Consider the following 54,825-nt stretch of genomic DNA (forward strand, 5'->3'; position numbering starts at 1 on the left):
GCGCCGGGCGAAGGCCGCCGCCCTCGCCGCGACGATCCGGGGCCTCGCGAGCCACGACCGCCCCATGGTGGGCCACTTCACGGATGCCCCGGAGGTGCTCGACTTCCTCTCGCGCAGCGAGCACCCGCGCCTCGCGGCGCTCGGCACGAGCTGCCCCGACCACTTCCTCCGCACGAAGGTCAAGCCGATGCTGCTCGACCTGCCGGCGGAGTCGTCGGTCGAGGAGAGCATCGCGCGGCTGCGGGAGCTGCACGAGGCGTACCGGGCCGACTACCAGGCGTACTACGACGCCCACGCCACGCCCGAGAGCCCGGCGATCCGCGGCGCCGATCCGCTCATCGTGCTGGTGCCGGGCGTCGGCATGTTCAGCTTCGGGGCGAACAAGCAGACCGCGAGGGTCGCCGGCGAGTTCTACCTCAACGCGATCAACGTCATGCGGGGCGCCGAGGCCCTCTCGACCTACTCCCCCATCAGCGACGCGGAGAAGTTCCGCATCGAGTACTGGGCGCTCGAGGAGGCGAAGCTGCAGCGCATGCCGAAGCCGAAGCCGCACGCCACGCGCATCGCGCTCGTCACCGGCGCGGCCTCCGGCATCGGCAAGGCCATCGCCACCCGGCTCGCGGCGGAGGGTGCGTGCGTCGTCATCGCCGACCTCGATCTCGAGAAGGCGCAGGCGGCGGCGGCCGAGCTCGGCAACGCCGACGTCGCCATCGGCGTGCAGGCGAACGTGACGGATGCCTCGGCCGTGCAGCGCGCGATCGACGAGGCGGTGCTCGCGTTCGGCGGCCTCGACCTCCTGGTGAACAACGCCGGGCTCTCGCTGTCCAAGCCGCTCCTCGAGACGACCGAGGCCGACTGGGACCTGCAGCACGACGTCATGGCCAAGGGCTCGTTCCTGGTGTCGAAGGCGGCGGCCAAGGTGCTCATCGAGCAGGGCCTCGGCGGCGACATCGTCTACATCTCCTCGAAGAACTCGGTGTTCGCCGGCCCGAACAACATCGCCTACTCGGCCACGAAGGCCGACCAGGCCCACCAGGTGCGCCTGCTCGCCGTCGAGCTCGGCGAGTACGGCATCAAGGTCAACGGCATCAATCCCGACGGCGTCGTCCGCGGCTCGGGCATCTTCGCGAGCGGCTGGGGCGCCAACCGCGCCAAGACGTACGGGATCCCCGAGGAGGACCTCGGCAAGTTCTACGCCCAGCGCACGATCCTGAAGCGCGAGGTGCTGCCCGAGCACGTCGCGAACGCGGTGATCGTGCTCACCGGGCCCGAGCTCAGCCACACCACCGGCCTGCACATCCCGGTCGACGCCGGCGTCGCGGCCGCGTTCCTTCGATGAGCGGGGGCGCGGGCGGCGCGGGCCGGGCGGGCGTCGTCGCGGCGGTCGACCTCGGCGCTACGAGCGGACGCGTCATCGTCGGACGCGTCGACGGCCGGGGTGCCGGCAGCCTCGCGCTCGAACAGGTCGCCCGCTTCCCGAACGGCCCGGTGCGCCTCGCCTCGGGCCTGCACTGGGACCTCACCGGGCTCGTCCGCGAGGTGACCGGCGGCCTCGGGGCGGCGCTTCGCGCCGAGCCCGGCCTCGCCTCCATCGGCATCGACTCCTGGGCGGTCGACTACGGGCTGCTCCGCGGCGAGCGCCTGCTCGGCGAGCCGTTCCACTACCGCGACGACCGCACGGAGGCCGGCGTGCGCGCCGTGCACGCCGTCGTGCCGTTCGAGGAGCTGTACCGCCGCAACGGACTGCAGTTCCTGCCGTTCAACACGCTGTACCAGCTCGCCGCGGAACGGGAGCACGGATGGCTCGGCCTCGCCGACTCGCTCCTGCTGGTGCCCGACCTCATCGCGTTCCAGCTCACGGGCGCAACCGTCGCCGAGCGCACGAACGCGTCGACGACAGGTCTGCTCGGCGTCCGCTCGCGCGAGTGGGACGACGAGCTCATCGAGCGGCTCGGGCTCGAGGCATCCGTGTTCCCGCATCTCGTGTCGCCCGGCGACCGCATCGGCGCGCTCACGCCGGCCATGGCACGCGAGATCGGCGCGACCCGGTCGCCAGAGGCCGTCGCGGTGGGCTCGCACGACACGGCGTCCGCCGTCGTCGCCGTGCCGATGCGAGCCGAGTCGGCCGCCTACATCTCCTGCGGCACGTGGGGGCTGGTGGGGGTCGAGCTCGCGGAGCCGGTGACGAGCGATGCCGCGCGCGAGGCGAACTTCACGAACGAGGGCGGGGTCGACGGGCGCGTCAGATTCCTGCACAACGTCATGGGCCTCTGGCTCCTGTCGGAGTCGGTGCGGTGGTGGGAGCGGGAGTCCGGCCGGCCGATCGACCTGCCCGCGCTCCTCGCGGAGGCGGCGGCGGTCACCGGTCCCGTCAGCGTGTTCGACGTGGACGACCCGAGGTTCATGGCCCCCGGCGATCTGCCCGGGCGCATCGCCGAGTGGTGCGTCGAGCACGAGGTGCGGGCGCCTGGCACGCGGGCGGAGTTCGCCCGGACGATCGTGGAGAGCCTCGCCGACGCGTTCGCCCGCACGGTCCGCACCGCCTCGGTGCTGTCGGGCGTCGATGTCGACACCATCCACCTCGTCGGCGGCGGGTCGCTCAACGAGCTGCTCTGCCAGCGCACGGCGGACCGTGCCGAGCTGCCCGTGCTCGCCGGCCCCGTCGAGGCGACCGCTATCGGCAACGTGCTCGTGCAGGCGAGGGCGCAGGGACTCGTCGCGGGCGACGCAGACCTCGAGGCGCTGCGTGCGATCGTCGCCCAGGCGTACCGCCCGGTGCGGTACGAGCCCCGCAGCCGGTGACGTGGCCGGCGAGTCAGTGCTCGTGCGCGGGTCAGTGCCCGTGCGCGAGCTGTTGCAGCAGCACGACCACGCCGCCCAGCGCGACCAGCGCACCGAGCGCGACCAGCTGCTTCCACCAGGCGACCCTGGTGCGCCGCACCGCGACGTAGCCGATGAGCCCGAGCGTCGCGAGGTAGACGATCGACGCGGCGCGCAGCGCGCGGTCGAGCTCGAAGACGCCGGCCCACGCGAGCGCGAGGAGCAGCAGCGGCACTGCCACCGAGCCGATGGCGCTCGCCGAGACCCGCACCATGCGGCCCGCCTCGGCGCGGCCGGGGAAGGCGGAGTGCACGGCCAGATGCGCGACGACCTCGGCCACGAAGCCGGCGGCCGTGATCGCGACGATGCCCACGAGGAGCGTGACGGTCGCGCGCGCCGGGCTCACGTGCTCGACGTTCGCGTGCTGCACCAGCACGATGGCGAGGCCCGTGAAGGTCGCGTAGACCCGCTCCTTCAGCGCCTCGGCGCGCTCTTCGGCCGGCCGCTCGGAGCGACCCGTCCGGCGCGACCCGCGCCCCTCCCCGGTCATGCGGCCAAGCTAGCAGCGGGCCGGCGACGGAAGCATCCGCAAGGATGAGGTCATGACCGATCGTCCGCTCGTCGTCTCCCTCCCCGGCCAGGCCCTTCGCGATGCACTCGAGGCGACCCCCGGCGGGGTGCCCGACGGCGTCGAGCTCCTCACGTGGGACCTCGACTCGCCGGCGCCGCGCGAGCACCTCGATCTCGTGGTGCCGCCCTACATGGGCGCGTCGAAGCGACTGGGCGCCCTCGCCGGGGTGTCCACCGGGCTCGTGCAGTCGCAGTCGATCGGCTACGACGACGTGCCGGGCGCCCTGCCGCCGGGCCACATCTACGCCAATGCCGCCTCGGTGCACGAGACCTCGACCGCCGAGCTCGCGCTGGCGCTCACCCTCGCCGCGCAGCGCGGCATCCCCGACTTCGTGCGCGCCGCCGACCAGGGCCGATGGGCGCCGGCCCGGCACGCGAGCCTCGCCGACCGGCGGGTGCTGCTCATCGGCTACGGCGGCGTCGGGCGTGCGATCGAGGAACGCCTCGCGCCGTTCGAGGTCGAACTGACCCGGGTGGCGCACCGCGCGCGCGACGACGAGCGCGGACATATCCACGGCATCGACGAGCTCGACGCGCTGCTGCCCTCCGCGGAGATCGTCGTCGTGGTGGTGCCGCTCACCGACGACACGACCGGCCTCGTCGACGCCGCCTTCCTCGCGGCCCTGCCCGACGGCGCCCTCGTGGTGAACGTCGCCCGCGGCAAGGTCGCCGACACCGACGCGATCCTCGCCGAGGCGCGGTCCGGTCGTCTGCGCTTCGCGCTCGACGTCACCGAGCCCGAGCCGCTGCCCGAGGGACATCCACTGTTCGCGCTGCCGAACGTGCTCGTCTCGCCGCACGTCGGCGGCGCGACGACCGCGATGATGCCGCGGATGGCGCGCCTGCTGCGCCGCCAGATCGAGCGGATGCTCCGCGGCGACGAGCCGCTCAACGTCGTGTACCGGTCGTAGCCGCACCCGCCTCGCGGTCCCGTCTGCCGCCCGCCTGTCCCGAAAGGAAGCCATGCCCGCCTTCGATCACGCCTTCGACTGGGTCCGCCGCCACACGATCGAGGGTCCGCTGCCGACGGCCGTGCTCGGCATCGCCACCGCGGACGGCATCGTGGCGCTCGACGCGTTCGACGGTCGCGGCGGGCAGACGACCTCGGTCGACGACCACTACCCGCTCTTCTCGATCACGAAGCCGATCGTCGGCCTCGCGGCGCTCACCCTCATCGAGGCGGGCCGGCTGCTGCCGACGACGCCGCTCGCGTCAGCAGTGCCCGGCTTCGGCACCGGCCGCGCCGATGAGGTGCAACTGCGCCACCTCGTGAGCCACACCTCGGGCATCGTGGAACCGCCGATGGACACCCCCGGCCTGCGGCGGCTGCTGCTCGCACCCGGGCGCGACTTCGCGGCCGGCACGGTGTCTCGCTACTCGACGATCGCGTTCGAGGGCGTGGCCGCGCTCATCGAGCACGCGTCGGGCGCGCCGTGGGAGGAGCGCGTCGTCGAGGTGGCGCGCCGAGCGGATGCCCCGGGCGTGACGTTCGACTGGACGTCGAGCCGGCACGACCCGGTCGGGGCGGCCGAGCAGGACATCGACTGGGACCGCATGAAGCGCCTCCGCCACCCAGGTGCCGGGCTCTTCGCCACCGCGGCGGACCTGCTCGCGCTCGGTGCCGCGCTGCTGCGCGACGACGGGTCCGTGGTCTCGCGCCTCACGGTCGAGGCGATGCGGCGCCCCCTCACAGCCGGCCTGCCGAAGCTCGATCCCTACCCCGCTGAGCGCGGCCAGGACTGGGGCTTCGCGTGGAACCTGCGCCACTCGGCGCCCGGGCTCCTCGCGAGCGACTCGTACGGCCACGGCGGCTGGGCCGGCACCGAGTTCTGGATCACCCCGTCGCTCGGCATCTGCTTCGTGCTGCTCACCAACGTCGGCGGCGGCATCGGCCGGCTCGGCCTCGACGCAGACGAGCTGCACAACGCCGTGGCGGCCGCGGCGAGCGCGGGCTGACCCGGGCCCGTGCCAGGCGCCGCGGCGCACGTGCGGCCGCGCAGGCCTTGGCGCCCGACCGGCCGCACCCGCGCAGAGGCCGGACCCGGCGAGCCCTCGAGCGCCGCCGAGACCAGCTGCCGCTCGGGCGTGCGGCGTAGGCTCGGGGCATGGCCGCACAGGCAGAACCCCGCGTCGCCCTCTACTTCGACTTCGACAACATCGTCATCTCCCGCTACGACCAACTGCACGGCGACGGCGCGTACCGCAAGGACACGTCGCGCAGCAAGGCGCCGACCACCGGCACGAAGACCGCCGAGCGGCTGACCGAGGCCACCGTCGACATCGACGCCGTGCTCGACTTCGCCGCCACGTTCGGCACGATCGCCATCGCCCGCGCCTACGCCGACTGGTCGACGCCCGTGAACGCGAGCTACCGCGGCCAGCTGATCGACCGCGCGGTCGACCTCGTGCAGCTGTTCCCGCTGTCGGCGACCAAGAACGGCGCCGACATCCGGCTCGCCGTCGACGCCGTCGAGGACATGTTCCGCATCGACGACCTCACCCACATCGTGATCGTGGCGGGCGATTCCGACTACGTCGCGCTCGCGCAGAAGGCCAAGCGCCTCGGCCGCTACGTCGTCGGCATCGGCGTCGCGGGCGGCACGAGCCGGGCGCTCACCGCCTCGTGCGACGAGTTCGCCGACTACGACGCGCTGCTCGCGACGGATGCCGCCGTCGCCGACGACGAGCCGGCCGCTCCGCCGCAGGCGGCGGCATCCGTTCGCGGTCGCGCCAAGCAGGCCGCGGCGACGGATGCCCCGGCTCCCGAGCCCGCGGCAGCGGAGGCGGCGCCCGCTCCCTCGCGCCGGCGACGCGCGTCGTCGAAGTCGGTGGCCGACGCTCCCGCCGCGGAAGAGATGCAGCCGCCCGCGGCCGAGGAGGCGCCCGTCGGCGCGACCGGCGCACGACGTGCCGCGTCGACGGCCGTGACGTTCGTCGCACCGGGTCAGGAGGCGGCGGCCGCACCCGCGCACCCGACGCGGAACCCGGGGCGGCTGCTGCTGAAGGCGCTGGAGTTGCTCCGCGCGAAGACCGACCAGGAGTGGCAGCCGACCGGCGCGGTGAAGAACCAGATGCTGCGGATGGACCCGTCGTTCCAGGAGCGCCGGCTCGGATTCGCCTCGTTCACCGACTTCGTGCGCTCACGCGCGGGCGCGATCGAGCTCGACGAGGCGGGCAACCGGATCCGCATCCACCCGAAGAAGTCCTGACCCGCGCCGGCCCGAGGCCTGCCGGACGGCGCCCTCCCTCGCGCACCCTTGTGGTCTGACCACACCTGCTAGTGTGGTCAGACCACATCGGCGCGGCGGAGAGGACGAGGCATGCCCGGCGACACCCCCGACGCGCCCGGCCGCGCGTGGCAGGCGGTGCTCGAACACGTCGAAGCGCGCCTGCTCTCAGGCGACCTCGCCCCCGGCGACCGCCTTCCCGGCGAACGCGCCCTGTCGGCCGAGCTCGGCGTGGGCCGCTCGAGCGTCCGCGAGGCGCTGCGCGTGCTCGAGGCCATGGGACTCATCCGCACCGCCGCCGGCTCCGGCCCGAGCGCCGGCGCCATCATCATCGCCACGCCCGGCGGCGCGATGGGCGCCCTCATGCGACTGCAGGTGGCCGCGCACGGCTTCCCCGTCGACGACATCGTGCGCACCCGGCTGGTGCTCGAGGCATCCGTCGCCGACGATCTCGCCCGCGCACACCCGAAACCAGACCTCTCGGCCGCCGACCTGCTGCTCGACGCCATGGACGACGGGGCACTGACACCCGCCGAGTTCCTCGCCCTCGACGCGCAGTTCCACCTCGCGCTCGCGGAGGCATCCGGAAACCAGGTCATCACCGCCACGATGGCGGGCCTCCGCAGCGGCATCGAGGGATACGTCCTCGCCGGCCACGACCGCATCGCCGACTGGCACGAGACGAGCGCACGACTGCGCGGCGAGCACCGCGGCGTCGTCGCCGCGATCCGCGAGGGGGATGCCCCGCTCGCCCGCACCCGCATCCACGACCACATCTCCGGCTACTACGCCGAGATCTCCCCCGACCGCTGACCCCGAACCACAGGAGCAGACCCATGGCGACGCCGCGCTATCCGAAGGTGCAACGACAGTTCCCGAAGCCCGCCGAGGTCTTCGAGCTGATGAAGTTCAAGACGCCGACGCTGAACCCCACCGACCGGCGCCTCGAGCGCGCCCTCACGATCGCCGACCTCCGCGCCATCGCGAAGCGGCGCACGCCGAAGGCCGCATTCGACTACACCGAGGGCGCCGCCGAGGGCGAGCTCTCGCTCGCCCGAGCTCGGCAGGCGTTCCAGGACGTCGAGTTCCACCCGTCGATCCTGCGGAACGTCCCCGTCGTCGACACCACGCGCGAGGTGCTCGGCGGCACCAGCGCCCTTCCGTTCGGCATCGCGCCGACCGGCTTCACCCGGCTCATGCAGACCGAGGGCGAGACCGCCGGTGCCGGCGCCGCCGGAGCGGCCGGCATCCCGTTCACGCTGTCGACCCTCGGCACGACGTCGATCGAAGGCGTGAAGGCGGCCAATCCGACCGGCCGCAACTGGTTCCAGCTCTACGTCATGCGCGACCGCGAGATCTCGTACGAGCTCACCCGCCGCGCCGCCGCCGCGGGCTTCGACACCCTGTTCTTCACGGTCGACACGCCCGTTGCCGGTGCGCGCCTCCGCGACAAGCGCAACGGCTTCTCCATCCCGCCGCAGCTCACCCCGGGCACGATCGTGAACGCCATCCCGCGGCCGGCGTGGTGGATCAACTTCCTCACCACGCCGAAGCTCGAGTTCGCGTCGCTGTCGACCACCGGCGGCACCGTCGGCGAGCTCCTCGACGCGGCGATGGACCCGACGATCTCCTTCGACGACCTCGACATCATCCGCGGCATGTGGCCGGGCAAGATCGTGGTCAAGGGCGTGCAGACCGTCGAGGACGCGCGGCTGCTCGCCGACCGCGGCGTCGACGGCATCGTGCTCTCCAACCACGGCGGGCGCCAGCTCGACCGTGCGCCGATCCCGTTCCACCTGCTGCCCGACGTGGTCCGCGAGGTCGGCTCCGACCTCGAGGTGCACGTCGACACGGGCATCATGAACGGCGCCGACATCGTCGCCTCGATCGCACTCGGTGCCCGGTTCACGCTCATCGGCCGTGCCTACCTCTACGGCCTCATGGCCGGCGGGCGCCGCGGCGTCGACAAGACCATCTCCATACTGCGCTCGGAGATCGAGCGCACGATGAAGCTGCTCGAGGTCGCGACCCTCGACGAGCTCGGCCCGCAGCACGTCACCCAGCTCGCCCGGCTGCAGCCCATCGCCCGGCCGGTGCAGGCGGCCGCGGAGCTGGCGACTGAGGCGAAGCCCACGACGGTCCGTACCCCGCGTCCCGCAGGGACCGCGGCGAAGGCGGCGTCGAAGCGCACCTCGACGAAGCCGGCGGCCGCCGCCGAGGCCCCCACGACGGCGAAGCGCACCGCGGCGAAGCCGGCGGCCGCGAAGGCGCCGACGACCGCGAAGCGCACCGTGCCGAAGACCGCTGCAGCGCGGACCAGCTCCCGCACGCAGTCCGCACCGGAGGGCTGAGCTGCCCGGGTCGCCCGCCACGAGCGGCGCGACCCGAAGACGGCTCAGTCGCGGCGGGCCTCCCGCTGCGTCCGCTCGACGCGCTTCCTGAGGTCCTTCGCCCGTTCGGCGTCGGTCGGGGCGGCGATCGCCTGACCGACCGTGTGCACGGCGGCGGACTTCGCCATCTTCTGCACCTGCTTCGCCTGCGCGCGGCGCCGCTTCAGCAGCTTCGCCCGAGCCTTGGCCCGCTCGACGGCGTCCGCGTCGGCCCGAGCTCCGTCTGCGCCGGCTCGGCCGCGCCCGCCGGGCGGGCGGGGGCCGGCCCGCAGAGACATCCGCTCCAGGCGTCGCGCCGATCGGGCCGCACGGCGGGCGGCACGTCGCGGGGATGACCGTCGCTCGTCGCGGGCGGCGCGGAGGTCGAGCGCGGCCTCATCGGCGGCGGCCTCGAGCCGTGCCCGGGCGACGGTGCGCTTGGGCAGGTGCTTGGCGAGCTTCCGCGCCTCCCGTTCCGCCGTCTTCGCGGCGGCGATGGCCCGCTTGGCATCCCGGCGCTCTTCGCGCGTCCCGGCCGCCATCGTCACGCCCCATCGATGAGTTCGAGCAGCCGCTTGGCGGCATCCCGGATCTCATCGTGGTCGAACTGGCCGGCCCGGCTCTCGAGGGAGATCACCGCGCACCGGTGCACCCTCCGGAAATCCCCGTACGGGAACGAGTACGCCTGTTTCGTCTCGTCGTTCTCATCGTCGTCGATGCCGAGGTGCCAGTGCCGGTACTCGGTCCACCCCTCGCGCTCGATGAAGTCGTTCTCCTGGTCCGCGCTGGGCGCGTCTTCACTCCAGTCGTCGCGCTCGTCGCGCACGACCTTGCCGTCGCGCACGAGGCTGCGGGCGTGCCGCAGCGCCGTCTCGTTCAGCCGGATCGCCATCGCATCTCCTCTCGTCGGCAGTTCTTCCGGTCTACGTGACGGCGGCTGCGCGCGGCAAGGGGTTGCGCGAGTGGCGTGAGCGCGACGATGGCCGGATGTCGCGGGCCCGACGATGGCCGGATGTCGCGGGCCCGAGGCGCGATCTGACGTCCATTGCGGGCGGCGCCGTCGGCAGGATGAGCTGACGACAGAGGGAGACGACATGATCGGCGTGGTGGTTCCGGGGATCGACGGCTCGGGCGAGACGCACTGGCAGACCTCGTGGGAGCGTGCCGAGCCCGAGTTCACGAGGTTCGCGCCGTCATCGTGGAGCGAGCCGGAGCGCGACGACTGGCGCCTGGCCCTCGCCGCGGCGCTCACGGCCGCCGGACCCCGGGCGATCGTCGTGGCGCACAGCCTCGGATGCCTCGCCGCGGTCGATGCGCTGCTCGACCGGCTGCCCGCGGCTGGGGCGTTCCTCGTCGCGCCGCCCGACGTCGATGGGCCGGCCTACCCCGAGGCTGCGGCGTCGTTCCGGGGCATCCGGCTCGCGCGGCTCGACGTGCCTGCCCTCGTCGTCGCGAGCGACGACGACCCGTTCAGTTCCTCCGCGGCGACCGCGCGGTTCGCCGACGCGATCGGGGCGGGCGTGGTCTCCGTCGGCCGATTCGGGCATCTGAATGCGGCGAGCGGACTCGGCGACTGGCCGGAGGGGCGGCGCCTGCTCGCCGCCTTCGCGATCGGACTCGGGGCGGACTGAGCGGACGGCCGTCGGCCGGCCCGCCTCGACGAGGGGGCCGGCCGGACAGCCGGTCGGTCGAACCCGTCAGCCGGCCCGGCGCACGTACTCCGAGATCACGACGCCGGACTCGTACGCCGTCGTCTCCACCGCGTCGAACCGCTGCGGGTCGTAGGCGCCGGGGGCGAAGAGCGGGATGCCGGAGCCGAAGAGCATCGGCTGCCGCTTGAGCACGAGCCGGTCGATCTCACCGAGGAGCTGCGTGGCGAGCTGGCCGCCGCCGCAGAGCCAGATCGCTCCGCCCTCCTCCGACTTCAGACGCTGCACGACCGCGAGCGGGTCTTCGTCGGTGACGACGAGGTTCGGCCGCTCGCCGAGGTCGTCGTCGAGGTGCGATCGCGTGAACACGATCTGGTCGAGGTGCCGGTAGGGGCTCGTCGCGCCCATGGGCAGGCCGACAGCGTAGGTGTTCCACCCCATGAGCACGGTGTCGAAACTGCCGCCCGACTGGTCGATGCCGAGTGCGGCAGCGGCGTCGGTGGGCACGGCGTCGCCGAAGCGCGCGTTCTGGGCTTCCATGTGGTCGCCCTCCATGAGGAAGCCGTCGAATTCGCCGTCGGGCCCGGCGATGTACCCGTCGAGGCTGACGGCGACGTAGTACACGAGTTCTCGCATCTGATTCCTATCCACGACTGATGTAGTGATTGAAGACTACAACATGTGTAGTGGATGCCGCTACCATCGGACCATGGCCAAGAACGAGGAACGCCGGCGTGCGCTCGCCGATGCCGGGCTCACGGTGCTCGCGCGAGAGGGCTCGCGCGGGCTCACCCACCGCGCCATCGACGAGGAGGCCGGCGTGCCGACCGGTACCGCCTCCAATTACTTCCGCAGCCGCGACGCCCTCATCGCGGGCCTGGTGGAACGCATCGGCGAGCGCCTCGCGCCGACGCCGGACGATCTGGAGCGGCGAGCATCCGAGCCCCCGAGCCGGGCCCTCTTCACCGAGTACCTGCGCGACATCGTGCGCCGGCTGAGCGAGCAGCGCGAGGTCACGCTCGCCCTCTTCGAGCTCCGGCTCGAGGCCGGGCGGAGCCCCGAGGTCGGCGCCACGCTGGGCGCGCTGCTGCGCGCCGGCTTCGACGCCGACGTCGCGTTCAATGAGGCCGCGGGCCTCCCGGGCGGGCGGGCGGAGATCGCCCTCTTCCACTACGCGATCGACGGCTTGCTGCTCGACCGGCTGACGACCTCGATCGATCCGGCCGCCTCGACCGACGACATCGTCGACGCCCTGGTCGCGGGACTCCTGCCGGAGGGCTGAGCTCCCCGGCCGGCCCGACCGATCGAAACGACCCGCCCGGTCAGGCGCCCCGCCCGGCGTTGGCCGCCTGGATCAGCTGTTCGATCTGCTCGATGGTCACCGGCACGCCCGGGAACGACACCAGGCGCCCGATCGGGAACGACGCCATCATCTTCGCCATCGCCTCGTCGGTGACCGTGTCCCCGTCGACCGCGCTCGCGCCGAAACCCGACATCGCCTGCTGCACGATGGGCCCGGCGACCGGATCGGCCATGAGGTCACCCACCGACGATTCGAGCGTGAGCGGCAGGCGCACGTCGTCGCCCGCGACGTCGACGGAGGCCGTGAGCCGGATGTCGCGGCTCGACGCCCCGACCGCGACGGTGTAGGTCCCACCTTCGACGACCCAGCGATCGACGCGGATGTCCCAGTACGCGAGGTCCTCCCGGCGAATGCGGAGCCGGACCTCGCGGGACTCGCCGGCCTCGAGTGCGACGTTCGCGAACGCGGCGAGCTCACGCGGAGCCCGCTGCATCCGCGAGCCGGCGAGGCCGGTATACGCCTGCACGACCTCACGTCCGGCGCGGTCGCCGGCGTTCGTGACCGTGACGCGCACCCCGATGCCGTCGGCGTCGGCCGTCGCCGAGGCATCCGCGTACTCGAACGTCGTGTACGACAGACCGTGCCCGAACGGATAGCGCACGGCCTGCTCGCGCGCGTCGTACCAGCGGTAGCCGACGAACAGCCCCTCGCCATAGCGCACGTGCCCGAACTCGCCGGGGAAGTCGAGGAACGCGGGGGCGTCCTCCAGCCGCAGCGGGATCGTCTCGGCGAGCCGGCCCGACGGGTTCACCCGGCCGAAGAGCACGTCGGCGATCGCGCCGCTGCCGGCCTGGCCGCCGAGCCATCCCTCGACGATCGCCGGCACGTGGTCGGCGAACGGCAGCTCGACGACGCCGCCGTTCGCGAGGACGACGACGACGTTCGGGTTCGCCTCGCGAACGGCGTCGAGCAGGGCGAGCTGGCGGGCGGGCAGCCGCAGGTGCTCACGGTCGAAGCCCTCCGACTCGGCGGCGGACGGGAGCCCGAGGAAGGCGAGCACGACGTCGGCGCCGGCCGCCGCGGCCACCGCCTCGTCGACGAGGGCGCGCTCCCCCGGGGCATCCCCCTCGGCGTCTGCGCCGGCCCCGTCCAGCGTGAAGCCCGGAGCGAAGACGACGCGACCCTCGCCTGCGATGGCCTCGATCTCGGTCAGCGCGTCGTCGAGCCGGGTGGGCGTGATGAGCGACGAGCCGGCCCCCTGGTAGCGCGGCGTGCGCGCGAACTCCCCGATCACGGCGATCCGGCGGCCTTCGGCGAGCGGCAGCAGGCCGCCGTCGTTCTTCAGCAGCACCGCGCCGCGGGCCGCTGCCTCGCGGGCGAGCGCGTGGTGCGCATCGACGTCGTACGTCGCCGCGGGGTCCGCACCGGCGACAGCCTTCCCCACCAGCTCCACGACGCGACGGGCCGCGAGGTCGAGCGTGGACTCCGCGAGCCGGCCATCGCGCACCGCGTCGACGAGCTGCGCGTCGGTGCGACCGTTCGAGGCCGGCATCTCGAGGTCGAGCCCGGCCGGCAGCCCGGCGACGCGGTCGTTCACGGCGCCCCAGTCGGAGACCACGAGCCCCTCGAAGCCCCACTCGTCGCGCAGCACCCGGGTGAGCAGCCACGGGTCTTCGCTCGTATAGACCCCGTTCAGGCGGTTGTACGAGCACATCACCGTCCACGGCTGCGCCTGCTCGACCACCCGCTGGAACCCCCGCAGGTAGATCTCGCGGAGCGGACGGGGGTCGACGTCGCTCGACACGCGCATGCGGTCGTGCTCCTGGTTGTTCGCGGCGAAGTGCTTCAGCGACGCCCCCACCCCTTGCGATTGCAGACCCTCGACGAGCGCGGCGCCGAGCACGCCCGAGACCAGCGGGTCTTCGGAGAGGTACTCGAAGTTCCGCCCGCAGAGGGGCGACCGCTTGATGTTGATGCCGGGGCCGAGGAGCACTCCGACGCCCTCGGCCTTCGCCTCCTCGCCGAGCGCTCGGCCGATGCGCTCGACCAGCTCGGGGTCGAACGTCGAGCCGAGCGTCACCGCGGGCGGGAAGCACGTCGCCGGCACGCTGTCGGCGAGACCGAGGTGGTCGGCGCTGCCGCGCTGGAGGCGCACGCCGTGCGGGCCGTCGGTGAGCACGATCGAGGGGATGCCGGCGCGGTCGACCGGCTTGGTCGTCCAGAAGCTCGCGCCGCTCGTGAGCGACGCCTTCTCCTCGAGGGTGAGCCCGGCGACGATCTCGGCGGAGGTCCGGGCGGTCGGGTCTGCGGCAGGCCGGTTCATGGCTGATCCTCTCGGCGCCTCCACGGTGAGGGCGATGCGAAAACGGTACGCGATTCGGTTTTCACCCACAAGCACCGACGCCGGCCGGTCACGCGCCACATCGGCCGCCCTAGGATCGATCGCATGACACGCAGGGGGTCGTACGCCAAGGGCGTCGCGAAGCGCGAGGAGATCCTCGCGACCGCCCTCGAGGTGATCGCTCGGAACGGGTACGGTCGGGCCTCCGTCCGCGAGCTCGCCGACGCGGTGGGCCTCAGCCAGGCCGGGCTGCTGCACTACTTCAGCTCCAAGGAGGAGCTGTTCGCTGAGATCCTCCGCAAGCGCGACGAGGTCGACCAGGCCGCCTTCGCCGAGGCCGCGAGCGGCGAGCACCTCACCGCGCTCGACGGCTTCATCCGGATCATCCGCCACAACGCCGAGGTCCCCGGCCTCGTGCAGCTCTACGCCCGGCTCTCGGCAGAGGCCACCGAGCCCGACCACGGCGCGCACGAGTTCTTCCGCGAGCGCTCCCTCGCCTTCCGCGAGCTCGCGGCCGGAACGGTGCGCGAGGCGCAGCAGGCGGGCGAGCTGCCCCAGGACCTCGACCCCGAGCACGTCTCCACCATGCTGCTCGCGCTCGCCGACGGCCTGCAGACGCAGTGGCTGATGGATCCCACGATCGACATGGCCGCCCACATCGCCGACTTCCTCGCGCTCCTCACGCGTCGCGGACGGTGATGCCGCCTGCATGACCCCCGTTCGGGGGACGTGACCCTGAGTGCCGGCTGAGCGCATGCTGTCCACATGACCCAGCTCGGGGACTCCCCCGCCCCAACCGGGCCGGCGCCGCTCGACGATGCCCGCCTCCACCAGTCCGCCCGCCTCATCGACCATCTCATCGACCACGGCCCGTCGACGCGAACAGAGCTCGCCACCGCCACCGGGCTCGGCCGGACGGCCGTCGCGAACCTCAGCGCGCGACTCGCCGAAGCCGGGATCCTCACCGAGGACGGCGCCGCGTCGCCCGGCGCTCGTCCGGCCCCGGTGGCGCTGACCGCCGCGCGCCACGTGCTCGTCACCGTCGCGATCGATCCCGACGAGGTCGTCGCCACGCTCGCCGCCCTCGACGGCGCCGAGCGCGCGCGGTTCGCCGAACCGCACACCGCGGCAGACGGGGCGGCCGTGCTCCTCGACCTGCTGGCGACCGTCCTGAGCCGTGCCCTCGCCGCCGCGGAGCGTGCGGACACGCCGGTCGCCGACGTCACGGTGCTCGTCGACGGCGCGGTCGCCGGTACGCCGCCGGTCGCGGTCGAGGGCACCCGTCTCGGCAGCGAACCGATCGACGTGCTCGCCGAGCTCCGCGCACGACTGCCGCGCCTCGCCGAGATCGAGTCGCCCCAGGCCGTTTCCGTGCGGCTCCTGCCCACGGCCGTGGCGGCCGCCGAAGCCGAAGCCGGCGCGCTCGCGGCCCGCGACCTGCTCTATCTCGACGGCGATGCCGGGGTCGCCTCCGCGGTCGTCGCCGACGGCCGCCCGCTGCGCGGCGCCCACGGGCTCGCGGCCTCCCTCGCGCACCTGCCGATCGTGCCGAGCGGCATCCGCTGCGACTGCGGACAGCGCGGATGCCTCCTCACCGTCGCGGGCCCCGAGCACGTGCTCGACCGTGCCGGGCTCGCCGAGTTCGACCGGACGCACGGCCGCCGCGCCGCCCTCGCCGAGCTCGTCGCCCGAGTGGACGACGCCGACGACCGGGCGCGCTGGTCGTGGCTCGACGCGGCCCTCTGGATCGGCCGGACCCTGCAGGTCGTGGTGCCGACCGTCGATCCGGCCGCGATCGTCGTGGCCGGCTACTGGGCGCGGCTCCTGCCCGACCTCGACACGGCGTTCCGCGAGAACCGGCCGACGATCGCGGGCGGGGCGATCGGGTCGATCCCCCCGATCGTCGCGGCGACGGCGGGACCCGACGCCGCACTCGCCGGCGCCAGGCGACAGGCGCGCGACCTCCTCGTCGCCGAGCCCGGGCGGCTCGCCCGGCTCGCGCGGCTCCCGCCGGCCCCGGATGCCTCGCCGAGGCGGGACGTGGTGGGATCCGGGGGCTGACCCACGTGCCCGCCCGGCGGGGCGCCGGTAGCGTCGAAGACATGACCTCCACCACGCGGCGCCTCGCCGCCGCCGCCGTGTCCGTCGCGTTCCTCGCCGGGCTGAGCGGGTGCGCGTTCTTCGCACCCGAGCACCGGGTCTCCGACGGCGCGACCGTCGACGAACGCGTCGACGGCATCCGCATCGACGCACCCCAGGGCAGCGTGACGATCCGAGGCGGCGCCGATGCGACGGCGATCACGATCGAGCGCACCGTCCGCTACCGGGGCACGGAACGCGAGATCCCCGCGTCGCACGAGGTGCTCGGCGGTGAGCTCGTCCTCGGCGGCTGCGGCCGCCACTGCACCGTCGAGTACGTCGTCGACGTGCCCGCCGGTCTCGACGTCGAGGGGCGCACCTCCAACGGCTCGATCGAGCTCTCGGCCGTCGGCGACGTCGACGTCGAGACCGACAACGGCCGCATCGAGCTCGACGGGGTGGCGGGGTCGGTCGCGGCGCAGACGAGCAACGGACGCGTGATCGGCCGTGCCCTCGCGGGCGGCCCGATCGAGGTCGCGACGTCGAACGGCGGCGTCCAGCTCGAGCTGGAGACCGCGCAGGACGTGCGCGCGACCACCTCGAACGGCGCCATCGACCTCGCCGTGCCGGATGCCTCGTACCGGGTGCGCACCGACACCTCAAACGGCGGCATCGACGTCGGCGTGCCCGACGACCCCGACGGCGAGTTCACGCTCGACCTCCGCACGTCGAACGGGTCGATCACGGTCACGACGACGTAGCGGCCCGCCCGGCGCCGCGGCGCCCCCCTACTTCGTGCGACGCCCGAACCGCGCGCGCAGGCCCCACGCCGTGACGTTCGCCATCGCCTCGAGCACGATGCCGAGGCTCATCTTCGACCGACCGTGCTCGCGTTCGACGAACGTCACCGGCACCTCCGCGACGCCGAGCCCGGCCTCGTGCGCGTGCCACAGCATGTCCACCTGGAAGCCGTAGCCCCGCGTGTGGACGTCGGCGAGGGGCATCCGTCGCAGTGCGTCGGCCCGGAAGGCGCGGTAACCGGCCGTCGTGTCGCGCGTCGGCAGCCGGAGCACGCGGCGCACGTAGGCGCTGCCGCCGCGGGAGAGCCACTCGCGGTGCTTCGGCCAGTTCTCGATGCGCCCGCCGGCCACCCAGCGCGAGCCGATGACCAGGTCGACGGGGCGTCCCCCGTCGGTCGCCCGGACGAACGCGTCGAGGAGGACGGGCAGCTCCTCGGGCCGGTGCGACCCGTCGGCGTCCATCTGCACGATGGGGTCGTAGCCGCGGGCGAGCGCCCAGTCGAAGGCCTCGAGGTACGCCGCCCCGAGTCCCTCCTTGCCCGCACGGTGCAGCACCCGCACCGAGGCATCCGTCGCCGCGAGCCGGTCGGCGAGCTCACCCGTGCCGTCGGGCGAGGCGTCGTCGACGACGAGGACGTCGACCCCTGGCGTCGCGGCGCGCACGCGGCCGATGATCGCGGCGAGGTTCTCGCGCTCGTTGAACGTGGGAATCACCACGAGGGGACGGGGCATCCCGTGCATCGTATCGGGATCGACGCGGATGGCCCTCGTCGAGCGTTTCCGCCCTGACGCAGTGTTTCCGCCCGAGCGGACGCAGTCGGCGCGAACGGAAACCGTCGGCGCCGAGTGGGCGTGGCGCTAGCGCACCCCCGCCATCAGCTTCAGCACCCCGCGGCTGCCCACGGCGAGCGCGATGCCGAGCACGATCGCGATGCCGCCGAGGAGGCCGAAGTAGCCCACCTCGGTCTCGGGCGAGTAGAGCTCGGCGAGCCGGCCCGAGATCGCGGTGCCGAGCGCGACCGACAGGAAGAACAGCGCCACCATCTGGGTGTGGAAGCGTGCGGGCGCGAGCTTCGTCGCCACCGAGAGCCCGACCGGCGAGAGCAGCAGCTCGGCGACCGTGAACACGAGCAGGATGCCGACGATCGCGAGCAGCGGCGTGGAGTTCGGTCCGCCGCCCGCGAACGGGATGAACAGGAGGAACGCCACGCCCATGATCGCCGTGCCGAGCGCGAACTTGATCGGCGTCGACGGCTGCCGGTCGCCGAGCTTGGTCCAGATCGCTGCGAACACGCCCGACAGCACGATGATGAAGATCGGGTTGATCGACTGCACCCACGACACCGGCATCTCCCAGCCGAAGAGGTCGCGGTTCAGCTGCTTGTCGGAGTAGATCGTGAGCACCGTGAACTGCTGCTGGTACAGCGACCAGAACGCGACGCTCGCGATGAACAGCGGGATGAACCCGTAGACCCGGCTGCGCTCGACTGCCGTGATGCCGCGGCTCGCGAGGATCACCGCGAAGTACGCGATCGCGGCCGCGATGGTCGCGCCGATCACCCAGCTCACCAGGTTGGTCGCGTTCACGAGGCCGGTGAGCACGAGCACGAGGATGACGACGACGGATGCCGCGCCGATCGCGATCACCAGCCCACGCCGGTTCGCGGGCAGCGGGTTCGGGACGGCGGATGCCTCGGCCGGCAGGCTCTTGCGGCCGAACGCGTACTGCGTGAGGCCGATCGCCATGCCGACCGCGGCGAGCCCGAAGCCCCAGTGGAAGCCGAGCGTCGTCTGCAGCAGGCCGGTGAGCAGCGGACCGAGGAAGGCGCCGAGGTTGATGCCGAGGTAGAACAGCGAGAAGCCGGCGTCGCGCCGAGGATCGTGCTCGTCGTAGAGGGTGCCGACGACGCTCGTGGCGTTCGCCTTCAGCCCGCCCGAGCCGAACGCCACGAGGATGAGGCCGATGCCGACGCCCCAGAACCCGGGGATGAGCGCCAGCGCGATATGGCCCGCCATGATGACGATCGCCGAGATGAACAGCACCCGCTCGCTGCCGAGCAGGCGGTCGGCGATCCACGCCCCGAGGATCGTGGAGAGGTACACCCCGCCGCCGTACGCGCCGACGATCCCGGCCGCGCTGACCTCGTCCATGCCGAGGCCGCCGTCGGTCGCCGAGTAGTACAGGTAGATGAGCAGGATCCCCTGCATGCCGTAGAAGCTGAAGCGCTCCCACATCTCGACGCCGAAGATGTGCACCAGCGCCCGCGGCTGCCCGAAGAATCCGCGGTCGCCACGCGTGTCGCGGTCGGCGACGGATGTCGCGGCCGGGTCGGGCGGGCCGGCGTCGGCGCGCCCGGGCTCCATCGTCTCGTCCTGCTCCCCCATGGGGGTCACCATACTCTCGCCGGCCAGCGCCGGCGCTCGGAGCCGTGGCGTCGGCTGAGGGTGCCGCAGGTCATCCCGCGGCACCCTCAGCCCCGGCTCACGCGTTCTTCGCGTCGCGCCAGGCGAGCCAGGTGCGCACCTGGTCGAGGTCGTAATCGGGACCCGAGAGCCCGAGGGTGAACAGGCGCACGCCGGCGTCGTACAGCGCGTCGGCGTGCTCGTAGTCGGCGGCGCCGCGGCTGAGCTCGTTCGACACGACGATCTGCGACACGTCGCGGCCGACCTCCTCGCCCCAGCGGGCGAGGACGTCGACCTTCCGCGGAAGCTCGTCGGGGGCGACGAACGAGTGCCAGATGTCGGCGTGCTCGGCGACGATGCGCAGCGTCTTCTGCTCGCCCTTGCCGCCGATCATGATCGGGATGTCGCGGGTCGGCGCCGGGTTCAGCTTCGCCCAGCGCTCGCGCACGCGCGGCAGCGCGCCGGCGAGCTCGTTCAGCCGCGACCCGACCGTGCCGAACTCGTAGCCGTACTCGTCGTAGTCGCGCTCGAACCAGCCCGAGCCCGTGCCGAAGATGAACCGTCCCGTGCCCGTGCCCTTCGCACTGATGTGGTCGAGCGTGCGGGCCATGTCGGCCTGCAGGTCGGCGTTGCGGTACGAGTTGCAGTTCACGAGCGAGCCGAACTCGATGCGCTCCGTCTGCTCGGCCCACGCGCCGAGCATCGTCCACGCCTCGAAGTGCTTGCCTTCGGGGTCGCCGCTCAGGGGGAAGAAGTGATCCCAGTTGAACGCGATGTCGACACCGAGCTCCTCGAGGCGGAGCACGAAATCGCGGATGGCGGAGTAGTCGGCGTGCTGCGGCTGCACCTGGATACCGAGCCGCACGGGGATGTCGAGACGCATTTCGCCAGCCTACGACTCCTTCAGGTCGAGCATGGGCGTCGGCCGCCGGAAGCCGCGCGTCACGATGGCGAGCAGCACGATACCGACGGCGAGCCAGGACAGTCCGACGATGAACGTCTCGGCCGAGAGGCTCGTCCACAGCCACACCGTCAGCCCGAACCCGATGAGCGGGAGCACGAGATTGCGGACCACGGCCGCACCCGCACGCTCCCGTCGATCGACGAAGAAGTGCTTGATGACCGACAGGTTCACGACCGCGAAGGCGACGAGCGCGCCGAAGCTGATCATGCCCGAGAGCAGGGCGAGGTCGAACCAGATCGCGAGCAGCGAGATCGCCGACACGCAGAGGATGGCCACGACCGGCGTCTGGAACCGGGCCGACAGCCGGCCGAAGACGCGCTTCGGCAGCACGCCGTCGCGTCCCATGGCGTAGATGATGCGCGAGACGGATGCCTGCGACGACAGCGCCGACCCGGCGGCACCGGCGACGTAGGCCGCGGTGAAGAAGACCGCGAGGAACTCCCCGCCGGCGGCGAGCATCACGTCGCGTGCGGCGGAGTCGACGTCGGCGAACTCGTTCGACGGGAACACGAGCTGCGCGAGGAACGACAGGCCGATGAAGATCACGCCCGCCGCGATGGTGGTGATCATGATGGCTCGCGGCACCGACCTCGTGGCATCCTTCGCCTCTTCGGCCAGGGTCGATACCGCGTCGAAGCCGAGGAAGGACAGGCACAGCACGGCCGCACCGGCGAAGAGCACGCCGACCCCCTCGACCGAGCCGTCGCCGACGAACGGGGCGAGCGGGTCGACCTCGCGGCCGGCGAGCGAGGCGGAGCCGAACACCACGAAGGCAAGGATGAAGACCGTCTGGACGGCGATGATGACGAAGTTCGCGCGTGCGACCGACACGATGCCCACGACGTTGAGGATCGTCACGACGGCGATCGAGCCGAGGATGAACACCCAGGCGGGTACGCCTGGGAACGCGGCCTCGAGGTAGATGCCGATGACGAGGTAGTTGATCATCGGCAGGAACAGGTAGTCGAGCATGAGCGACCACCCGGCGAGGAATCCGATCGCCCCGCCGAAGGTGCGCTGGGTGTACACGTACGCCGAGCCCGCGTACGGGTAGGCCGCCGACATGCGCGCGTACGAACGGGCGGTGAAGAGCATCGCGACGAGCGTGATGACGTAGGCGAGGGGCACCCGTCCGCCGGTCATCTCGGTGACGATGCCGTACGTCGTGAACACGGTGAGCGGCACCATGTAGACGAGTCCGAACAGGACGAGGGCTGGCACGCCCAGCACTCGCTTCAGGGTGGGGGCGGAGGGGACGTCGCTGGCCCGCTCGGGGGTGGTGGCCTGGGACATGGGCTGGCCTTTCAAGGGGTCGGGAGGCGCTCGCCTCGCGTGTGGGGGATGCCGGCGAGCCATGTCGCTCGCACGGGGGTCGCGGCGAGCTCGCCGGGGTCGACGGTTCTGGGGTCGGCGGCGAGCCAGACGAGGTCGGCGCTCGCACCGGGCGCGATCTCGCCCCACGGCACTGCGGCGAGGTCGCCGAACGCCTGATGCGCCACGGCGGACGAGTAGGCGTCGAGCGCGAGCTCGACCGGGAGGATCTCGTCGGGGACCCAGCCGCCCGCGGGGTCTCCCTCGGGCGTGCGCCGGGTCGCTGCGACCGAGATGCCCTCGAGCGGATCGCCGGAGGAGACCGGCCAGTCCGACCCGAACGCGAGCCGGGCGCCGGAGGCCTCGATGGAGCGCAGCCGGTACTGCCTCGCCGACCGCTCGTCGCCGAGGCGCGGCACGGTGAGCACGGTCATCAGGGCGTCGAGCTGCGCCCAGAGCGGCTGCATGTTCGGGATGACTCCGAGCCGGGCGAACCGGTCGAGGTCGGCGTCGTCGACGAGCTGGGCGTGGGCGATGACCGGGCGCCGGTCGCGCGGCCCGTTGGCGTCGATCGCGCCTTCGATGGCGTCGAGCGCGAGCCGCACCGCGGCGTCGCCGATCGCGTGCAGGTGGACCTGGAAGCCGGCCGCGTCGACGGCTCGCACGGCGTCGGCGAGCACCGCGGGCTCCCACACCGTCATCCCGTGCTTGTGCAGGGCCGAGCAGTACGGCTCGAGGAGCGCGCCGGTCTCGTTCTCGATGACGCCGTCGACGAAGAACTTGACCGTCTGCGCGGTGAGCATCGGCGAACCGAGCTCGTCGACCCGCCGGTGGGCGTCGAGGAAGCCGGGCAGCTGACGGGGGAACCGGCGGGGGTCGGCGTACAGCGCGAGGTTGGATCGGATGCGCAGGCGATCGGCCTCGGCCGCGGCGAGGTAGGTCTCGACGTCGTCGGGCTCGACCCACGCGTCCTGCACCCAGGTGACGCCCCGAGCGAGGTAGTAGTCGGAGGCGGCCTCGAGCGCCTGGAGCCGCTCTTCGAGTGGGCGGGCGGGGGCGATGTCGGTGACCAGTTCGACGGCCCCCCACTCGCGCAGTGTGCCGAGGGGCGACCCGTCGGCCCGGCGCGGGATCTCGCCGAGCTCGGGCTCGGGGGTGTCCCGGTCGATGCCGGCGAGCTCGAGGGCGCGGGTGTTGCACCAGACCGTGTGGTAGTCCCAGGCGCGGAGGACGACGGGACGGTCGGCGACGGCCTCGTCGAGCCAGCGCGCGTCGAACAGGCCCTCGTCGGCGAGGCTGCCGTCGTAGGAGGCGCCGAGGATCCACTCCCGCTCGGGGTGCGCCTCGGCGTACCGGCGCACCTCGTCGACGATCTCGGGGATCGAGCTGCACGAGCGCACGTCGGGGCCCGCGGCCTCCAGCCCGCCGAACAGGGGGTGGGCGTGGCCGTCGCCGAACGCCGGCATGAGGAATCCGCCCTCGAGGTCGACCCGTTCGACGGGGCCGGCCGCCTCAGCCGACGCCGCCTCGGCGAGGCGCTCCGCCTCGTCGTCGAGCGCCACGACGCGGCCGTCGCGGACGAGCAGGCGATCGGCGGGCGGGCGCGCAGCGCCGAGCCAGACGGTGCCGCCGTGGAAGAGGGTCGTGGTCACTGCATCGGGTCCTTCACGTCCAGTACGAACAGTGTTCGTATTCGAAGTGAAGGTGACGTTACACTCTCGACTCAGGCGAGGGGAAGACCGAAGGTGGGATCCGTGACACGCGTGAATCGCGATCAGCTGGTCACCGCCGCACTCGACCTCATCGACGAGGCCGGCGGCGAGGCGCTGTCGATGCGGAGCCTCGCGGCGCGCGTCGATCGCCGCGTCTCCTCGCTGTACAACCACGTGGCGAGCCGCGACGACCTGATCGAGGCCGTCCGCGCGCGCATCGTCGCCGGGATCGACACGTCCGCCTTCGCCGACGAGCCCTGGGACGCCGCCCTCGGCCGGTGGGCCCGGTCGTACCTGGCCGCGTTCGCGGCGCATCCCAACCTCATCCGGCTGCTGTCCGCGACCCCGATCCGCGACGCCTCGACGTACGACATGTACGAACGGGTGATCGCCGCGCTCGTCGCGGCGGGCTGGCCGCGCGGCGACACCGTCGCGGTCATGCGGACCGTCGAGGCCCTCGTCCTCGGCTCGGCCCTCGACATCGTCGCGCCCGCCGACCTCCTCTCGCACGCCTCCGTGCCACCGGGACACCCGGCGATCCGCGCCGCCCTCGACCCGGCCCTGGGCGAGGCGTTCGGCGCCCCGCGGGCCTTCGAGCTCGGGCTGGCCGCCCTCCTCGTCGGGCTCCGCGAACGTCACGCTGCCGTCACCGTCGGGTGACGATTCCGTCACAGCACGCACGAAATCGGCGTAACGGCCTGCCCTGACGCAACGATCACCCCTACACTCGCCGCATGGACAACCTCGACCGAGCCATCCTCGACCTGCTGCGCCAGAACTCGCGGGCCGGGTACGGCGACATCGGCTCGTCGGTCGGCCTGTCGGCCTCGGCCGTGAAGCGCCGGGTCGACCGCCTCGTCGCCGACGGGGTCATCCGCAGCTTCACGATCCAGGTCGACCCGACCGTCGACGGCATGAGCACCGAGGCCTACGTCGAGCTGTTCTGCCGGGGCACCGTCGGGCCGGAGGAGCTGCGGCGGATCTTGCAGGACGTGCCCGAGGTCGTCTACGCCGGCACGGTCACCGGCAGCGCCGACGCCATCGTGCAGATCCGCGCCCGCGACATCACCTCGCTCGAGGACGCGCTCGAGCGGGTGCGGGTCGCGCCGAACGTCGACCACACGAGAAGCGCCATCGTGCTGTCCCGTCTCGTGAACCGGCAGCGGGACTAGGCGCGGCCGTGAAGTTCACCGTCGTCCCCGGCGCCGACCAGCCGCCCTTCGAGCAGCTCCGCGCCCAGGTCGTCGAGGCCGTCGCCGAGGGCGGGCTCACGCCGGGCGAGCGGCTGCCCACCGTGCGGGCGCTCGCCGAGGAGCTCGGCCTCGCCGCGAACACCGTCGCGCGGGCCTACCGCGAACTCGAGCAGGACGGCGTCGTCGAGACGCGCGGCCGGTCGGGGACGTTCGTCGCCGCGCAGGGCGATGCCGCCCACCGCAGCCTGCAGGAGGCCGCCGCCGAGTACGCCGCCCTCGCGCGACGGCTCCGGGTTCCGGCCGACGACGCGCTCGTGATCGTCGAGGCCGCCCTGCGCATCGGGACCTGACCGGCGTTAGTCCGCCGGAGCCGGGATCGGCTCCTTCGGCAGCTTCCGCACCTTCGCGCGGCGGCGCCGGCGCTCGGGGATCATCGAGCGCATCTCCTCGAGCTTGCCGAAGCAGAGGAGCCGGTCGAATGCCTCGAGCACGACGCCCTTCCGCGGGTTCGGGATGACGGTGGTGCCGCGGTGCAGCGTGAGCACCGTGATGTCGCGCTCCCAGAGCCCGGACTCGCCGAGGGTCTTGCCGACGAGATCGGCGTCGCCGTGGACGAGCAGTTCGGCCACGCCGTACCCGGTCGACACGGTGAGCCGCTGACGCACGTCGATCTCGGGGAAGGCGACCTGGTTCGCGATGTAGTCGATGATGGCGCCCGCGACATCCAGCTTCGTCGCCGTCTCGATGCCGAGCAGGCCGGGCGACGAGTTCACCTCCATCACGAGCGGGCCCTCGTTGCCCTCGAGCATGTCGACGCCCGCGACCTTCAACCCCATGATCTGGGCCGAGCGCACGGCCGCCTGCTCGTACTCGGGCGAGAGGTCGACGGGTTCGACGCTGCCGCCGCGGTGCACGTTCGAGCGGAACTCGTCGCCGTTCGCGACGCGCCGCATCGCGGCGACGACCCGGTCGCCGACGACGAGGGCGCGGATGTCCCGCCCGCGGCTCTCCTCGATGAACCGCTGGATGAGCACGTTCTGCTTCGTCGAGTGCAGCGTCTCGATGATGGCCTCGGCGACCTTCACCTGCGGGGCGAGGATGACGCCGATGCCCTGCGTGCCCTCGAGCAGCTTGATCACGACGGGGGCCCCGCCGACGCGCTCGATCGCCGGGCGGACGTCGGCCCGGTTCCGGACGAACGCGGTGGGCGGCAGCGCGATGTTGTGCCGGGAGAGGATCTGGTTCGCGCGCAGCTTGTCTCGGGCGTTCGTGATGCCGTTCGACGTGTTCGGGGTGTAGACGTCCATCTGCTCGAACTGGCGCACCACGGCGGTGCCGAAGTAGGTGATGGAGTTGCCGATGCGCGGCAGGATCGCGTCGTAGTCGGAGAGCGGGCGTCCGCGGTACTGGAGGTCGGGCTCGGGGCCGGCGAGATCGATCGCGAAACGCAGGGTGTTCAGCACCTTGACGGTGTGGCCGCGCTGCTGCGCTGCCGCCTTCAGTCGCTGCGTCGAGTACGCCTGCGGGGCGCGCGAGAGGATCGCCAGTTTCATCCTTGAGCCCCTGAGAAGATATCCGAGTGACAGAGCCCCCCTATTCAAGCACCATCGTCGGATGGCGCGAGTGGGTGACCCTGCCAGGTGCGGGCGTCCCGTGGATCAAGGCGAAGATCGACACCGGTGCGCGCACCTCGTCGTTGCACGCCTTCGACGTCGAGGAGTTCGAACGCGACGGTGAGCCGTGGGTGCGCTTCGGCGTGCGCCCGTGGCAGAACTCCGACGAGGACGCCGTGGTGGTCGAGTCGCGGGTGCACGACCGCCGTCAGGTGCGGAGTTCCTCCGGACACGTCGACGAGCGCATCGTCGTGCTGATGGACGTCGTCCTCCACGGCACCCACCTCGACGTCGAGATGAACCTCAGCAACCGCGACGAGATGGGCTTCCGCATGCTCATCGGCCGCGAGGCGCTGCGGCAGGGCTTCCTCGTGGACGCCGGCGAGTCGTTCCTCGGCGGGCGCGCCCCGAAGCGCGCCCGCCGCCGGAACCGCGGCCGGGAGTAGCCGCGCGCGAGTAGCCGGGCGGGAGTAACCGGGCGGTCCGGCCTAGATCACGCCCTGCGAGAACGTGGTCGGGTTGCCGAACCGGTGGTTGGTGATCGAGATCGCCTGCTCGCGGAGGAACGGCAGCAGCTCGACCCGGCCCGACGGGGTGACGGGGTGCGACCACACCGCGACATCAGGCCGCCCGCCGAGCGCCGTGGCCACCGCCGCCGCGTCGCCGCCGACGAGGCGGATCCGGCTCGTGGCCGGCCCGCGCTTCGCGAGTCCCGCGAGCCAGGACGCGTCGCCCTCCCGGACGAGGTCGATGTCGCGGGCGGCGAGCACCGCGCGGACGCCCTTGGGCAGCTCGTGCGCGCTCGACACGCGCGCCGGCGACTTCGCGAGGAGCGCCGCGGCGATCACCCGGAGACCGTCGACGAGCGTCGCCGACTCCGCGATGCGGATCGTCACGGGCACCGGGCGGTACCGGAAGACGTTCCGCTCGACGCCGAGGGCCGAGACATCCTTCGCCGTCCCGTACTCCTCGGCCCACGCGACCTCGTCGGAGAGCGCTGAGCGGCGCAGCACCTCGAACTGCTCGTAGTCGAGCGACGACTGGGATGCCTCGATCAGGTCGGTGACCCGCCGCTCGAGTCCGCGCAGGTGCAGCGAGCCCGACGTGCGGGAGTGGTCGGGCAGCCAGTCGCCGAGGCCGAACAGGTAGTTCGGGCCGCCGGCCTTCGCGCCTGCACCGACGGCGGACTTCTTCCAGCCGCCGAACGGCTGGCGCTGCACGATGGCCCCGGTGATGCCGCGGTTGACGTACAGGTTGCCGGCCTCGACGCGGTCGAGCCAGGTGGCGAGCTCGTCGGGGTCGAGCGAGTGCAGGCCGGCGGTGAGGCCGTAGTCGACCGCGTTCTGGAGGGCGATCGCCTCGTCGAGGTCCTTCGCGTGCATCACGCCGAGCACCGGGCCGAAGAACTCGGTGAGGTGGAAGTACGACCCGCCCTTCACGCCCGTGCGGATGCCGGGCGACCAGAGCCGCCCGGTGTCGTCGAGCTGCTTCGGCTCGACCAGCCACTCCTCGTCGGCGCCGAGCTGCGTGAGCGCGTGCAGCAGCTTGCCGCCCGCCGGCTCGATGATCGGGCCGATCTGGCTCGTCGCCGCCTCGGGCCAGCCGACGCGCATCGACGTGGCCGCGTCGACGAGCTGGCGGTGGAACCGCTCCGACTTCGCGACCGAGCCGACGAGGATCACGAGCGAGGCGGCCGAGCACTTCTGGCCCGCGTGGCCGAACGCGCTCTTCACGACATCGGATGCCGCGAGGTCGAGGTCGGCGGAGGGCGTGACGATGATGGCGTTCTTGCCGCTGGTCTCCGCGAGGAGCGGCAGGTCCTCGCGGAAGGAGCGGAACAGCTCGGCCGTCTCGTACGCGCCGGTGAGGATGACCCGGTCGACCAGCGGGCTCGATACGAGCTCGCGTCCGAGCTCCCGCTCGCCGACGTCGACGAGGGCGAGGAGGTCGCGCGGGATGCCCGCCTCCCAGAGCGCCTCGACCATGACGGCGCCGGAGCGCTGGGCGAGGCCGGCGGGCTTGATCACGACGCCGGACCCTGCGGCGAGCGCGGCGAGCACACCGCCGGCCGGGATCGCGACCGGGAAGTTCCACGGCGGGGTCACCACCGTGAGCTTCGACGGCACGAACTCCGCGCCCTGCACGTGGTCGAGCTCGCGAGCCCGCTCAGCGTAGTAGTGGGCGAAGTCGATGGCCTCGCTTACCTCCGGGTCGGCCTCGGCGATGGTCTTGCCGGTCTCGGCCGCCATCACCTCGATGAGGCGGTCGCGGTTCGCGGCGAGCGCGAGGCCGGCGCGGTGCAGCAGGGCGGCGCGCTCGGCACCGGGGCGACGGCCCCACGCCTCGCCCTGCGCGCGGACGTTCGCGAGCAGCGCCTCGAGCTCGGCGTGGTCGTCGATGCGGGCGGCGCGGATCGCGTCGATGCCGAGCGTCGACGAGGGCACGCGGGCGAGGATGCGCCGGCCCCAGTCGCGGTTCGCGGCGAGCGCGGGATCGGTGTCGGGCTCGTTCCGGAAGCCGGGCGTCGCCGACGGCCCGGCGGGCCGGTTCGCGTGCTCGGGGGCGACGAGGCCGCTGCCGTCCAGGTCGCCGTCGCCCGCGGAGCCGCGGGTGATGCCGAGCACCACGCTAGTGAGCGATTCGTCCTCGTGCTCGATGCCGGGGGCGGGGGCATCCCGGTGGGCGAGCTCGGCCGCGAGTCGGCCGTCCTCCCACTCGGTGCGGCGGTTCTGAGTCCGGTTCGGGGCGGGCGCGGGCGTGGCATCCGTCTCGTCGGCGAGCGCTTCGAGCGAGCGGCGGTAGCGCTCCTGCTCGCGCTCGAACAGGCGACGGTCGTCGGCGAGCTCGAACACGGCCGACATGAAGTTGTCCTGGCTGGCGTTCTCTTCGAGCCGGCGGATCAGGTACGCGATCGCGACGTCGAACTCGCTGGGGTTCACCACCGGCGTGTAGAGCAGCAGACGGCCGACGTCGCCGCGGACGGCGGCGGCCTGGCCGGTCGCCATGCCCAGCAGCATTTCGAACTCGACCCGGTCCTCCACGCCGCGCTCCTTCGCGGTGAGCCACGCGTGCGCGACGTCGAAGAGGTTGTGGCCGGCGACGCCGAGCTTCACCGCGTAGGTGCGCTCGGGCGTCATCGACCAGTGCAGCACCCGCTTGTAGTTGGTGTCGGAGTCCTGCTTGGTCGAGTAGGTCGCGACGGGCCAGTCGTGGATCGCGGCGTCGACGTGCTCCATGGCGAGGTTCGCACCCTTGACCACCCGGACCTTGATCGGCGCGCCGCCGCCCGCGCGTCGGGCGAGTGCCCATTCGGTGAGCCGCTGCATCGCACCGAGCGCGTCGGGCAGGTAGGTCTGCAGCACGATGCCCGCCTCGAGCTGCTGTAGCCGCGGCTGGTCGAGCAGCGTCTGGAACACCGCGATCGTGAGATCGAGGTCGCGGTACTCCTCCATGTCGAGGTTGATGAACTTGGGCTTGCCCTTCGCCTCGCTCGCGGCGGCGAGCTCGTACAGCGGGGTCAGCTTGTCGACGACCTTCGCGACCGCCTCGTCGAACGACCACATCGAGAGCTGGCTGACCACGCTCGACACCTTGATCGAGACGTAGTCGACGTCGTCGCGGGCGAGGAACTCGTAGGTGCCCTTCAGGCGGCGGTCGGCCTCCTGCTCGCCGAGCACGGCCTCGCCGAGGAGGTTGAGGTTCAACCGATTGCCCGATTCGCGAAGCTTCGCGATGGCCGGGCCGAGCTTTTCCGGCGTGGCGTCGAGCACGAGGTGCCCGACCATGCCGCGGAGCACGCGCCGGGCGATGGGGATGACGATCCACGGGAACGCGGGCGCGAGCGCCCCGCCGACGCGCACGGCCGAACGGAGGTACCAGGGCAGGAACGTGGGAGTGAGCGGGGCGACCTGTGCGAGGTTGCGGCCCGCGACGCCGAGGTCCTCGGGCCGCATGACGCCGTCCACGAAGCCGACGGTGAACGCGAGACCGTTCGGGTCCTTCAGCACGCCGGCGAGCCGTTCGGCGGCTGGGTCGACCGGGTGCTCGGCACTCTCGGCGAGCCAGCGCCGGACGAGGGCGGTGACCTGGTCGGTGCGCGCGGCAGGGTCCGCGCTGACGTTCGTCATGCTCATGACGGTAGTTGTCCTTCGCTCGGGGCACGCCGAGAATCGCGCGCCTCGCGACTAGTGTGCGGTCTGACATCCATTCGGTACAGCGAATCATTCCGATGGATATCATTCGGTGAACCCGATCGATAGGAGGCGCGCGTGCTCGATGCCAGACGGCTGCGCCTCCTCGTGGAGCTGAGTCGCCGAGGCACGCTCGCGGCGGTCGCCGACGCGCTCTCCTACAGCCCGTCCTCCGTCTCCCAGCAGCTCAGCGTGCTCGAGCGCGAGGTCGGCGTGCCGCTGCTCGTCCAGGTGGGCCGGCGGGTGCAGCTCACGCCGCAGGCCGAGGTTCTCGTCGGCCATGCGCAGGCCGTGCTCGACCGCCTCGAAGAGGCCGAGGCCGACGTCGCCCGCTCGCTCACCAGCGTCGGCGGCACCGTCCGCATCGCGGTGTTCCAGTCGGCCGCCCACGCCGTCGTGCCGCAGGCGCTGACGCTGCTCGCGGCGGAGCATCCCGGCCTCCGGGTCGAGGTGACCGAGCGAGAGCCCGAGGCGGGACTCTTCGACGTGGCGGCCCGCGACTTCGACCTCGTCATCGCCGAGCAGTACCCGGGTCGCACGCGCCCGCTGCATCCCGAGCTCGACCGCGTCCCGCTCGCGGCCGACGCCATCCGCCTCGCGCTGCCCCCGCATCCGTCGGCCGGGCGGCGCGCGACGCCCGGCCGGCGAGCGCCGGGCGGCGGGGCGACGGATGCCTCGCGCCCCGGCACCGCGGCCGCCGGCGCTCCCCCGTCGGCCGTCTCCGCCGCGCTCGCCCGCGCCGCCGACCGGCCCTGGGTCCTCGAGCCGGAGGGCACCGCGTCGCGCGAGTGGGCCGAGCAGCTGTGCCGCTCCGCCGGCTTCGAGCCCGACGTCCGCTTCGAGACGGCCGACCTCATGGCCCACATCCGGCTCATCCGCTCGGGCAACGCGGTCGGCCTCCTGCCCGATCTCGTCTGGGCCGGCGAGGAGGCGAGCGTCCTGCTCGCGCCGCTGCCGGGCGACCCGCAGCGCGAGGTGTTCTCGTCGGCCAGGCTCGCGAGCGTGCACCGACCGGCCGTCGTCGCCGTGCGCGACGCGCTGGCCCGTGCTGCCGCGGCGCCGCTCGTCGCCGGGTGACGGACGAGCGCCGGGTGACGGACGAGCGCCGGAGGGCTAGCCTTCGGGCATGCGGGGAATCCAGAGCATCATCATCGGCACGGCGGCGGCCGCCGTGCTGGCGCTCGCCGGCTGCGCCGGCTCACCATCGGGCGGGGCGGGCCCGGCGAGCACTCCGACCACGTCCGCGGCGGACGTCGTCGGCACCTGGGGCGACGCGGCCGACTCCTCGGCTCCGTCGCTGTCGCTCACCGAGGACGGCGGGCTCACCGGCACCGACGGGTGCAACCGCCTGACGGGCACGTGGGAGCTCGACGACGACGGCATCGAGTTCGGCGACCTCGCGTCGACGCGGATGTTCTGCGAGGGCGTCGACACCTGGCTCTCCGCAGCGGATCGGGCGACCATCGAGGGCGACGTGATGACCGTCTTCGGCGACGACGACACCGAGCTCGGCACGCTCGAGCGGACGTCGGACACGCCGGCGACCGAGCCGGCCGGCGGCGCCTCCGACGGCGGGGCGAGCGGTGCGGCCGCGGCCTTCATCGGCACTTGGGGAACCGCCGACGCGACGCAACCGCATCTCGTGATCGCCGCCGACGGCCGCGTCACGGGCAGTGACGGCTGCAACTCGATGGGCGGCCGGTGGGAGCTCGACGACGACGGCACCCTCGAGTTCGACGAGATGGTGATGACGCTCATGGCCTGCCCGGGCGGCGACCAGACGCTGAACCGGCTCGACTCGGCGACGGTCGACGGCGACACCCTCACGGTGCTCGACGATCACGGCGCCGTGCTCGCGACGCTCCCGCGAACGGCCTAGCCGCCGGCCGCCCGGCCGCAGATCCGGGCGCCGACCCGGGCCGGCCTACCCCTCGGCGTCGGCCGCGTCGTCGACTCGGTGCATCCACGGGGTGAAGCTGACGCCGACGAGGAGCCCCTCGGGGCTCTGGAGCCTGGCCGTCGTCTGTCCCCACGGCTCGAGGTGCGCCTCGACCAGGATCTCGAGTCCGCGCTCACGCAGCTGGTCGACGGCCGTCGCGACCTCCTCCGGGGCGTGCACGTCGAACTCGATCCACGCCTGGGGGATGGGGCGATCCGCCGGCCAGGACGGGGTGCCGAAGGTCGCCTCCGCGGCCTGGCTCAGCGGCCAGATCGCGAACGCCTTCGCGCCGGGGATCTCCTCGGTGTGGAAGTAGCCCGGCTCGTTCTCGTGGAACGGCAGACCGAGCGAGCCGGCCCAGAAGTCGTGGGAGGCGCCGTCGTCGGTGCCGATGGGGCCGAAGCCCGCGATGAACGCGACATCCATGTTCCGAGTGAACCGCGGCCCGCCGACATCTGCCTCCGTTCGGGCACCCTCGGCTACCCCTCGCCGGCCGCCAGTCCCGCGAACCGCGCCGCGAGCGCGCCGAGGTAGTCCGCGAGCTCGGGCGGTCCGTCGACGCGGTAGGCGACGTCGGCGGGGATCCACAGCAGGTGCACCGCGAGGTGCTCGACGGAGTCGCCCTCGATCGACCACGCCGCGCGCCGCCCGCCGTCGACGGGCGACACGTCGCGCCCATAGCCGCCGAACGCCGCGGTCGCCTCGGCGACGGGCAGGTCCATCACGACGGTGGCCCTCAGCACCCGGTCACGGCGACGCACCGCCGACTCGACCCTGGTGACGGCTTCCTCCTCGCTGAGCGGCATCGGCTCGAAGCGCACGCGGGTCTGGAAGACGTCGGCGATGCGATCGACCCGGAAGGTGCGCCAGTCGTCGCGGTCGCGGTCCCAGGCGAGCAGGTACCACCGCGACCGGATCGGCACGAGCCGGTAGGGCTCGACGATGCGGGCGGAGTCGGCGCCCGAGGCATCCGTGTAGTGGAAGCGGATGCGCTCGCTGTCGCGGCAGCACAGTGCGAGGAGGCCGAGGAGGTCGGCCTCGACGGCCGCGGAGGCTGCTGCGGCCGTGCGCCCCGGACGGAAGCCGCCCGCGGGTGCGGCGTGCGACTGCAGCGCCTCGATGCGGCGGCGCAGCGCGGCGGGCAGCACCTGCTCGACCTTCGCGAGCGCGCTGAGGGTGGTGTGCTCGGCGCCGCGCAGCCCGCTCGTGGCCTGGGACCTGAGTCCGACCGCGATGGCGACGCCCTCGTCGTCGGTGAGGAGGAGCGGCGGCAGTCCGGTGCCGGCCTCCAGCCGGTAGCCGCCGGCGACGCCGCGGGTCGACTCGACGCCGTAGCCGAGTTCGCGGAGCCGCTCGACGTCGCGACGCAGCGTGCGCTCCGAGACGCCGAGCCGGTCGGTGAGCTCGCGGGCAGACCAGTGCCGGTGGCTCTGGAGCAGCGACAGCAGGTCGAGGGTTCTCGAGGTGGTGGCGGCCATGCGTCCATCATGCTCGCATTCAGGACGGAAACTGACCGGATGCCTCGACAAGCTCGGGTCATGACCAGTCACCAGAACCCCGCTCCCATGATCGAAGCCCACGGCCTCACGAAGACGTTCCGCGCGAAGGGGCAGACCGTCGAGGCCGTCAAGTCGGTGGACCTCAGCGTCGGCCGCGGCGAGCTCGTGGCGTTCCTCGGCCCGAACGGCGCCGGGAAATCGACGACGCTGCGCCTGCTCACGACGCTCCTCGAGCCCACCTCGGGCGAGGCATCGGTCGCCGGCTGCGACATCCGCCGCGACCCCGCCGGCGTCCGCCGCCGTATCGGCTACGTCGGCCAGGGCACCTCGGGCGGCCACACCCAGCGCGTCCGCGACGAGCTGCACGCGCAGGGCGCCTTCTACGGGCTCGGCCGCCGCGAGACCCGCGCCCGGGCCGCCGAGCTCATCGACTCGCTCGAGCTCGGGCAGGTCGCCGACCGGCAGGTGCAGTCGCTGTCGGGCGGGCAGAAGCGTCGGCTCGACATCGCGCTCGGACTCATCCACCGTCCGGGGCTCCTCTTCCTCGACGAGCCGTCGACCGGGCTCGATCCGCACTCACGGGCGAACCTCTGGGAGCACATCGTGCGCCTGCGCGACGAGACGGGCACGACGATCTTCCTCACCACCCATTACCTCGACGAGGCCGACCAGCTCGCCGAGCGGGTCATGGTGATGGATCACGGCCAGGTCATCGCCGACGACACCGCGCACGCCCTGAAGGAGTCGCTCGCCGGCGACCGGGTCACGCTCGGCTTCGGCAGCGCGACGGATGCCTCGGCCGCGGCCGCCCGCATCCGGGGCGCCATCACGGTGGAGACGACCGGCTCCGAGGTCGTCGTCACCGCCACCGGAGGCGACCGGCTGCTCCCCCGGCTCGTGCGCGAGCTCGGCGACGCCGGCCTCGACGTCCTCTCCGCCACGCACCGCCAGCCGACCCTCGACGACGTGTTCCTCGCCCTCACCGGCCGGAGCCTCCGCGACGAGGGCGCGAGCGCGGAGACGCCGGCGCCCGCCGCCGAGGCCGTCGTCGCGTGACCACGCGCGCGACGAGCCATCCCACCGACCATTCGTCCGACCGACCGAAGGAGACTCCCATGACCACCACCGACCTCGCCGCCCGGCCCACGGGCTTCGTCCGCGACACCGCGACGGTGTTCGTCCGCGAATCGCGTCCTCTCGTCCGCGACCCGTTCAGCGTCGTGTTCAGCCTCGTCCAGCCGCTCGTCTTCCTCGGCCTCTTCGGCCCGCTGCTCGTCGGCGCCGCGGGCGGCGATGTCGCCGGCACGCTCCAGTGGTTCGTGCCGGGCATCCTCGTGATGGTCGCGCTGTTCGGCACGGCGTCGACCGGAGCGAACCTCCTGTTCGAGATGCAGACGGGCTCGCACGAGCGCACGCTCGTGGCACCGCTCTCCCGCAGCGCGCTGCTCGTCGGGCGCGCGCTGAAGGAAGTCGTGCCGCTCGTCATCCAGGGCACCATCGTGGTGCTCGTCGCGGTGCCGTTCGGGTTCCGGCTGGATGTCGCCGGACTCGTCGCCGGCCTCGCCGTGCTCGCGGTCTTCGGCATCGGGTTCGGGGCGCTCAGCTACTCGCTGGCCCTCGCGTGCCGGAACCGCGACTGGATGTTCTGGATGGTGCACCAGACGCTGCTGTTCCCGCTGATGATCCTCTCGGGCATGCTGCTGCCGCTCGAGGACGGCCCCGACTGGATGCGGGTCGCCGCGGCGGTGAACCCGCTGAGTTACCTGGTCGGCGCCGAGCGGGCACTGCTCGCGGGCGACCTCGGTGCGCCCGCGGTGCTCGGCGGCATCATCGCGGCGGTCGCGACCTGCGCGGTCGGCCTCCTGGTCGGCGTCCGCTCGATGCAGCGGGCCGGCTGAGGTGCCGACGGGGCGCGTCGCCTACGCTCGGGTCATGCCCCAGCCTGACGACGCGCCCCGGCCCGCCGACGATCACGACGTCGTGATCGTCGGCGGCGGCCACAACGGCCTGACCGCCGCCGCCTACCTCGCCCGCGCCGGCCTCGACGTGCTGTTGCTCGAACGCAGCGACCACCTCGGCGGGGCGGCGGTCTCGGCCGTCGCCTTCGAGGGCGTCGATGCCCGGCTCTCCCGCTACTCCTACCTGGTGAGCCTGCTGCCCCACCGCATCATCGACGACCTCGGTCTCGAGATCGAGCTCGTGCGGCGGCGGTTCTCGTCGTACACGCCCGACCCCGAGCACCCGGGGCGCGGCCTCCTCATCGACCGCGAAGCGGGGCGTGAGGCATCCGTCGCCGCCTTCGACCGCGTGGGCGCCGCGATCGACGCCGACGCGTGGGACGCGCTCGGCGCCGACACCGGGCGTCTCGCCCGCGCCCTGTTCCCGACGCTCACCGAACCGCTGCCGACGCGCGAGGAGGCGCGCGCGCTCGTCGGCGACGAGCGGGTGTGGCGCGAGTTCGTCGAACAGCCCCTGGGCGAGACGATCGACGAACGGTTCTCGAGCGACCTGGTGCGCGGGATCGTCGCCACCGACGGCCTCATCGGCACCTTCACGAGCCTCGGCGATCCGTCGCTCGACGCGAACCGGTGCTTCCTCTACCACGTCATCGGCGGCGGCACCGGCGACTGGGACGTGCCCGTCGGCGGAATGGGCGCAGTCACCGGTGAACTTGCGCGCGCCGCGCGCGAGGCCGGCGCGACGCTTGTGACGGCCGCCGAGGTGACCGCGGTCGGCGATGGCGTCGTGCACTGGTCGGCCGGCGACGGCGAGCGGATGTCCCGCGCCCGTGTCGTGCTCGCGAACGTCGCGCCGACCGTGCTCGACGAGCTCGTCGAACGCGGCGAGGCATCCATCGCGCGGCCCGCCGACGAGGCGACGGTGGCGCCGCGCGGCGAGCGCCCCTTCTCCGACGACCGCGTGCCCGGCATCCCGCCGGTCGTGCGCGAACGACTCCGCCGGCTCGCCGCGCCGGAGGGCGCGCAGGTGAAGGTGAACCTGCTGCTCACGCGCCTGCCCCGCCTCCTCGACCCCGAGGTGGCGCCCGAGCAGGCGTTCGCCGGCACCTTCCACATCAACGAGCTCGCGACGCAGCTCGAGGCCGCGCACGCGCGCGCCGCGACCGGCCGGCTGCCCGAGCCGCTGCCGTGCGAGGTGTACTGCCACACGCTGAGCGACCGCAGCATCCTCGGCCCAGAGCTGCGCGACACCGCGGCGCAGACGCTCACGGTGTTCGGCCTGCACGTGCCGCACCGGCTGCTCGAGCGGTACCGCAACGACGAGCTCCGCGACCTGCTGGAGGAGGCCGTGCTCGCCTCGCTCGACTCGGTGCTCGCCGAACCGATCCGCGACGTCATCGCGACGGATGCCTCGGGCCGCCGCTGCATCGAGGTGAAGACCACGCTCGACCTCGAGGAGGCGCTGCGGATGCCCGGCGGCAACATCTTCCACGGCCCGCTGTCGTGGCCGTGGGCGGAGTCGGGCACCGCGCTGACGACCCCCGGCGAGCGCTGGGGCGTGGCGACGCGGCATCCGGGGGTGCTGCTCTGCGGTTCGGGCGCCGTACGCGGCGGAGCCGTGAGCGGCATCGGCGGCCAGAACGCCGCGATGGCGGTGCTGGAGCTGCTCGGCGGCTGACGCCGCCCGCCCGTCGCCCGGTCAGCCGATGAGGAGCCAGCCGACGCCGACGATGATCGCGAGCACGCCGAGCACGATCGAGGGCACGGCGGTCTCCTTGCGCTTGACGTGCAGCGCGGTGCCGACCGCCATGGTGAGCGCCAGGGCGAACGCGGCCACGGGTGTGAGCCAGGGCAGGATGCCGGTCGCCGCCGGCATCACGAGTCCGAGCGCGCCGAGCGCCTCGAGGATGCCGACCGCCCGAGCCTGCCCGTCGGAGAGGTCCTCCATGTACGCCATCTTCGGCAGCAGCTTCTCGCGCGGGGTGGTCGACTTCACGACCCCGGCGGCGAGGAAGAGGACGGCGAGGAGACCCGTCAGGATCCAGAGGGCGATGAGCATGGGGGAAACTCCAGGGTGTCGGTTACGATCAGTGCGTGACGCACGGTCGTCGATCGTAGACGACGGCTCCCCCGCACTTCATCGTGCGTCACGCACCCCGCGGTTCGTAACGGAAGGCCGAGCATGACCGTCGCACATCCCGTCGCCTTCGCCGACGCCCCCGGCGGCGTCTGCACGACCGCGAACCCCGAGAGCCGGGTCATCCGCGAGGTGCTCGCCCGCGTGGGCGACAAGTGGAGCCTGCTCGTCATCGGCGCCCTCCACGACGGACCGCTGCGGTTCACCGAACTGCAGAAGCGCATCGACGGCATCTCGCACCGCATGCTCACCCAGACGCTGCGGAGCCTCGAACGCGACGGCCTCGTCTCACGGACCGCCTACGCGGAGATCCCGCCGCGCGTCGAGTACGCCGCCACCGACCTCGGCCGTTCCCTGTCCGAGCCGGTGCTCGCCCTCGTGCGCTGGGCGGGCGAGCACGGCGAGGAGATCGAACGCGCTCGCGAGGCGTTCGACGGGTAGCCCGCCGGGCCGGCCGTGACTCAGAAGACGAAGAGCTGGCCCAGGATGACGATCGCGATCACGAACAGCACGACGATCGCGCCGACCGTGAGCAGCGCCTTCGCCGACAGCTTCGCGACGCCGAAGCCGACGAGGAACGGCAGGGCGAGGAGCAACAGCGTGACGAGCCACCAGAAGGCCTGGTACCCGCCGGGGCCCACCTCCTCGAGCCGGCCGGCGAACAGCTGCTGCGAGTGCGGATGCGTCGCGAACGCGAATGCGGCCGACAGCGGCACGGCGATGAGCGCCGCGACGATGACGCCCGCGAGCGCCCCCCAGAGCCCCGACTTGCCCTCGGTGATGTCGAGAGCCTCCTGCTGCGTTCCGTGGCCACCCTTGGAAGTCATGGCACCGACTCTAGTGGTACGCCGACCCGCGGATTAGCCTGATGGCAGGAGCGACAGGGGGGTCGACGATGCACGCCAAACCGACCGGACACTTCCAGCAGAAGTCCGATGGGCTCTACCTCCAGTTCGACCGGCTGTTCCGAGCGCCTATCGAGGACGTCTGGTACAGCATCACCAACCCCACCGCGCTCAGCTCGTGGATCGGCACCTACACGGGGCGGCCCGCCACCGGCGGCATCCGGTTCAAGATGACCGCCGAAGGTGAGGATGCCCCGTGGGAGAACGTGTCCGTGCTCGAGTGCGACGCGCCCCACCGGTTCCACCTCGACGTCGGCAAGGCACCGGAAACGTGGCGCCTGCACGCCCACCTCGTCGAAGGCGGCGGCATGACGACGCTCACCTTCGCCCAGCGCCTCGCCGACCGGGCGGCGGCGGCCGATATCGGACCCGGGTGGGACTACTACCTCGACCGGCTCGAGGCCGCACGCACGGGCGCGCCGATGCCCGACTGGGCCGACTACCACCCCGCGTTCGTGCGCTACTACCGCGAGCTGCACGTCCCCGAGCCCGCACGCGGCTGAGACACCCTCGACACCACCCGGTGCGCCCTCCGGGCGCGAGGCATCCGCGACCCTAGACTGACGCGCGTGAACACGGCCGAACGCCTGCGTCGCCGCACCGAGCGGGCGGCCCCGGAACGCACGCTCTTCGTGAACCACCCGTTCAGATGGGGCTTCATCGTCACCCTCGGCGTGCTGCTCGCGCTCGCGCTCGCGGTCGCGCTGGTGAACCTCCAGTCGGTCGTGCTCTCCGTCTTCATCGCCGCGTTCGTGGCCCTCGGCCTCGACCCGCTCATCCGCTGGTTCGAACGACGCGGCCTCTCCCGCGGCATCGCGATCATCGTCGTCATCCTGCTGTTCGTCGCCGTCGTGATCGGCATCGTCTGGATCGTCATCCCCCCGGTCGTCTCGCAGGCGACCGCGCTCGTCAAGGCCATCCCCGGCATGGTGCAGCACGTCGAGGACGCCGGCTGGTACGACCAGCTGAACGACGCCACGAACGGCCTGCTCAGCAATCTGGTGCAGGGCTTCGAAGACCTCATCACCGACCCGAACCTGTGGGCCACCATCGGGGGCGGCGCGCTCGCGTTCGGGGCATCCGTCATCACCGCCGTGTCGACCGGCTTCTTCGTGATCGTGCTCTCGATCTACTTCATCGCCACGCTCGACGCGACCAAGCGGGCCTGCTACTCGCTCGTGAAGGCGTCGCACCGGGTGCGCGTCGAGGGCTACTCCGAGCGCATCATGCAGTCGATCGGCAAGTACCTCTCGGGCATGGTGATCCTCGCGTTCATGAACGCGACGTTCTCGGTCATCCTGCTGACGCTCGTCGGCGTGCCGTACGCGCTCATCCTCGGCGTCGTCGCGCTCTTCGTGACCCTGATCCCGCTCATCGGAACCGTGCTGACGACGGTCCTGATGACCGTCGTGTCGCTCTTCGTCTCCCCGACGGCCGCGCTCGTCGTGCTCGCGCTCATGCTGGTCTACATGCAGATCGAGGCGTACCTCCTGACGCCGCGGGTCATGGGCAAGGCCGTGCAGGTGCCCGGCACCATCGTGCTCATCTCCGCCCTCGCGGGCGGCACCCTGCTCGGACTCCTCGGCGCGCTCGTGGCCATCCCGATCTCCGCGGGCATCCTGCTCATCCTCCGCGAGATCGTGATCCCGCGGCAGCAGCGCTCGTAGCGAGCGCCGCCGCCGCGGGCCTCGATTCGTCGCGGCGAAATCCGTCAGGCGACGGCCGCCGGTTCGCGATCGACGGGGCGGCCGGATGCCTCGCCGGAGGCTTCGTCGGCCGGCGCCGTCGCACTCCTCGGTGCGGCGGCCGTCGCGATCGTCGGCCCGCTCACGGTCGCCCGTCCCGCGGGGAGGAACAGGGCGGCGATCAGCGCGATCGCGAGCGCCGCGGCGCCGGTGAGCACGGCCGGAACTGCCGCGTCGACGTATCCCGCAGGCGTCAGCTCGCCGCCCGCGCCCGTGAACACGGCGGTGAGCACGGCGACGCCGAGCGCCACGCCGACCTCGCGCAGCGTCGAGTTCGTCGCCGAGGCCTTGGCGTGGTCGTGCTCGCCCATGTTCGCGAGCACCGCGGTCGACATGGGTGCGAACACGAGGCCCATGCCCACGCCCGCGAGCAGGAACGGGGCCACAAGCACGGAGTAGGCGACATCCGGACTCATGACGGCGGCGATCCAGACGAGGGCGGCGGTCTGCAGCGCCAGGCCGGCGGCGATCAGCGCGCGGGTGCCGACCCGCGGAGCGACGAACCCGGCCAGCGGCGCGACGAGCATGGGCGCGAGGGTCCACGGCATGGTCTGCACGCCCGCCTCGAGCGCCGACGCCCCCTGCACGACCTGGAGGAACTGGATCAGCAGGAACACCGCGCCGAACATGCCGAAGCTGAACGCGAAGCCGACGACGTTCGCGGCCGAGAAGCTGCGGTCGCGGAAGAGGCGCAACGGCAGCAGCGGCGCGCTCGCGCGGCGCTCCCAGAGGAGGAACGCGCCGAGGAGCACCGCTCCGGCGATGAGCGAGCCGACGACCTCGAGGCTGTCCCAGCCGGCGTCGTTGCCGCGCACGATGCCGAAGACGACGGCGAGCACGCCGAGCCCCGCGAGGGCGACGCCCGGAAGGTCGATACGCAGCCGAGCGCCCAGCGTGTTCGGCAGCGCGAGGATCGCGAGCGGGATCGCGACGATGCCGATCGGCACGTTCAGCCAGAAGATCGCCTGCCAGTTCCAGCCTTCGACGACGGCGCCGCCGATCAGGGGACCGAGCGCGACCCCGAGGCCGGCGACGCCGCCCCAGATGCCGATCGCGGCGGGACGCAGGCGCGGCGGCACGGCACCGGCGAGCAGCGTCAGCGAGAGGGGCATGATGCCGGCCGCGCCGACGCCCTGCACCGCGCGGCTCGCGATCACCATCCACGATTCGGTGCTGAGCGCGACGAGGGCGCTGGCCGCGGTGAAGACGAGGATGCCGGCGAGGAAGACCGAGCGGCGGCCGATGCGATCGCCGAGCGCCGCTGCGGCCAGGATGAAGGTCGCGAACGCGAGCGTGAACGCGTTGACGTACCACTGCAGTTCTTCGATGGATGCCCCGAGCTCGGCCCGCATCGCGGGGAGCGCGTTCGTGATGACGAGGTTGTCGAGCGTCGCCATGAACATCGGCAACGAGGCCGCGACGACGGCCAGCCACACCGGGATCCGGCGCTGCGAGGTGGTCATGGTGCTGCTCCTTCGGAGGTGGAGGTCCTGGAAGATCGAGTGGTAATCGACTGATTACTCCACTGCATCCGTCACTGTAGTAATCGACTGATAACATGTCAACCATGGAGCAGAAGTCCGATCGCATCTCCGCAACGGCGCGGCGCGAGCAGATCCTCGAGACCGCCGCCCGCGTCTTCGGCGAACTCGGCTACGCCGGCGCGACCACCGACAAGGTCGCGCGGGCCGCCGGCATCAGCCAGCCGTACGTCGTGCGCCTGTTCGGCACCAAAGACCAGCTCTTCGTCGAGGTCATCGAGCGCACCTGCGACCGCGTCCTCCGCGCCTTCGACGACGCCATCGAGGCCTCCGACGACGACGACACCATCCGCGCCCGCGTCGGCGCTGCCTACGTCGACCTCGTCGAGACCGACCGCGGCGTGCTGCTCTCTCTCATGCAGGGGTTCATCCTCGGCCACGACCCCCACATCGGCCCGGTCGCCCGACGCGGCTTCATGCGCATCTACGACCGGCTGCGCACCGTGCTCGAGCCCGACGAGGCGATGCGCTTCTTCGCCCAGGGCATGCTCATCAACACCCTGATCGCGTCGGGCCTCATGGCCGAGTTCCGGAAACAGCAGAACATCGACGAGCTGCTCGAGTGCACCTTCGGCGACAAACTCGGGCTCGTGCTCGAGGGGCTCGCCGCAGACCGCTGACCCTGCGCTTCCACTCGCCCGCGGCGGCCCGGCTCACCAGACCGACGGCGCCTCCGCGCGCGTCGGCGGCAGCGCGACATCCTGCCCCCAGCGCTCGATCCACTCGGGCAGCACGTCGTCCGTCGGCACCGCGCCGAACGCCTCGGCGACCTCCGCCATGGGCACCGTGCCGCCCGCCTTCCGCAGGAACCTGGCCCGGATGAACCCCTGCGCGTAGATCTCGGGCCGGCCGTCGGCGCCCGGCCGCACGAAGCGTTGCTCCATGTACACCGCCTTGTCGTCGAAGCCGAGCACGCGCGACTCGATCGTGAACCGCTGCCACAGACTGAGCGACTTCCGGAACGTGATCGTCTCGCTCGCGACCACCGGGTACCAGTCGCGATCCCGCATCGTCGCGAAGATGCCCGACCGGACGAGCGCGTCGAAGCGCGCGACATCCATGATCGAGAAGTACACGCCGTTGTTCATGTGGCGGTTGATGTCGAGATCGGTGGGCAGCGTGATGAACCGCGTGCGCGCGACGTCGTAGAAACCGAGATCGGGCTTGCGGCGCGACAGGAAGAGGATGTGCAGCAGCGTGCGGAACAACATGTGCATGGTCCACGACTGTAGGCGCGATCCGTCGTGGGATGCCGCAGCATTGGCGGGTCGCCACAGCCGGCGAACGGATGCCCCGCGCCCGGGTTGTGGGCGCGCCACTGCTGCTCGGTCGCAGGCTGCCGCTGCGGCGGGACCGAGGCCGACTACGGCTGCTTGATCGGGCCCGCTACGGCTGCTTGACCGGAACGTGCCGTTCGTCGGGCCCGTTGTACACGGACAGGGGACGGATGAGCGCGTTCGCGGCCTTCTGCTCGAGGATGTGCGCGGTCCAGCCGGTGACCCGGCTCGCGACGAACAGCGGCGTGAACGTCTCGGTGTCGAAGCCCATCAGGTGGTACGCGGGCCCGGCCGGGTAGTCGAGGTTCGGCTTGATGCCCTTCCGCTCGCCCATCGCGGTCTCGAGCGCCACGTACAGCTCGAGCAGGTCGGGGCGCTCGTAGTGCTCGACCATGCGCTCCATGGCGTCGCGCATCGTCGGCACCCGGGAGTCGCCGTTCTTGTACACCCGGTGCCCGAAGCCCATGATCTTGCGCTTCTCGGCGAGCGCGGCATCCAGCCAGTCGGCGGCCCGGTCAGCCGAGCCGATCTCGGCGAACGCATGCATGACCGCCTCGTTCGCACCGCCGTGCAGCGGCCCCTTCAGCGCGCCGATCGCGCCCGTGACGGCCGAGTACAGGTCGGCGAGCGTCGACGCGATGACCCGGGCGGTGAACGTCGACGCGTTGAACGAGTGCTCGGCGTACAGGATCATCGACACGTCGAATGCGTTCACGACGGCGAGCTCGGGCGCCTCCCCGAACGCCTGCCAGAGGAAGTTCGCCGAGTAGCCGAGGTCGTCACGCGGCTCGACGAAGTCGAGCTCGTGCCGCCGCCGCTGGTCGTACGTCACGATCGAGGGCAGCTTCGCGAAGAGCCGGATCGCCTTGTCGAGGTTCGCCTCGGGCGAGTCATCCGGCGTCGTGGGGTCGCTCGCACCGATCGCGCTGACGGCCGTGCGCACCACGTCCATGGGATGCGCCGTCAGCGGCAGCTCGTCGATGATGCGCTTGACCTCGTGGTCGAGCCCGCGGTGGCTGCGCTCGAGCTGCTCGAAGGCGACGAGCTCGTCGTCGCTCGGCAGTTCGCCGTGCCACAGCAGGTAGGCGACCTCTTCGAACGTCACCGACGCGGCGAGTTCCTGCACCGGATAGCCGCGGTAGAGCAGCGAGTTCGACTCGGGATTCACCTTCGAGATCGCCGTGTAGTCGACGGGCACCCCGGCCAGTCCCTTGTAGATCTCGGGCTGCTGCTCGCTCATCCTGCTCCTCGGGCTCGTCCACCGCCTGGCCGGCCGCCACTCCGCGACCGCCCTCAGCCTACCCACGCCCGCCCCCGCCGGCGCCCCGCTCTCCCCATGCCCCGCCCGGGGCTCCCTGCTCCCGCAAACGCGCCGTGTCGGCGGTATCCGCCGGTGGCTCCCCTTCCGCACCGGCGAATACTGCCCACACGCTGCGCGAACTGCGGCGCGGCCACGCACCGGCACCTGGTTGGAGCCCTCCTCCCCAAGCCCGGAGAGAGCAGGCGTGTCCACCATGACCGGAGCAGGGCCGTCCGGCGCCCGCAGCGCACCGAGACTGGGCCGATGACCGTGCGTGCGCCGCTCCCCGACGATCTGCGCGACCGCGAGTTCACCGTTGCTGCCGCCGCCGCAGCGGGCGTCAGTGCGAAACGGCTGCGCGCGAGCGATCTGGTCGCACCGACGTCGGGGGTCCGGATGCCTCGCGCCGCGGGAATCCGCGAACGCCGACGGGCCGTGCTGCTGGCCGTGCGAGCTGATGCCTTCCTCTGCGGCGTCTCGGCAGCGCAGGAGCACGGCCTCCCCATGCCGTGGCGGCTGCGTGACACGGTCGAAGTCGGCGTGCCGTGGCCCGCCCGAGCGCCGCGGCGCTCCGGAGTGGTGGCCCGGAGCCTCCGGATCACTGGCGACGAAGTCGAGTGCCGGGGCATCCGACTCACCTCGCCGGCGCGGACGTTCTGCGACCTCGCTCCTCGGCTCAGCGTGCCGGAGCTCGTCGCGGTCGCTGACGCGATCCCGCCGTGGGTCGACCTGAGCCGGGCGGCCGCGGAACACCCGGGCGCACGGTTTCGCGGAAAGCTGGCCACTGCTGTGGCGGCGCGAGACTGCTTCCGCGAGTCGCCCGCGGAATCGGAGATGTTCGCGCTCATCCTGCTCGCGGGCCTGCCGCGACCGACGCCGCAGGTGGTGATCGCCGACCGCGGGCGGTTCATCGCCCGCGTCGACGGACTGTTCGAACCGTACGGCGAGGTCCTGGAGTACCAAGGCGACCATCATCGCACCGACCTCCGGCAATGGCGTCGAGATCGCACGCGCGAGGCCGAGCTCGAAGCGCTCGGCTTCCACGTCACGGAAGTCACCCAGGCGGACCTCCGCGAACCGCGAGCCTTCGTCGAACGGCTCGCCGCGAGCCTGCGGCGGAGGGGATGGACCGGATCCGTTCGGTACTCACGCTGGTTCCCGGAGGGATGACGGCGGTATTCGCCGGTGTCGGATGCCCCGCACCGGCGGATATCGCCGACACGAGTCGGCGGGGCGAGGCCGGCGGGGCGAGTCGGCGGGGCGAGGCCGGCGGGGGCGCGGGAAGGCGCCGCGCCGCCGCGGGCCAGGCGGGGCGCCGCGCCGCCGCCGGGCTAGCGGGCGACGGTGAAGTTGAAGATGCCCGTGTCGAAGCGGTTGTAGCCCTCGTAGTCGATGAGCTCGTACAGGTCGGCGCGGTGCTGCATGTCACCGAGCTTCGCCTCGAGCGTGCCGGTCTCCGAGAGCTCGTCGAGCCCGCGCACGGCGGCGCCCATCGCGAGGCGGAGGAGCGACACCGGCCAGATCACGAGGTTCATGCCGACGTCGCGCAGCTGATCGACCGTGAAGAGGTCGGACTTGCCGAACTCGGTCATGTTCGCCAGCAGCGGCACGTCGACGGCCGCTCGCACCGCCTCGAACTCGGCGAGGGAACGCATCGCCTCGGGGAAGATCGCGTCGGCGCCGGCATCCACCAGCGCCTTCGCGCGGTCGACGGCGGCCTGCAGCCCGTCGACGGCGGCGATGTCGGTGCGGGCCATCACGAGGAAGTTCTCGTCACGGCGGGCGTCGACCGCGGCGCGGATGCGCTGCAGGGCGGTGTGCTCGTCGACGACCTGCTTGCCGTCGAGGTGCCCGCAGCGCTTCGGGTTCACCTGGTCTTCGATGTGGAGCCCGGCGAGCCCGGCATCCTCCATCTCCTGCACGGTACGCGCGACGTTCATCGGCTCGCCGAACCCGGTGTCGGCGTCGACGATCGCGGGCAGCTCCGTCATCCGCGCGATCTGCTTCGCCCGGCCAGCCACCTCGGTGAGGGTCGTCAGGCCGATGTCGGGCAGCCCCAGGTCGGCCGACAGCACGGCACCCGAGATGTACACGCCCTCGAAGCCCCGCTGCTCGATGAGCCGCGCCGAGAGCGGGTTGAACGCGCCGGGGAAGCGCAGCAGCTCGCCGGTCGCGAGGCGCTCGCGGAACAGCCGCCGCTTCTCGGCGGGCGTGGTCTGGCTGTAGAGCATCGGGATGCCTCCGAATCAGGGCGTCGGGAGAGGTGAGGGCGTGCCGGGCCTCAGAAGAGCCCGGTGGGGATGTCGACGCCGACGAGCGCGCCGGCCGCGGCGGTGAACGTGAGCGCGGAGAGCTCGTCGGGGCCGAGCTCCGGCAGGCGCTGCGCGACGTCGAGGAAGCGTTCGATCTCCTCGGGCTCGAGCACGGGGGCGGCGAGCGTGCGGAACTTCTGCACGTACTGCTCGCGCCCGAAGGGTCGAGCGCCGAGGGGGTGCGCGTCGGCGACCGCGATCTCCTCGACGATCTCGCCGCCGTCGGCGAGCGTGATGACCACGCGGCCGCCGAAGGCCTTCTCGTCCATGTCGAGCGAGTGATAGCGGCGCGTCCACTCGGGGTCTTCGACGGTGGTGACCTTCTTCCAGAGGTCGACCGTGTCGGGCCGGTGCGCGCGCTCGGGCGAGTACGACGTCTCGTGGTCCCAGGCGCCGTCCTGGAGGGCGACGGTGAAGATGTACGGGATGGAGTGGTCGAGCGTCTCGCGCGAGGCATCCGGGTCGTACTTCTGCGGGTCGTTGGCGCCCGAGCCGATGACGTAGTGGGTGTGGTGCGACGTGTGCAGCACGACCGAGGAGATGCGGGCCGGGTCGTCGAGGATGAGCGGATACTCGTCGTGCAGCTTCCGGGCGAGGTCGATCCAGGCCTGGGCCTGGTACTCGGCCGAGTGCTCCTTCGTGTAGGAGTCGAGGATGGCGCGCTTGGCCTCCCCGAGCTCGGGCAGCGGCACGTCGTAGGAGGCATCCGGGCCGCCGAGCAGCCACGCGATCACGCCGTCCTCGCCCTCGTAGATCGGCACCGGGCTGGTCTGGCCGCGCATCGCGCGGTCGACCGCTTCGACGGCCATCTTGCCGGCGAACGCCGGCGCGTGCGCCTTCCACGTGGAGATCTCGCCCTTGCGCGACTGCCGCGTCGCGGTGGTGGTGTGCAGCGCCTGGCCGATGGCCTGGAAGATGGTCTCCTGGTCGAGGCCGAGGAGCGTGCCGATGCCGGCCGCGGCCGACGGGCCGAGGTGAGCGACGTGGTCGATCTTGTGCTGGTGCAGCGAGATCGCCTTGGCGAGGTCGATCTGCAGCTCGTAGCCGGTGGCGATGCCGCGGACGACGTCGAGTCCGGTGAGGCCGCGGGCGGCCGCGACGTGCTGGGCGACGGCGACGATCGGCGGGATGTTGTCGCCGGGGTGCGAGTACTCCGCGGCGAGGAAGGTGTCGTGGAAGTCGAGCTCGCGGACGGCCACGCCGTTGGCCCACGCGGCCCACTCGGGCGAGGTGCGGCGGCCGGGGTCGACGCCGAACACGGTGGCCCCGTCGCCGCCGATCGAGACGGGGTGGGCGAGCGCCTGGCTGCGGGCCGAGACGACGGGACCGCGGGCGACGGATGCCGCGGCGACGGCGGCGTTGTCGATGACGCGGTTCACGACCATGTCGACGACGTCGTCGTCGAGCTCGACGGGATCGGTCGCCACCCCCGCCATCTGCCAGGCCAGCTGGCCCTCGCGGGTCAGGTGCTCGTCGCTCCGGTGCGTGCGCAGGTGATGGGTCTTCACCCCTCCACGGTAGGCCACACGGGGGCGAAGCGCTGCTCGGTGAGCACCTGCTCGGCCAGGTGCGGGGGCACGTCGCCGAGCTGGGGCGGGTTCCACCGCGGCTGGCGGTCCTTGTCGATGACCTGGGCGCGGATGCCCTCGCGCAGGTCGTGCTGCTCGATGAACCAGGTGACGGCGCGGAACTCCTGCTCGAGGGCATCCTCGAGTCGCGGCAGGGCGCGGGAGCGGCGCACGGCCTCGAGGGTGACGGCGAGGGCGGTCGGCGACAGGGTCTCGAGCTCGTCGGCCGCGGCGGCTGCTGCGGCGGGTGCGCCGGGGTCGAGCGGATGCTCCGGGAGCGAGGCATCCCCTCGACCGTCGGCGAAGGCGCGGAGCCTCGCGATGATCTCGCCGACGGTGGGCGCGGAGTAGCAGGCGTCGACCCAGTCGCGCGCGAGCGCGAGCGCCGACGGGCCGGGTGTCTCGTCGAAGAGCATCGCGATCTCGGACGGCGTGCCGGGGTCGGCGCGCTCGGCGAGGGCCTGCAGCAGGTGCGGCAACCGGTCGGAGGGCACGAGGAGGTCGGCGAAGCCGGCGTGGACGGCGTCGGCGGCGTCCATCGTGCGGGAGTTCAGGGCGAGGTGCACGCCGAGCTCGCCGGGCGCCTTGGCGAGCAGCCACGTGCCGCCCACGTCGGGGGTGAAGCCGATGCGGGTCTCGGGCATCGCGACGCGTGAGCGTTCCGTGACGATGCGGATCGAGGCGTGCCCCGCGAGGCCGATGCCGCCGCCCATGGTGATGCCGTCCATGAGGGCGACCACGGGCTTCGGGTAGCGGGCGATGGCGGCGTCGAGCCGGTACTCCGTGCGGAAGAACTCGTGCGCCGTCTCGTGCTCGCCCCTGGTGGCGTAGCCGTAGAGCTCGCGGATGTCGCCGCCGGCGCAGAACCCGCGTTCGCCGGCGCCGTCGAGGACGACGAGCCCGACCTCCGGGTCGCGCCGCCACTCCTCGAAGACGCCCGTGAGGGTCCGGATCATCTCGTAGCTCAGGGCGTTCAGCGCCTGGGGCCGGTCGAGCGTGACGTGGCCGACGCCGTCGGCCACCGTTGCGGAGATGTGCTCGCTCACGGATGCCACCGTATCGGCAACCCCGTCGGAGGAAGCTGGCGGCGGGCGGCAGGCCCGATGGCGCGCTCAGCCCGCCGGCTCGAGCGCGACGACCTCGACATCGGCGCGGTGGACGAACCCGAGCCGCTCGTACAGCGCGATCGCGGGCCGGTTGCCGGCGTAGGCGTGCAGGAACGGGGTGTCGCCCCGCGCGAGGATGCGGCGGGCGACCGCGGCCGAGAGTGCGGCGGCGAAGCCCTTGCCCCGGTGGTCGGGATGCGTGCACACGCCCGACACCTCGGTGTGGCCGGCCGGCTGCATGCGCTGGCCGGCCATGGCGACGAGCTCGCCGCTCGCCGGGTCGCGGATGCCGAGGAACCCGCCGAGCTCGGGGGTGCGCGCCTCGAACGGACCGGGTTCGGTGAGCCGGGCGAGCGCGACCATCTCCGCCGCGTCCGAGAGGCCCAGCTCGACGGGCTCGTGCTCGGGTGCGAGGTCGGGCACGTCGGCGAGCCGGTCGAGCACGAGCTGCACGCCGGGGGCGCGGAGCCGTTCGGCCACGCCGGGAACGGGCGGCACGGGCCCGCGCTGCAGCAGCACGCTTCGGCCGGTGCGGCGCACGAGGCCGGCGAGGAGGGCGAGGCTGTCGTCGTCGTCCGTTCCGACGGCGGCGAACGGCCCCACCTCGGGGTCGAACCGCAACGCTGCGCCGTCGCCGACGGCGAACCGGTGCTGGCGGCCGGAGAGGGCGCTCCACGCGGGACGGTCGAGGGGATGCCGCATCACGACCGCTCCCCCGCGAGTCGGGCCGCGCGCACGTCGACGCCGGCTTCGTCGAGGCGTCGTTCGAGTCCGGCGACCTCATCGAGGAACGGACCGGTGAGTCCGTCGCACGCCTGCCGGACGGCCTCGTCGATGTGCGGCCAGAGCTCTTCCCGGGCCCGGGCGACCAGCCGGACGCCGCTCGCGGTGAGGACGACGGTGCGCCTGCGGCGGTCGGCTCGGCCTTCGGTGACCTCGACGAGCCCACGCTCGGCGAGCACGCCGACGCTCCGGGTCACGCCGGGCTGGCTCACGCCGAGTTCGGCGGCGAGCTCGCCGACGGTGCGCCCGCCCGAGGTCTCGAGCGCCGCGAGCATGGGGAACCAGCCGGAGGGCACGTCGACCCCCTGGGCGCGGAGGAACCGGGTGGTCTCGCCCTGCAGTCGATCGCCCAGCCGCTTGAGCCTGGTGCCGAGCGTGAGGTGCCCGAGCGCCGCCACAAGGTCGTCGGTCATGTCGCCTCCCGTGTCGAATTGGATAACACGATATATAGCACGTTATCTGACTGCACGTCCGCGGGAGTACGATCACGGGATGGTCCCCGCCGAGAACCTGCTCGCCTTCTGCGCCGCCGCGATCGTGCTCATCGTGATCCCGGGTCCGAGCGTGCTGTTCACGATCGGCCGATCACTCGCGCTCGGCCGGCTCGGCGGGCTGCTGAGTGTGCTCGGCAACGCGCTCGGCGTCGTCCCGCTCGCGGCGGCGGTCGCCCTCGGCGTCGGCGCCCTGGTCGCCCAATCGGTCGTGCTGTTCACGGTGATCAAGCTCGCCGGTGCCGCATACCTCGTCTACCTCGGCGTGCAGGCCATCCGGCACCGCGGCGACGCAGCCGCCGCGGTCGCGGCCGGCGCCGCTCCCCGGTCGCCCGTCAGGCAGTTGCTCGAGGGCTTCGTCGTCGGCGTCACGAACCCGAAGACGATCGCGTTCTTCGTGGCCGTGCTGCCGCAGTTCGTCGACTTCCACGCGGGCTGGATCCCGATGCAGCTGTTCGAGCTCGGGCTGGTCTTCATCGCGCTCGCCCTCGTGTGCGACTCGATCTGGGCGCTCGCGGCGAGCGCGGCGCGAAACTGGTTCGCGACGTCGCCGCGCCGTGCTTCCGGAGTCGCCGCGACCGGCGGCGTCATGATGATCGGACTCGGCGGCGTGCTCGCCCTCTCCGGAAGCAAGCACTGACGCGGCAGCAAGCACTGACGCGGGCGCGCCCCGCGACCCTCAGTCCCGCGCTCGTCAGTCGCCCGACGCGGTGCCCGTGATGCCCGCGCGCCCGAGCGCGTGGAAGAAGGCGTGGAACCCGAGCTGTGCGGGCGTGGCGTCGCCATCGAGGTCGAGCCGCTCGACGTCGAGTGCGTGCACGACGAAGACGTACCGGTGCACGCCGGTGCGGGCGGGCGGCGTCGGTCCGGAATACTGCGCGAGCCGCGCCTCGTTTGGCAGTGCGAGCGCGCCGTGCGGCAGGCCCGCGCCGCCCGCGGCTCCGGCGTCGGCCGGCAGGGAGCTGACGTCGGCCGGGATGTTCGCGACCGCCCAGTGCCACCAGCCCGACGCGGTCGGAGCATCCGGATCGAAGCAGGTCACGGCGAACGACCTCGTCGCCTCGGGGAACCCGCCCCAGGCCAGCTGCGGCGACCGGTCCTCCCCGCCCGCGCTCGCGCCCCAGGCGACCCGAGGCAGCTCCTGCCCGTCGGTGAAGTCGGTGCTGGTCACGGCGAAGGGCTCGACCGGGCGCAGCGACTGCAGCTCCGCGTAGGGGTCGTACGAGAACATCGGCGTCCCTCCCGGCGGGTGCCGCACCCGCCACCGCCGCCAGCGTAACCCGAGCCGTTTCAGGATGCCCGCGTAAGATCGGCCGGTGCCGCTCGCGAAGATCCTGCTCTACTACGTGTTCACGCCGCTCGCCGACCCCCAGGCGATCCGCGTGTGGCAGCGGGATCTCGCCGAGTCGCTAGGCCTGCGCGGCCGCATCCTCATCTCCGAGCACGGCCTGAACGGCACGCTCGGCGGGGAGCTCGGCGCGCTCAAGCGATACGTGCGGAAGACGCGCGACTACCCGCCGTTCAGGCACATCGACTTCAAGTGGAGCGAGGGCACCGGGCTCGACGACGAGGGGCGCAGCGCCGACTTCCCGAAGCTCAGCGTGAAGGTGCGCGACGAGATCGTGAGCTTCGGCGCACCGGGCGAACTGCGCGTCGACGAGGGCGGCGTCGTGGGCGGCGGCGCCAGGCTCACGCCCGACGCGCTGCACGACCTCGTCGCCGAGCGCGGCGAGGAGGTCGTCTTCTTCGACGGACGCAACGCGCTCGAGGCATCCATCGGGCGCTTCCGCGACGCGATCGTGCCGCCCACCGACACGACCCGCGATTTCGTCGACCTGCTCGACGCGGGCGCGTACGACCACCTGAAGGGCCGGCCGGTCGTGACGTATTGCACCGGGGGCATCCGGTGCGAGGTGCTGTCGAGCCTCATGGCGAACCGCGGCTTCGGCGAGGTGTACCAGCTCGAGGGCGGCATCGTCCGCTACGGCGAGCGATTCGGCGACGACGGGCTGTGGGAAGGCTCGCTCTACGTGTTCGACGGGCGCGGCTCGGTCGACTTCTCCGACCATGCCGCCGTCATCGGCACGTGCGTCGCGTGCGGAGGGGCGACCAACCGCACGGCGAACTGCACGGATGCCTCCTGCCGCACGCAGCTCGTCGTCTGCGAGTCGTGCACCGCCGTGGCCTGCGGCGAGCACGTCGCGGCCTAGGCATCGGGCGGCCTGAGGCATCCGACGGCCCCGGGTCAGGCGCGCGTGTGCGCGGGACGGCCCAGCTCAGCGGCGCGGGCGCCGCGCATACGCGCGCGCCGAGCGGCTCGACAGCGCGAGCAGCACGAGGATGTCGACGGCGAGCGTGAGCAGGGTCGTGCGCACCGTGATCTCGATGTCGCCGACGAAGTAGTCGATCGCCGCGATGCTGATGCTCGCGACGGCGACCGCCATGACGGCGATGCGCGCCCAGTTGCTGCCCCGGAAGACCAGCCACGCGAACCCGAGCTCGACCGCGAGCACGAGCGAGCCGACCACGACCACGACGGTCAGCGCGGTGCCGGCGAGCGCGGTCCAGTCGTCGTCGCGGGGCGCCAGCCCGAAGTCGTTCTCGAGCACCCGGTTCCAGTCGAACGCGAGCGCGAGCATCCACACGACGCCGAGCAGCACGCGCACGACGATGAGGGCGGCGCCGAGGACCGTCTGCACCGGGCGTCGCATGGCGACCGGGGCCGCCTCGCGCTCCGCGAGCCGCACCGGCGACTCGAACGCGGGGCGCTTGCCCGCGACCTCGCCCCAGCTGTCGGGCCCCGGCTTCGACTGGTCGGCGACGGGCCGCGGTTCGACGACGCGGGCCACGTCGACGACCGGGAGGTCGCCGTCGGTGCGGATGGTGTCGCCGCCGCCGTTGCGCGAGTGGTAGCCGGTCGAGAAGTCGCGGACGACGTCGACGCGCACGGATGCCTCCGCCCCGATGAGCGTCCGCACGATGTGGTCGCGCTCGACGTCGATGTCGGCGTCGATCTTGTGCGTGATCTGCAGCGTGAACAGCGAGAAGCCGACGGCGCGATCGAAGGTGCCGGCGGCGAGCCAGTCGACGCGGCGGCCGCCGGGCAGGAGCCATCCGTCGGGGGTCCGCCAGAACCGCACGTGGTGACGTCTCGCGGGGTTGCCCTCGACCTCCTGCTGGTACGCGAAGTCCTGCGTGCGGCCGAAGAGGAACAGCGGGCTCACGGGCGCTTCGTCGTAGCTGCGCCGCGACAGCGTCGAGGCGATGATGCGCCAGCTCGACGCGAGCGTGATGTCGTCGGCGCGGGTCCAGCCGGCCGACTCCATGGCGGCGTGCAGATCCTCCTCGTCGCCCAGGAAGGCGAGGTTGACGGGGTCGCCGAGCAGGCCGTCGCTCGTGCGGGCGCGGCCGATGAAGTAGTCGGGCACGTAGATCGTCGTGAGGATTCGGTGCAGTCTCGGCAGCACGAGGTAGGCGAGCACGAGCCAGAACGCCAGGAAGAAGAGGATGCCGAACCAGCCGAACTCGAACGACTCGCTGAGGATGAGCCAGGCGAGCCACACCGCCGCCACCCCGGCGTAGACGAACACGAACCCGTCGAGGAGCGCGTTCAGGGAGAGGCGGCGCGCGAGCGGGCTCGGCGATCCGCCGGGGGTCTCG

53 protein-coding genes and 1 pseudogene (2 of these 54 running past the window's edge) are annotated in these 54,825 nt (G+C 72.4%); 28 read left to right on the forward strand and 26 right to left on the reverse strand.

Translation table 11 applies throughout. The features are described 5' to 3' along the window. Positions 1-1,339, forward strand: partial view of a bifunctional aldolase/short-chain dehydrogenase gene (locus ABIQ69_RS15880; protein WP_350348092.1) — the 3' portion only. The gene continues 698 nt to the left of window position 1, outside the view; 1,339 of the gene's 2,037 nt are visible here — the last part of the coding sequence; its start codon lies beyond the left edge, outside the window; the stop codon is at positions 1,337-1,339. Beyond that, a complete protein-coding gene (locus ABIQ69_RS15885; protein ID WP_350348093.1) occupies positions 1,336-2,802 on the forward strand; it encodes a rhamnulokinase family protein in 1,467 nt (488 codons plus the stop codon). Before ABIQ69_RS15880 ends, ABIQ69_RS15885 begins: the two co-directional genes overlap by 4 nt. A gap of 31 nt (positions 2,803-2,833) precedes the next feature. Here the strand turns inward: ABIQ69_RS15885 and ABIQ69_RS15890 are convergent, their stop codons facing one another. After that, entirely contained in the window at positions 2,834-3,370 is a 537-nt protein-coding gene (locus tag ABIQ69_RS15890; RefSeq protein ID WP_350348094.1) for a hypothetical protein, read from the reverse strand. Between the two features lie 52 nt (positions 3,371-3,422). Between ABIQ69_RS15890 and ABIQ69_RS15895 the strand changes: the two genes are divergently transcribed. The 5 genes and pseudogenes from ABIQ69_RS15895 to ABIQ69_RS15915 form a co-directional block, all read left to right on the forward strand. Then, positions 3,423-4,361, forward strand: a complete 939-nt coding sequence (locus tag ABIQ69_RS15895; RefSeq protein ID WP_350348095.1) for a 2-hydroxyacid dehydrogenase — start codon at positions 3,423-3,425, stop codon at positions 4,359-4,361. A 52-nt stretch (positions 4,362-4,413) separates the two neighbouring features. Beyond that, positions 4,414-5,406, forward strand: coding sequence for a serine hydrolase domain-containing protein (locus ABIQ69_RS15900; RefSeq protein WP_350348096.1), 993 nt, complete (start codon positions 4,414-4,416; stop codon positions 5,404-5,406). A 149-nt stretch (positions 5,407-5,555) separates the two neighbouring features. After that, the gene (locus ABIQ69_RS15905; RefSeq protein WP_350348097.1) at positions 5,556-6,659 is read left to right on the forward strand and encodes an NYN domain-containing protein; all 1,104 of its coding nucleotides are present in this window, start codon (positions 5,556-5,558) and stop codon (positions 6,657-6,659) included. Positions 6,660-6,770: 111 nt separating this feature from the next. Next, positions 6,771-7,490: an FCD domain-containing protein gene (locus tag ABIQ69_RS15910; protein ID WP_350348098.1), complete on the forward strand. Its 720-nt coding sequence runs from the start codon at positions 6,771-6,773 to the stop codon at positions 7,488-7,490. 23 nt (positions 7,491-7,513) lie between these two features. Next, positions 7,514-8,767, forward strand: a pseudogene (locus ABIQ69_RS15915) (alpha-hydroxy acid oxidase); the annotation flags it as partial. Between the two features lie 305 nt (positions 8,768-9,072). Here ABIQ69_RS15915 and ABIQ69_RS15920 read toward each other — a convergent pair. Next, positions 9,073-9,588 carry a hypothetical protein gene (locus ABIQ69_RS15920; protein ID WP_350348099.1) on the reverse strand — a complete coding sequence of 172 codons (516 nt, stop codon included), beginning with the start codon at positions 9,586-9,588 and terminating at the stop codon, positions 9,073-9,075. Positions 9,589-9,590: 2 nt separating this feature from the next. Next, the gene (locus ABIQ69_RS15925) at positions 9,591-9,938 is read right to left on the reverse strand and encodes a hypothetical protein (RefSeq protein WP_350348100.1); all 348 of its coding nucleotides are present in this window, start codon (positions 9,936-9,938) and stop codon (positions 9,591-9,593) included. A gap of 202 nt (positions 9,939-10,140) precedes the next feature. Here ABIQ69_RS15925 and ABIQ69_RS15930 point away from each other — a divergent pair, with 202 nt between their 5' ends. Further along, entirely contained in the window at positions 10,141-10,677 is a 537-nt protein-coding gene (locus ABIQ69_RS15930; RefSeq protein ID WP_350348101.1) for an alpha/beta hydrolase, read from the forward strand. Between the two features lie 66 nt (positions 10,678-10,743). Here the strand turns inward: ABIQ69_RS15930 and ABIQ69_RS15935 are convergent, their stop codons facing one another. Continuing rightward, entirely contained in the window at positions 10,744-11,331 is a 588-nt protein-coding gene (locus ABIQ69_RS15935; protein WP_350348102.1) for a dihydrofolate reductase family protein, read from the reverse strand. A 73-nt stretch (positions 11,332-11,404) separates the two neighbouring features. Between ABIQ69_RS15935 and ABIQ69_RS15940 the strand changes: the two genes are divergently transcribed. Further along, on the forward strand, positions 11,405-11,977 hold the full coding sequence (locus ABIQ69_RS15940; protein ID WP_350348103.1) for a TetR family transcriptional regulator: 573 nt from the start codon (positions 11,405-11,407) through the stop codon (positions 11,975-11,977). Positions 11,978-12,017: 40 nt separating this feature from the next. Here the strand turns inward: ABIQ69_RS15940 and ABIQ69_RS15945 are convergent, their stop codons facing one another. Beyond that, on the reverse strand, positions 12,018-14,321 hold the full coding sequence (locus ABIQ69_RS15945; protein ID WP_350348104.1) for a glycoside hydrolase family 3 C-terminal domain-containing protein: 2,304 nt from the start codon (positions 14,319-14,321) through the stop codon (positions 12,018-12,020). A gap of 123 nt (positions 14,322-14,444) precedes the next feature. Here ABIQ69_RS15945 and ABIQ69_RS15950 point away from each other — a divergent pair, with 123 nt between their 5' ends. The 3 genes from ABIQ69_RS15950 (at position 14,445) to ABIQ69_RS15960 (ending at position 17,179) form a co-directional block, all read left to right on the forward strand. Then, positions 14,445-15,038: a TetR/AcrR family transcriptional regulator gene (locus ABIQ69_RS15950; RefSeq protein ID WP_350348105.1), complete on the forward strand. Its 594-nt coding sequence runs from the start codon at positions 14,445-14,447 to the stop codon at positions 15,036-15,038. A gap of 66 nt (positions 15,039-15,104) precedes the next feature. Continuing rightward, positions 15,105-16,400 (forward strand): ROK family protein, encoded by a 1,296-nt coding sequence (locus ABIQ69_RS15955; RefSeq protein WP_350348106.1) that lies wholly within the window; start codon positions 15,105-15,107, stop codon positions 16,398-16,400. A gap of 41 nt (positions 16,401-16,441) precedes the next feature. Beyond that, a complete protein-coding gene (locus ABIQ69_RS15960) occupies positions 16,442-17,179 on the forward strand; it encodes a DUF4097 family beta strand repeat-containing protein (RefSeq protein WP_350348107.1) in 738 nt (245 codons plus the stop codon). A gap of 27 nt (positions 17,180-17,206) precedes the next feature. On the opposite strand, the gene ABIQ69_RS15965 is transcribed toward ABIQ69_RS15960, so the two are convergent. The 5 genes from ABIQ69_RS15965 to ABIQ69_RS15985 form a co-directional block, all read right to left on the reverse strand. Continuing rightward, positions 17,207-17,950, reverse strand: coding sequence for a polyprenol monophosphomannose synthase (locus ABIQ69_RS15965; RefSeq protein ID WP_350348108.1), 744 nt, complete (start codon positions 17,948-17,950; stop codon positions 17,207-17,209). A gap of 126 nt (positions 17,951-18,076) precedes the next feature. Then, complete coding sequence (locus tag ABIQ69_RS15970; RefSeq protein ID WP_350348109.1) at positions 18,077-19,603, reverse strand: oligopeptide:H+ symporter; 1,527 nt, start codon at positions 19,601-19,603, stop codon at positions 18,077-18,079. Between the two features lie 97 nt (positions 19,604-19,700). Further along, the gene (locus ABIQ69_RS15975; protein WP_350348110.1) at positions 19,701-20,504 is read right to left on the reverse strand and encodes an LLM class F420-dependent oxidoreductase; all 804 of its coding nucleotides are present in this window, start codon (positions 20,502-20,504) and stop codon (positions 19,701-19,703) included. Positions 20,505-20,513: 9 nt separating this feature from the next. Beyond that, on the reverse strand, positions 20,514-21,878 hold the full coding sequence (locus ABIQ69_RS15980; RefSeq protein WP_350348111.1) for an APC family permease: 1,365 nt from the start codon (positions 21,876-21,878) through the stop codon (positions 20,514-20,516). A gap of 11 nt (positions 21,879-21,889) precedes the next feature. After that, positions 21,890-23,548: an amidohydrolase gene (locus tag ABIQ69_RS15985; protein WP_350348112.1), complete on the reverse strand. Its 1,659-nt coding sequence runs from the start codon at positions 23,546-23,548 to the stop codon at positions 21,890-21,892. Positions 23,549-23,650: 102 nt separating this feature from the next. Here ABIQ69_RS15985 and ABIQ69_RS15990 point away from each other — a divergent pair, with 102 nt between their 5' ends. The 3 genes from ABIQ69_RS15990 (at position 23,651) to ABIQ69_RS16000 (ending at position 25,151) form a co-directional block, all read left to right on the forward strand. After that, on the forward strand, positions 23,651-24,268 hold the full coding sequence (locus ABIQ69_RS15990; RefSeq protein ID WP_350348113.1) for a TetR/AcrR family transcriptional regulator C-terminal domain-containing protein: 618 nt from the start codon (positions 23,651-23,653) through the stop codon (positions 24,266-24,268). Positions 24,269-24,342: 74 nt separating this feature from the next. Beyond that, a complete protein-coding gene (locus tag ABIQ69_RS15995) occupies positions 24,343-24,780 on the forward strand; it encodes an Lrp/AsnC family transcriptional regulator (RefSeq protein WP_350348114.1) in 438 nt (145 codons plus the stop codon). A gap of 8 nt (positions 24,781-24,788) precedes the next feature. Further along, the gene (locus ABIQ69_RS16000) at positions 24,789-25,151 is read left to right on the forward strand and encodes a GntR family transcriptional regulator (RefSeq protein WP_350348115.1); all 363 of its coding nucleotides are present in this window, start codon (positions 24,789-24,791) and stop codon (positions 25,149-25,151) included. Positions 25,152-25,157: 6 nt separating this feature from the next. Here ABIQ69_RS16000 and ABIQ69_RS16005 read toward each other — a convergent pair whose 3' ends face one another. Continuing rightward, complete coding sequence (locus tag ABIQ69_RS16005) at positions 25,158-26,354, reverse strand: RimK family alpha-L-glutamate ligase (protein WP_350348116.1); 1,197 nt, start codon at positions 26,352-26,354, stop codon at positions 25,158-25,160. Positions 26,355-26,380: 26 nt separating this feature from the next. On the opposite strand from ABIQ69_RS16005, the gene ABIQ69_RS16010 reads away from it, so the two are divergent. Beyond that, the gene (locus ABIQ69_RS16010) at positions 26,381-26,860 is read left to right on the forward strand and encodes a RimK/LysX family protein (protein WP_350348117.1); all 480 of its coding nucleotides are present in this window, start codon (positions 26,381-26,383) and stop codon (positions 26,858-26,860) included. Between the two features lie 42 nt (positions 26,861-26,902). Here the strand turns inward: ABIQ69_RS16010 and ABIQ69_RS16015 are convergent, their stop codons facing one another. Next, positions 26,903-30,541 carry a bifunctional proline dehydrogenase/L-glutamate gamma-semialdehyde dehydrogenase gene (locus ABIQ69_RS16015; protein ID WP_350348118.1) on the reverse strand — a complete coding sequence of 1,213 codons (3,639 nt, stop codon included), beginning with the start codon at positions 30,539-30,541 and terminating at the stop codon, positions 26,903-26,905. A gap of 141 nt (positions 30,542-30,682) precedes the next feature. Between ABIQ69_RS16015 and ABIQ69_RS16020 the strand changes: the two genes are divergently transcribed. Together ABIQ69_RS16020 and ABIQ69_RS16025 are read left to right on the forward strand one after the other, a co-directional pair. After that, positions 30,683-31,681 carry a LysR substrate-binding domain-containing protein gene (locus ABIQ69_RS16020; RefSeq protein WP_350348119.1) on the forward strand — a complete coding sequence of 333 codons (999 nt, stop codon included), beginning with the start codon at positions 30,683-30,685 and terminating at the stop codon, positions 31,679-31,681. 49 nt (positions 31,682-31,730) lie between these two features. Then, positions 31,731-32,483 (forward strand): META domain-containing protein, encoded by a 753-nt coding sequence (locus ABIQ69_RS16025; RefSeq protein ID WP_350348120.1) that lies wholly within the window; start codon positions 31,731-31,733, stop codon positions 32,481-32,483. A 45-nt stretch (positions 32,484-32,528) separates the two neighbouring features. Here ABIQ69_RS16025 and ABIQ69_RS16030 read toward each other — a convergent pair whose 3' ends face one another. Continuing rightward, positions 32,529-32,969: a VOC family protein gene (locus ABIQ69_RS16030; RefSeq protein WP_350348121.1), complete on the reverse strand. Its 441-nt coding sequence runs from the start codon at positions 32,967-32,969 to the stop codon at positions 32,529-32,531. A 53-nt stretch (positions 32,970-33,022) separates the two neighbouring features. Then, positions 33,023-34,021: a transcriptional regulator gene (locus tag ABIQ69_RS16035; RefSeq protein WP_350348122.1), complete on the reverse strand. Its 999-nt coding sequence runs from the start codon at positions 34,019-34,021 to the stop codon at positions 33,023-33,025. Between the two features lie 60 nt (positions 34,022-34,081). Between ABIQ69_RS16035 and ABIQ69_RS16040 the strand changes: the two genes are divergently transcribed. From ABIQ69_RS16040 to ABIQ69_RS16050, 3 genes are read left to right on the forward strand one after another with little or no spacing between them, the layout of a single operon-like run. Then, a complete protein-coding gene (locus tag ABIQ69_RS16040) occupies positions 34,082-35,098 on the forward strand; it encodes an ATP-binding cassette domain-containing protein (RefSeq protein WP_350348123.1) in 1,017 nt (338 codons plus the stop codon). 59 nt (positions 35,099-35,157) lie between these two features. Next, the gene (locus tag ABIQ69_RS16045) at positions 35,158-35,940 is read left to right on the forward strand and encodes an ABC transporter permease (RefSeq protein ID WP_350348124.1); all 783 of its coding nucleotides are present in this window, start codon (positions 35,158-35,160) and stop codon (positions 35,938-35,940) included. 34 nt (positions 35,941-35,974) lie between these two features. Continuing rightward, the gene (locus ABIQ69_RS16050; RefSeq protein ID WP_350348125.1) at positions 35,975-37,678 is read left to right on the forward strand and encodes an NAD(P)/FAD-dependent oxidoreductase; all 1,704 of its coding nucleotides are present in this window, start codon (positions 35,975-35,977) and stop codon (positions 37,676-37,678) included. 21 nt (positions 37,679-37,699) lie between these two features. Here the strand turns inward: ABIQ69_RS16050 and ABIQ69_RS16055 are convergent, their stop codons facing one another. Then, positions 37,700-38,059: a DoxX family protein gene (locus ABIQ69_RS16055; protein WP_350348126.1), complete on the reverse strand. Its 360-nt coding sequence runs from the start codon at positions 38,057-38,059 to the stop codon at positions 37,700-37,702. 123 nt (positions 38,060-38,182) lie between these two features. Between ABIQ69_RS16055 and ABIQ69_RS16060 the strand changes: the two genes are divergently transcribed. Beyond that, positions 38,183-38,578, forward strand: a complete 396-nt coding sequence (locus ABIQ69_RS16060) for a helix-turn-helix domain-containing protein (RefSeq protein WP_350348127.1) — start codon at positions 38,183-38,185, stop codon at positions 38,576-38,578. Positions 38,579-38,598: 20 nt separating this feature from the next. On the opposite strand, the gene ABIQ69_RS16065 is transcribed toward ABIQ69_RS16060, so the two are convergent. Further along, on the reverse strand, positions 38,599-38,964 hold the full coding sequence (locus ABIQ69_RS16065; protein WP_350348128.1) for a hypothetical protein: 366 nt from the start codon (positions 38,962-38,964) through the stop codon (positions 38,599-38,601). A gap of 68 nt (positions 38,965-39,032) precedes the next feature. Between ABIQ69_RS16065 and ABIQ69_RS16070 the strand changes: the two genes are divergently transcribed. Together ABIQ69_RS16070 and ABIQ69_RS16075 are read left to right on the forward strand one after the other, a co-directional pair. Next, positions 39,033-39,545, forward strand: coding sequence for an SRPBCC domain-containing protein (locus ABIQ69_RS16070; protein ID WP_350348129.1), 513 nt, complete (start codon positions 39,033-39,035; stop codon positions 39,543-39,545). Between the two features lie 66 nt (positions 39,546-39,611). After that, positions 39,612-40,709 (forward strand): AI-2E family transporter, encoded by a 1,098-nt coding sequence (locus ABIQ69_RS16075; RefSeq protein ID WP_350348130.1) that lies wholly within the window; start codon positions 39,612-39,614, stop codon positions 40,707-40,709. Positions 40,710-40,753: 44 nt separating this feature from the next. Here ABIQ69_RS16075 and ABIQ69_RS16080 read toward each other — a convergent pair whose 3' ends face one another. Then, complete coding sequence (locus tag ABIQ69_RS16080) at positions 40,754-42,250, reverse strand: DHA2 family efflux MFS transporter permease subunit (RefSeq protein ID WP_350348131.1); 1,497 nt, start codon at positions 42,248-42,250, stop codon at positions 40,754-40,756. 104 nt (positions 42,251-42,354) lie between these two features. Here ABIQ69_RS16080 and ABIQ69_RS16085 point away from each other — a divergent pair, with 104 nt between their 5' ends. Further along, positions 42,355-42,948, forward strand: coding sequence for a TetR/AcrR family transcriptional regulator (locus tag ABIQ69_RS16085; RefSeq protein WP_350348132.1), 594 nt, complete (start codon positions 42,355-42,357; stop codon positions 42,946-42,948). A 33-nt stretch (positions 42,949-42,981) separates the two neighbouring features. Here ABIQ69_RS16085 and ABIQ69_RS16090 read toward each other — a convergent pair whose 3' ends face one another. Next, complete coding sequence (locus ABIQ69_RS16090) at positions 42,982-43,545, reverse strand: acyl-CoA thioesterase (RefSeq protein WP_350348133.1); 564 nt, start codon at positions 43,543-43,545, stop codon at positions 42,982-42,984. Between the two features lie 169 nt (positions 43,546-43,714). Further along, the gene (locus ABIQ69_RS16095; protein ID WP_350348134.1) at positions 43,715-44,845 is read right to left on the reverse strand and encodes a bifunctional 2-methylcitrate synthase/citrate synthase; all 1,131 of its coding nucleotides are present in this window, start codon (positions 44,843-44,845) and stop codon (positions 43,715-43,717) included. A 153-nt stretch (positions 44,846-44,998) separates the two neighbouring features. Between ABIQ69_RS16095 and ABIQ69_RS16100 the strand changes: the two genes are divergently transcribed. Further along, positions 44,999-46,075, forward strand: coding sequence for a hypothetical protein (locus tag ABIQ69_RS16100; RefSeq protein WP_350348135.1), 1,077 nt, complete (start codon positions 44,999-45,001; stop codon positions 46,073-46,075). A gap of 161 nt (positions 46,076-46,236) precedes the next feature. Here the strand turns inward: ABIQ69_RS16100 and prpB are convergent, their stop codons facing one another. From prpB to ABIQ69_RS16125, 5 genes are all read right to left on the reverse strand, one after another. Further along, entirely contained in the window at positions 46,237-47,136 is a 900-nt protein-coding gene (gene prpB / locus ABIQ69_RS16105; protein ID WP_350348136.1) for a methylisocitrate lyase, read from the reverse strand. A 50-nt stretch (positions 47,137-47,186) separates the two neighbouring features. Next, the gene (locus ABIQ69_RS16110) at positions 47,187-48,725 is read right to left on the reverse strand and encodes an MmgE/PrpD family protein (RefSeq protein ID WP_350348137.1); all 1,539 of its coding nucleotides are present in this window, start codon (positions 48,723-48,725) and stop codon (positions 47,187-47,189) included. Next, positions 48,722-49,831 carry an enoyl-CoA hydratase/isomerase family protein gene (locus tag ABIQ69_RS16115; RefSeq protein ID WP_350348138.1) on the reverse strand — a complete coding sequence of 370 codons (1,110 nt, stop codon included), beginning with the start codon at positions 49,829-49,831 and terminating at the stop codon, positions 48,722-48,724. Before ABIQ69_RS16115 ends, ABIQ69_RS16110 begins: the two co-directional genes overlap by 4 nt. Before the next feature lie 66 nt (positions 49,832-49,897). Further along, positions 49,898-50,593, reverse strand: a complete 696-nt coding sequence (locus ABIQ69_RS16120; RefSeq protein WP_350350040.1) for a GNAT family N-acetyltransferase — start codon at positions 50,591-50,593, stop codon at positions 49,898-49,900. Next, positions 50,593-51,087 carry a MarR family transcriptional regulator gene (locus ABIQ69_RS16125; protein ID WP_350348139.1) on the reverse strand — a complete coding sequence of 165 codons (495 nt, stop codon included), beginning with the start codon at positions 51,085-51,087 and terminating at the stop codon, positions 50,593-50,595. The genes ABIQ69_RS16120 and ABIQ69_RS16125 overlap by 1 nt, the downstream gene beginning before the upstream one ends. A 79-nt stretch (positions 51,088-51,166) precedes the next feature. Between ABIQ69_RS16125 and ABIQ69_RS16130 the strand changes: the two genes are divergently transcribed. Next, positions 51,167-51,805 (forward strand): LysE family translocator, encoded by a 639-nt coding sequence (locus ABIQ69_RS16130; RefSeq protein ID WP_350348140.1) that lies wholly within the window; start codon positions 51,167-51,169, stop codon positions 51,803-51,805. A gap of 54 nt (positions 51,806-51,859) precedes the next feature. Here the strand turns inward: ABIQ69_RS16130 and ABIQ69_RS16135 are convergent, their stop codons facing one another. After that, the gene (locus ABIQ69_RS16135; protein WP_350348141.1) at positions 51,860-52,396 is read right to left on the reverse strand and encodes a YbhB/YbcL family Raf kinase inhibitor-like protein; all 537 of its coding nucleotides are present in this window, start codon (positions 52,394-52,396) and stop codon (positions 51,860-51,862) included. A gap of 85 nt (positions 52,397-52,481) precedes the next feature. Between ABIQ69_RS16135 and ABIQ69_RS16140 the strand changes: the two genes are divergently transcribed. Continuing rightward, on the forward strand, positions 52,482-53,375 hold the full coding sequence (locus tag ABIQ69_RS16140) for a rhodanese-related sulfurtransferase (RefSeq protein WP_350348142.1): 894 nt from the start codon (positions 52,482-52,484) through the stop codon (positions 53,373-53,375). A 66-nt stretch (positions 53,376-53,441) separates the two neighbouring features. On the opposite strand, the gene ABIQ69_RS16145 is transcribed toward ABIQ69_RS16140, so the two are convergent. After that, positions 53,442-54,825 carry the 3' portion of an LssY C-terminal domain-containing protein gene (locus ABIQ69_RS16145; RefSeq protein WP_350348143.1) on the reverse strand. 17 nt of this gene lie beyond the right edge of the window, so the window shows 1,384 of its 1,401 coding nt (coding positions 18-1,401); its start codon lies off the right edge, out of view; its stop codon occupies positions 53,442-53,444.

It is taken from the genome of Agromyces sp. G08B096, from assembly GCF_040267705.1.
GTDB lineage: Bacteria > Actinomycetota > Actinomycetes > Actinomycetales > Microbacteriaceae > Agromyces.

Coding starts and splice junctions, on each gene's coding strand:
- ABIQ69_RS16035 (WP_350348122.1), bottom strand. CDS start 34,021: ATGGCCGCCACCACCTCGAGAACCCTCGACCTGCTGTCGCTGCTCCAG.
- ABIQ69_RS16005 (WP_350348116.1), bottom strand. CDS start 26,354: ATGAAACTGGCGATCCTCTCGCGCGCCCCGCAGGCGTACTCGACGCAG.
- ABIQ69_RS16120 (WP_350350040.1), bottom strand. CDS start 50,593: ATGCGGCATCCCCTCGACCGTCCCGCGTGGAGCGCCCTCTCCGGCCGC.
- ABIQ69_RS15935 (WP_350348102.1), bottom strand. CDS start 11,331: ATGCGAGAACTCGTGTACTACGTCGCCGTCAGCCTCGACGGGTACATC.
- ABIQ69_RS16070 (WP_350348129.1), top strand. CDS start 39,033: ATGCACGCCAAACCGACCGGACACTTCCAGCAGAAGTCCGATGGGCTC.
- ABIQ69_RS15925 (WP_350348100.1), bottom strand. CDS start 9,938: ATGGCGATCCGGCTGAACGAGACGGCGCTGCGGCACGCCCGCAGCCTC.
- ABIQ69_RS15970 (WP_350348109.1), bottom strand. CDS start 19,603: ATGGGGGAGCAGGACGAGACGATGGAGCCCGGGCGCGCCGACGCCGGC.
- ABIQ69_RS16095 (WP_350348134.1), bottom strand. CDS start 44,845: ATGAGCGAGCAGCAGCCCGAGATCTACAAGGGACTGGCCGGGGTGCCC.
- ABIQ69_RS16050 (WP_350348125.1), top strand. CDS start 35,975: ATGCCCCAGCCTGACGACGCGCCCCGGCCCGCCGACGATCACGACGTC.
- ABIQ69_RS16065 (WP_350348128.1), bottom strand. CDS start 38,964: ATGACTTCCAAGGGTGGCCACGGAACGCAGCAGGAGGCTCTCGACATC.
- ABIQ69_RS15945 (WP_350348104.1), bottom strand. CDS start 14,321: ATGAACCGGCCTGCCGCAGACCCGACCGCCCGGACCTCCGCCGAGATC.
- ABIQ69_RS15885 (WP_350348093.1), top strand. CDS start 1,336: ATGAGCGGGGGCGCGGGCGGCGCGGGCCGGGCGGGCGTCGTCGCGGCG.
- ABIQ69_RS15995 (WP_350348114.1), top strand. CDS start 24,343: ATGGACAACCTCGACCGAGCCATCCTCGACCTGCTGCGCCAGAACTCG.
- ABIQ69_RS16025 (WP_350348120.1), top strand. CDS start 31,731: ATGCGGGGAATCCAGAGCATCATCATCGGCACGGCGGCGGCCGCCGTG.
- prpB (WP_350348136.1), bottom strand. CDS start 47,136: ATGCTCTACAGCCAGACCACGCCCGCCGAGAAGCGGCGGCTGTTCCGC.
- ABIQ69_RS16060 (WP_350348127.1), top strand. CDS start 38,183: ATGACCGTCGCACATCCCGTCGCCTTCGCCGACGCCCCCGGCGGCGTC.
- ABIQ69_RS16085 (WP_350348132.1), top strand. CDS start 42,355: ATGGAGCAGAAGTCCGATCGCATCTCCGCAACGGCGCGGCGCGAGCAG.
- ABIQ69_RS15905 (WP_350348097.1), top strand. CDS start 5,556: ATGGCCGCACAGGCAGAACCCCGCGTCGCCCTCTACTTCGACTTCGAC.
- ABIQ69_RS16135 (WP_350348141.1), bottom strand. CDS start 52,396: ATGTTCTCGTACGACCCCTACGCGGAGCTGCAGTCGCTGCGCCCGGTC.
- ABIQ69_RS16080 (WP_350348131.1), bottom strand. CDS start 42,250: ATGACCACCTCGCAGCGCCGGATCCCGGTGTGGCTGGCCGTCGTCGCG.
- ABIQ69_RS15975 (WP_350348110.1), bottom strand. CDS start 20,504: ATGCGTCTCGACATCCCCGTGCGGCTCGGTATCCAGGTGCAGCCGCAG.
- ABIQ69_RS15955 (WP_350348106.1), top strand. CDS start 15,105: ATGACCCAGCTCGGGGACTCCCCCGCCCCAACCGGGCCGGCGCCGCTC.
- ABIQ69_RS16130 (WP_350348140.1), top strand. CDS start 51,167: ATGGTCCCCGCCGAGAACCTGCTCGCCTTCTGCGCCGCCGCGATCGTG.
- ABIQ69_RS15930 (WP_350348101.1), top strand. CDS start 10,141: ATGATCGGCGTGGTGGTTCCGGGGATCGACGGCTCGGGCGAGACGCAC.
- ABIQ69_RS15965 (WP_350348108.1), bottom strand. CDS start 17,950: ATGCCCCGTCCCCTCGTGGTGATTCCCACGTTCAACGAGCGCGAGAAC.
- ABIQ69_RS15920 (WP_350348099.1), bottom strand. CDS start 9,588: ATGGCGGCCGGGACGCGCGAAGAGCGCCGGGATGCCAAGCGGGCCATC.
- ABIQ69_RS15940 (WP_350348103.1), top strand. CDS start 11,405: ATGGCCAAGAACGAGGAACGCCGGCGTGCGCTCGCCGATGCCGGGCTC.
- ABIQ69_RS15900 (WP_350348096.1), top strand. CDS start 4,414: ATGCCCGCCTTCGATCACGCCTTCGACTGGGTCCGCCGCCACACGATC.
- ABIQ69_RS16055 (WP_350348126.1), bottom strand. CDS start 38,059: ATGCTCATCGCCCTCTGGATCCTGACGGGTCTCCTCGCCGTCCTCTTC.
- ABIQ69_RS16090 (WP_350348133.1), bottom strand. CDS start 43,545: ATGCACATGTTGTTCCGCACGCTGCTGCACATCCTCTTCCTGTCGCGC.
- ABIQ69_RS15950 (WP_350348105.1), top strand. CDS start 14,445: ATGACACGCAGGGGGTCGTACGCCAAGGGCGTCGCGAAGCGCGAGGAG.
- ABIQ69_RS16030 (WP_350348121.1), bottom strand. CDS start 32,969: ATGGATGTCGCGTTCATCGCGGGCTTCGGCCCCATCGGCACCGACGAC.
- ABIQ69_RS15890 (WP_350348094.1), bottom strand. CDS start 3,370: ATGACCGGGGAGGGGCGCGGGTCGCGCCGGACGGGTCGCTCCGAGCGG.
- ABIQ69_RS16125 (WP_350348139.1), bottom strand. CDS start 51,087: ATGACCGACGACCTTGTGGCGGCGCTCGGGCACCTCACGCTCGGCACC.
- ABIQ69_RS15980 (WP_350348111.1), bottom strand. CDS start 21,878: ATGTCCCAGGCCACCACCCCCGAGCGGGCCAGCGACGTCCCCTCCGCC.
- ABIQ69_RS16015 (WP_350348118.1), bottom strand. CDS start 30,541: ATGACGAACGTCAGCGCGGACCCTGCCGCGCGCACCGACCAGGTCACC.
- ABIQ69_RS15910 (WP_350348098.1), top strand. CDS start 6,771: ATGCCCGGCGACACCCCCGACGCGCCCGGCCGCGCGTGGCAGGCGGTG.
- ABIQ69_RS15895 (WP_350348095.1), top strand. CDS start 3,423: ATGACCGATCGTCCGCTCGTCGTCTCCCTCCCCGGCCAGGCCCTTCGC.
- ABIQ69_RS15960 (WP_350348107.1), top strand. CDS start 16,442: ATGACCTCCACCACGCGGCGCCTCGCCGCCGCCGCCGTGTCCGTCGCG.
- ABIQ69_RS16045 (WP_350348124.1), top strand. CDS start 35,158: ATGACCACCACCGACCTCGCCGCCCGGCCCACGGGCTTCGTCCGCGAC.
- ABIQ69_RS16040 (WP_350348123.1), top strand. CDS start 34,082: ATGACCAGTCACCAGAACCCCGCTCCCATGATCGAAGCCCACGGCCTC.